The 57,671-nt window shown below is 36.6% G+C and carries 57 protein-coding genes, 3 tRNA genes, 3 rRNA genes and 1 riboswitch (2 of these 64 running past the window's edge); of the genes, 53 read left to right on the top strand and 10 right to left on the bottom strand.

The genetic code is table 11. The features are described from left to right. The 3 genes in view from murA to fabZ are tightly spaced (at most 32 nt apart) and all read left to right on the top strand, a layout consistent with a single transcriptional unit that may run on beyond the window. Positions 1–967 carry the 3' portion of a UDP-N-acetylglucosamine 1-carboxyvinyltransferase gene (gene murA, locus HT586_RS10905; protein ID WP_096078021.1) on the top strand. Its footprint begins 317 nt before the window's first position, so the window shows 967 of its 1,284 coding nt (coding positions 318–1,284); its start codon lies beyond the left edge, outside the window; its stop codon occupies positions 965–967. 32 nt (positions 968–999) lie between these two features. Next, complete coding sequence (locus tag HT586_RS10900; RefSeq protein ID WP_198337200.1) at positions 1,000–1,224, top strand: DNA-directed RNA polymerase subunit beta; 225 nt, start codon at positions 1,000–1,002, stop codon at positions 1,222–1,224. Further along, the gene (fabZ, locus tag HT586_RS10895; protein ID WP_096078022.1) at positions 1,224–1,661 is read left to right on the top strand and encodes a 3-hydroxyacyl-ACP dehydratase FabZ; all 438 of its coding nucleotides are present in this window, start codon (positions 1,224–1,226) and stop codon (positions 1,659–1,661) included. The genes HT586_RS10900 and fabZ overlap by 1 nt, the downstream gene beginning before the upstream one ends. 52 nt (positions 1,662–1,713) lie before the next feature. On the opposite strand, the gene HT586_RS10890 is transcribed toward fabZ, so the two are convergent. After that, on the bottom strand, positions 1,714–2,148 hold the full coding sequence (locus tag HT586_RS10890; protein ID WP_111746788.1) for a YwpF family protein: 435 nt from the start codon (positions 2,146–2,148) through the stop codon (positions 1,714–1,716). Between the two features lie 208 nt (positions 2,149–2,356). Between HT586_RS10890 and HT586_RS10885 the strand changes: the two genes are divergently transcribed. From HT586_RS10885 to yidC, 8 genes are all read left to right on the top strand, one after another. Continuing rightward, positions 2,357–3,097 carry a single-stranded DNA-binding protein gene (locus HT586_RS10885; protein ID WP_165958644.1) on the top strand — a complete coding sequence of 247 codons (741 nt, stop codon included), beginning with the start codon at positions 2,357–2,359 and terminating at the stop codon, positions 3,095–3,097. A gap of 230 nt (positions 3,098–3,327) precedes the next feature. After that, a complete protein-coding gene (locus tag HT586_RS10880) occupies positions 3,328–4,173 on the top strand; it encodes a transglycosylase family protein (protein WP_203545797.1) in 846 nt (281 codons plus the stop codon). Positions 4,174–4,494: 321 nt separating this feature from the next. Continuing rightward, positions 4,495–5,058: a transglycosylase family protein gene (locus HT586_RS12550; protein WP_133354128.1), complete on the top strand. Its 564-nt coding sequence runs from the start codon at positions 4,495–4,497 to the stop codon at positions 5,056–5,058. A gap of 82 nt (positions 5,059–5,140) precedes the next feature. Then, positions 5,141–5,236, top strand: a riboswitch (TPP riboswitch). A gap of 83 nt (positions 5,237–5,319) precedes the next feature. After that, complete coding sequence (gene tenA, locus HT586_RS10870) at positions 5,320–5,997, top strand: thiaminase II (protein ID WP_133354127.1); 678 nt, start codon at positions 5,320–5,322, stop codon at positions 5,995–5,997. Next, a complete protein-coding gene (gene thiD, locus HT586_RS10865) occupies positions 5,990–6,787 on the top strand; it encodes a bifunctional hydroxymethylpyrimidine kinase/phosphomethylpyrimidine kinase (protein WP_096078028.1) in 798 nt (265 codons plus the stop codon). The genes tenA and thiD overlap by 8 nt, the downstream gene beginning before the upstream one ends. Next, positions 6,787–7,569 carry a hydroxyethylthiazole kinase gene (gene thiM / locus HT586_RS10860; protein WP_223160866.1) on the top strand — a complete coding sequence of 261 codons (783 nt, stop codon included), beginning with the start codon at positions 6,787–6,789 and terminating at the stop codon, positions 7,567–7,569. Before thiD ends, thiM begins: the two co-directional genes overlap by 1 nt. A gap of 3 nt (positions 7,570–7,572) precedes the next feature. Next, complete coding sequence (gene thiE / locus HT586_RS10855; RefSeq protein ID WP_188018617.1) at positions 7,573–8,214, top strand: thiamine phosphate synthase; 642 nt, start codon at positions 7,573–7,575, stop codon at positions 8,212–8,214. Between the two features lie 79 nt (positions 8,215–8,293). Further along, positions 8,294–9,154 carry a membrane protein insertase YidC gene (yidC, locus tag HT586_RS10850; protein ID WP_203545796.1) on the top strand — a complete coding sequence of 287 codons (861 nt, stop codon included), beginning with the start codon at positions 8,294–8,296 and terminating at the stop codon, positions 9,152–9,154. A gap of 417 nt (positions 9,155–9,571) precedes the next feature. Here yidC and HT586_RS10845 read toward each other — a convergent pair whose 3' ends face one another. Both HT586_RS10845 and cls read right to left on the bottom strand, forming a co-directional pair. Continuing rightward, positions 9,572–10,198: an HD domain-containing protein gene (locus HT586_RS10845; protein WP_203545795.1), complete on the bottom strand. Its 627-nt coding sequence runs from the start codon at positions 10,196–10,198 to the stop codon at positions 9,572–9,574. 265 nt (positions 10,199–10,463) lie between these two features. Beyond that, positions 10,464–11,939, bottom strand: a complete 1,476-nt coding sequence (gene cls / locus HT586_RS10840; RefSeq protein WP_203545794.1) for a cardiolipin synthase — start codon at positions 11,937–11,939, stop codon at positions 10,464–10,466. Between the two features lie 208 nt (positions 11,940–12,147). Here cls and HT586_RS12440 point away from each other — a divergent pair, with 208 nt between their 5' ends. Continuing rightward, positions 12,148–12,282, top strand: coding sequence for an Lmo0850 family protein (locus HT586_RS12440; RefSeq protein ID WP_165958643.1), 135 nt, complete (start codon positions 12,148–12,150; stop codon positions 12,280–12,282). A 113-nt stretch (positions 12,283–12,395) separates the two neighbouring features. Here the strand turns inward: HT586_RS12440 and HT586_RS10835 are convergent, their stop codons facing one another. Further along, positions 12,396–13,604 carry an FtsW/RodA/SpoVE family cell cycle protein gene (locus HT586_RS10835; RefSeq protein ID WP_188018614.1) on the bottom strand — a complete coding sequence of 403 codons (1,209 nt, stop codon included), beginning with the start codon at positions 13,602–13,604 and terminating at the stop codon, positions 12,396–12,398. A gap of 170 nt (positions 13,605–13,774) precedes the next feature. Here HT586_RS10835 and HT586_RS10830 point away from each other — a divergent pair, with 170 nt between their 5' ends. The 26 genes from HT586_RS10830 to tsaD all read left to right on the top strand — a co-directional run bounded on the left by HT586_RS10830 (position 13,775) and on the right by tsaD (position 36,608). Then, complete coding sequence (locus HT586_RS10830; protein ID WP_096078035.1) at positions 13,775–14,845, top strand: D-alanine--D-alanine ligase; 1,071 nt, start codon at positions 13,775–13,777, stop codon at positions 14,843–14,845. Between the two features lie 5 nt (positions 14,846–14,850). Further along, positions 14,851–16,188, top strand: coding sequence for a UDP-N-acetylmuramoyl-tripeptide--D-alanyl-D-alanine ligase (locus HT586_RS10825; RefSeq protein WP_203545793.1), 1,338 nt, complete (start codon positions 14,851–14,853; stop codon positions 16,186–16,188). A 265-nt stretch (positions 16,189–16,453) separates the two neighbouring features. Continuing rightward, entirely contained in the window at positions 16,454–17,971 is a 1,518-nt protein-coding gene (gene cshA / locus HT586_RS10820) for a degradosome RNA helicase CshA (protein WP_096078037.1), read from the top strand. A 205-nt stretch (positions 17,972–18,176) separates the two neighbouring features. Next, on the top strand, positions 18,177–18,656 hold the full coding sequence (locus HT586_RS10815; protein WP_203545792.1) for a PH domain-containing protein: 480 nt from the start codon (positions 18,177–18,179) through the stop codon (positions 18,654–18,656). Beyond that, positions 18,643–20,148: a PH domain-containing protein gene (locus tag HT586_RS10810; protein ID WP_203545791.1), complete on the top strand. Its 1,506-nt coding sequence runs from the start codon at positions 18,643–18,645 to the stop codon at positions 20,146–20,148. The genes HT586_RS10815 and HT586_RS10810 overlap by 14 nt, the downstream gene beginning before the upstream one ends. Further along, the gene (locus tag HT586_RS10805) at positions 20,141–20,620 is read left to right on the top strand and encodes a PH domain-containing protein (RefSeq protein ID WP_096078040.1); all 480 of its coding nucleotides are present in this window, start codon (positions 20,141–20,143) and stop codon (positions 20,618–20,620) included. Before HT586_RS10810 ends, HT586_RS10805 begins: the two co-directional genes overlap by 8 nt. Continuing rightward, positions 20,613–20,951 carry a holo-ACP synthase gene (gene acpS, locus HT586_RS10800; RefSeq protein ID WP_203545790.1) on the top strand — a complete coding sequence of 113 codons (339 nt, stop codon included), beginning with the start codon at positions 20,613–20,615 and terminating at the stop codon, positions 20,949–20,951. The genes HT586_RS10805 and acpS overlap by 8 nt, the downstream gene beginning before the upstream one ends. A 56-nt stretch (positions 20,952–21,007) precedes the next feature. Further along, complete coding sequence (gene alr / locus HT586_RS10795; protein ID WP_203545789.1) at positions 21,008–22,153, top strand: alanine racemase; 1,146 nt, start codon at positions 21,008–21,010, stop codon at positions 22,151–22,153. A 62-nt stretch (positions 22,154–22,215) separates the two neighbouring features. After that, a complete protein-coding gene (locus tag HT586_RS10790; RefSeq protein ID WP_165958642.1) occupies positions 22,216–22,362 on the top strand; it encodes a hypothetical protein in 147 nt (48 codons plus the stop codon). Continuing rightward, a complete protein-coding gene (locus HT586_RS10785; protein ID WP_096078043.1) occupies positions 22,363–22,725 on the top strand; it encodes a type II toxin-antitoxin system PemK/MazF family toxin in 363 nt (120 codons plus the stop codon). A 49-nt stretch (positions 22,726–22,774) separates the two neighbouring features. Then, the gene (locus tag HT586_RS10780; RefSeq protein WP_203545788.1) at positions 22,775–23,782 is read left to right on the top strand and encodes a SpoIIE family protein phosphatase; all 1,008 of its coding nucleotides are present in this window, start codon (positions 22,775–22,777) and stop codon (positions 23,780–23,782) included. Between the two features lie 89 nt (positions 23,783–23,871). Next, entirely contained in the window at positions 23,872–24,198 is a 327-nt protein-coding gene (locus HT586_RS10775) for an anti-sigma factor antagonist (RefSeq protein ID WP_096078045.1), read from the top strand. Between the two features lies 1 nt (position 24,199). After that, positions 24,200–24,640 (top strand): anti-sigma B factor RsbW, encoded by a 441-nt coding sequence (rsbW, locus tag HT586_RS10770; protein ID WP_188018607.1) that lies wholly within the window; start codon positions 24,200–24,202, stop codon positions 24,638–24,640. Between the two features lie 10 nt (positions 24,641–24,650). Then, positions 24,651–25,418: an RNA polymerase sigma factor SigB gene (sigB, locus tag HT586_RS10765; protein WP_203545787.1), complete on the top strand. Its 768-nt coding sequence runs from the start codon at positions 24,651–24,653 to the stop codon at positions 25,416–25,418. A gap of 80 nt (positions 25,419–25,498) precedes the next feature. Next, on the top strand, positions 25,499–27,649 hold the full coding sequence (locus tag HT586_RS10760; protein WP_203545786.1) for a Tex family protein: 2,151 nt from the start codon (positions 25,499–25,501) through the stop codon (positions 27,647–27,649). Next, on the top strand, positions 27,639–28,088 hold the full coding sequence (locus tag HT586_RS10755) for a SprT family protein (RefSeq protein WP_096078049.1): 450 nt from the start codon (positions 27,639–27,641) through the stop codon (positions 28,086–28,088). The genes HT586_RS10760 and HT586_RS10755 overlap by 11 nt, the downstream gene beginning before the upstream one ends. 169 nt (positions 28,089–28,257) lie before the next feature. Further along, a tRNA-Glu gene (locus HT586_RS10750) sits at positions 28,258–28,329 on the top strand. Between the two features lie 137 nt (positions 28,330–28,466). Continuing rightward, positions 28,467–28,549, top strand: a tRNA-Leu gene (locus HT586_RS10745). Between the two features lie 27 nt (positions 28,550–28,576). Beyond that, positions 28,577–28,650 (top strand) — tRNA-Gly (locus HT586_RS10740). A 131-nt stretch (positions 28,651–28,781) separates the two neighbouring features. Continuing rightward, a 16S ribosomal RNA gene (locus tag HT586_RS10735) occupies positions 28,782–30,335 on the top strand. A gap of 354 nt (positions 30,336–30,689) precedes the next feature. Then, positions 30,690–33,614, top strand: a 23S ribosomal RNA gene (locus HT586_RS10730). A 93-nt stretch (positions 33,615–33,707) separates the two neighbouring features. Further along, positions 33,708–33,822, top strand: a 5S ribosomal RNA gene (gene rrf / locus HT586_RS10725). The 16S, 23S and 5S rRNA genes sit together here with 3 tRNA genes alongside, the layout of an rRNA operon. A gap of 252 nt (positions 33,823–34,074) precedes the next feature. Beyond that, entirely contained in the window at positions 34,075–34,545 is a 471-nt protein-coding gene (tsaE, locus tag HT586_RS10720) for a tRNA (adenosine(37)-N6)-threonylcarbamoyltransferase complex ATPase subunit type 1 TsaE (protein WP_096078050.1), read from the top strand. Then, complete coding sequence (gene tsaB, locus HT586_RS10715) at positions 34,517–35,179, top strand: tRNA (adenosine(37)-N6)-threonylcarbamoyltransferase complex dimerization subunit type 1 TsaB (RefSeq protein WP_133354755.1); 663 nt, start codon at positions 34,517–34,519, stop codon at positions 35,177–35,179. Before tsaE ends, tsaB begins: the two co-directional genes overlap by 29 nt. An 11-nt stretch (positions 35,180–35,190) precedes the next feature. Continuing rightward, positions 35,191–35,613 carry a ribosomal protein S18-alanine N-acetyltransferase gene (gene rimI, locus HT586_RS10710; RefSeq protein WP_203546576.1) on the top strand — a complete coding sequence of 141 codons (423 nt, stop codon included), beginning with the start codon at positions 35,191–35,193 and terminating at the stop codon, positions 35,611–35,613. Further along, a complete protein-coding gene (gene tsaD, locus HT586_RS10705; protein WP_203545785.1) occupies positions 35,610–36,608 on the top strand; it encodes a tRNA (adenosine(37)-N6)-threonylcarbamoyltransferase complex transferase subunit TsaD in 999 nt (332 codons plus the stop codon). Before rimI ends, tsaD begins: the two co-directional genes overlap by 4 nt. 449 nt (positions 36,609–37,057) lie before the next feature. Here tsaD and HT586_RS10700 read toward each other — a convergent pair whose 3' ends face one another. Further along, complete coding sequence (locus HT586_RS10700) at positions 37,058–38,974, bottom strand: ABC-F family ATP-binding cassette domain-containing protein (protein WP_203545784.1); 1,917 nt, start codon at positions 38,972–38,974, stop codon at positions 37,058–37,060. Between the two features lie 156 nt (positions 38,975–39,130). On the opposite strand from HT586_RS10700, the gene HT586_RS10695 reads away from it, so the two are divergent. The 4 genes from HT586_RS10695 (at position 39,131) to HT586_RS10680 (ending at position 41,188) form a co-directional block, all read left to right on the top strand. Beyond that, positions 39,131–39,763 carry a redox-sensing transcriptional repressor Rex gene (locus HT586_RS10695; protein WP_096078053.1) on the top strand — a complete coding sequence of 211 codons (633 nt, stop codon included), beginning with the start codon at positions 39,131–39,133 and terminating at the stop codon, positions 39,761–39,763. A gap of 12 nt (positions 39,764–39,775) precedes the next feature. Continuing rightward, the gene (gene tatA / locus HT586_RS10690; protein ID WP_096078054.1) at positions 39,776–39,970 is read left to right on the top strand and encodes a twin-arginine translocase TatA/TatE family subunit; all 195 of its coding nucleotides are present in this window, start codon (positions 39,776–39,778) and stop codon (positions 39,968–39,970) included. Between the two features lie 61 nt (positions 39,971–40,031). Further along, positions 40,032–40,787: a twin-arginine translocase subunit TatC gene (gene tatC / locus HT586_RS10685; RefSeq protein ID WP_096078055.1), complete on the top strand. Its 756-nt coding sequence runs from the start codon at positions 40,032–40,034 to the stop codon at positions 40,785–40,787. Between the two features lie 62 nt (positions 40,788–40,849). After that, the gene (locus HT586_RS10680; protein WP_203545783.1) at positions 40,850–41,188 is read left to right on the top strand and encodes a hypothetical protein; all 339 of its coding nucleotides are present in this window, start codon (positions 40,850–40,852) and stop codon (positions 41,186–41,188) included. Between the two features lie 8 nt (positions 41,189–41,196). Here HT586_RS10680 and HT586_RS10675 read toward each other — a convergent pair whose 3' ends face one another. Next, the gene (locus HT586_RS10675; protein ID WP_133354765.1) at positions 41,197–42,090 is read right to left on the bottom strand and encodes a nuclease-related domain-containing protein; all 894 of its coding nucleotides are present in this window, start codon (positions 42,088–42,090) and stop codon (positions 41,197–41,199) included. Positions 42,091–42,188: 98 nt separating this feature from the next. Here HT586_RS10675 and HT586_RS10670 point away from each other — a divergent pair, with 98 nt between their 5' ends. From HT586_RS10670 to HT586_RS10655, 4 genes are all read left to right on the top strand, one after another. Next, the gene (locus HT586_RS10670; RefSeq protein WP_203545782.1) at positions 42,189–43,163 is read left to right on the top strand and encodes a LacI family DNA-binding transcriptional regulator; all 975 of its coding nucleotides are present in this window, start codon (positions 42,189–42,191) and stop codon (positions 43,161–43,163) included. A 46-nt stretch (positions 43,164–43,209) separates the two neighbouring features. Then, the gene (locus tag HT586_RS10665; RefSeq protein ID WP_203545781.1) at positions 43,210–44,694 is read left to right on the top strand and encodes a glycoside hydrolase family 32 protein; all 1,485 of its coding nucleotides are present in this window, start codon (positions 43,210–43,212) and stop codon (positions 44,692–44,694) included. Further along, on the top strand, positions 44,691–45,641 hold the full coding sequence (locus HT586_RS10660) for a carbohydrate kinase family protein (RefSeq protein ID WP_203545780.1): 951 nt from the start codon (positions 44,691–44,693) through the stop codon (positions 45,639–45,641). Before HT586_RS10665 ends, HT586_RS10660 begins: the two co-directional genes overlap by 4 nt. Before the next feature lie 162 nt (positions 45,642–45,803). Continuing rightward, on the top strand, positions 45,804–46,655 hold the full coding sequence (locus HT586_RS10655) for a MurR/RpiR family transcriptional regulator (RefSeq protein WP_203545779.1): 852 nt from the start codon (positions 45,804–45,806) through the stop codon (positions 46,653–46,655). 57 nt (positions 46,656–46,712) lie between these two features. Here HT586_RS10655 and HT586_RS10650 read toward each other — a convergent pair whose 3' ends face one another. Together HT586_RS10650 and HT586_RS10645 are read right to left on the bottom strand one after the other, a co-directional pair. After that, complete coding sequence (locus HT586_RS10650) at positions 46,713–47,336, bottom strand: nitroreductase family protein (RefSeq protein ID WP_203545778.1); 624 nt, start codon at positions 47,334–47,336, stop codon at positions 46,713–46,715. A gap of 24 nt (positions 47,337–47,360) precedes the next feature. Next, complete coding sequence (locus tag HT586_RS10645) at positions 47,361–48,212, bottom strand: VOC family protein (RefSeq protein ID WP_203545777.1); 852 nt, start codon at positions 48,210–48,212, stop codon at positions 47,361–47,363. 218 nt (positions 48,213–48,430) lie between these two features. Between HT586_RS10645 and HT586_RS10640 the strand changes: the two genes are divergently transcribed. Beyond that, complete coding sequence (locus HT586_RS10640) at positions 48,431–49,432, top strand: LPXTG cell wall anchor domain-containing protein (protein ID WP_203545776.1); 1,002 nt, start codon at positions 48,431–48,433, stop codon at positions 49,430–49,432. A gap of 47 nt (positions 49,433–49,479) precedes the next feature. On the opposite strand, the gene HT586_RS10635 is transcribed toward HT586_RS10640, so the two are convergent. Next, positions 49,480–51,174 (bottom strand): M3 family oligoendopeptidase, encoded by a 1,695-nt coding sequence (locus tag HT586_RS10635; protein WP_096075822.1) that lies wholly within the window; start codon positions 51,172–51,174, stop codon positions 49,480–49,482. A gap of 131 nt (positions 51,175–51,305) precedes the next feature. On the opposite strand from HT586_RS10635, the gene HT586_RS10630 reads away from it, so the two are divergent. Further along, positions 51,306–52,748, top strand: a complete 1,443-nt coding sequence (locus tag HT586_RS10630) for a phosphate--AMP phosphotransferase (protein ID WP_203545775.1) — start codon at positions 51,306–51,308, stop codon at positions 52,746–52,748. Between the two features lie 115 nt (positions 52,749–52,863). Here HT586_RS10630 and mroQ read toward each other — a convergent pair whose 3' ends face one another. Further along, positions 52,864–53,631, bottom strand: coding sequence for an intramembrane glutamic endopeptidase MroQ (mroQ, locus tag HT586_RS10625; RefSeq protein WP_188018381.1), 768 nt, complete (start codon positions 53,629–53,631; stop codon positions 52,864–52,866). 228 nt (positions 53,632–53,859) lie between these two features. On the opposite strand from mroQ, the gene groES reads away from it, so the two are divergent. From groES to HT586_RS10600, 5 genes are all read left to right on the top strand, one after another. After that, entirely contained in the window at positions 53,860–54,147 is a 288-nt protein-coding gene (groES, locus tag HT586_RS10620; RefSeq protein WP_096075825.1) for a co-chaperone GroES, read from the top strand. A 53-nt stretch (positions 54,148–54,200) separates the two neighbouring features. Further along, positions 54,201–55,820, top strand: coding sequence for a chaperonin GroEL (groL, locus tag HT586_RS10615; protein WP_203545774.1), 1,620 nt, complete (start codon positions 54,201–54,203; stop codon positions 55,818–55,820). Between the two features lie 319 nt (positions 55,821–56,139). Next, positions 56,140–57,015, top strand: a complete 876-nt coding sequence (locus tag HT586_RS10610) for an ATP-binding protein (RefSeq protein ID WP_203545773.1) — start codon at positions 56,140–56,142, stop codon at positions 57,013–57,015. Continuing rightward, on the top strand, positions 56,973–57,353 hold the full coding sequence (locus tag HT586_RS10605; protein ID WP_203546575.1) for an ATP-binding protein: 381 nt from the start codon (positions 56,973–56,975) through the stop codon (positions 57,351–57,353). The genes HT586_RS10610 and HT586_RS10605 overlap by 43 nt, the downstream gene beginning before the upstream one ends. 15 nt (positions 57,354–57,368) lie before the next feature. Next, a protein-coding gene (locus HT586_RS10600; protein WP_203545772.1) for an SWIM zinc finger family protein crosses the window boundary here: on the top strand, positions 57,369–57,671 show its start. 1,350 nt of this gene lie beyond the right edge of the window; only the first 303 of its 1,653 coding nucleotides appear in the window; its start codon is at positions 57,369–57,371; its stop codon lies off the right edge, out of view.

Below are 57,671 nucleotides of genomic sequence, written 5' to 3'. Positions count from 1 at the left end.
ACGCTTTGGAAAAGCTGAAGTAGCGATGCCTGGTGGTTGTGCTATCGGTTCTCGTCCAATCGAACAACATTTAAAAGGATTACGTGCTTTAGGCGCAGAAATCACACAAACAAATGGCTATTTAATGGGTCGTGTAAATGGTAGATTAAAAGGTGCACAAATCTATTTTGATTTCCCGAGCGTTGGCGCAACTCAAAATATTATGATGGCAGCATCACTCGCTGAAGGAAAGACAATTATTGATAATGTTGCTAGAGAACCAGAAATCGTTGATTTAGCAAACTATTTAAATAAAATGGGTGCTGATGTGCAAGGTGCTGGTACTGATCGTATCGTAATCAATGGTGTTGCTGCACTTAAAGGTGCTGAACATGAAATTGTACCGGATAGAATTGTTGCCGGAACGTTTTTAGTTGCTGCAGCATTAACACAAGGTGATGTGTATGTTGAAGGTGCCATCTATGAGCATATGCAGGCGCTCATTGCTAAGCTTGAAGAAGCTGGTTGTTTAATTGATGTTGATGAAACTGGTATTCGACTACGCGCTGAACAACCTTTAAAGGAAGTTCATGTGAAGACTTTACCACATCCTGGGTTTCCTACTGATATGCAGGCTCAGATGATGGCGCTTATGCTTGTCTTACCAAAAGAAAGTACGATGCATGAAACAGTGTTTGAAAATCGCTTTATGCATGTTGCAGAGTTTGCTAAGATGAATGCAAGGATTACAGTAGATAAACGTATTGCACGTGTTTCAGAAAGTAAGTTACAAGGTGCAGAAGTAAAAGCAACTGACTTACGTTCAGCGGCAGCTTTAATATTGGCAGGACTTGTAGCTGAAGGTTACACTAAAGTCACTGAACTTTATCATTTAGATAGAGGTTACGTAGATTTCCATCTTAAATTAAGAAGTTTAGGTGCGGAAATAGAACGCACAGGCGATAAAAAAGTTACTGTAAAATCTTAAATATGTACAATCAAACCTGAGGGGTGATTGATTTGAAACGACCGAACTTAAATCAAAACGTAAGTGTTATTAATGGCACAGAAGTAATACATAGGCGTATACCCATTCTGTTAATGGTAAGTATCATAATCTTATTAATGATGATTTTATTTGTTATCGGAATGATGATTGGGTATGGTATCTTACATTCTCCGATGGATGTATTTAAATCATCGACATGGACACACTTATTAAAACTAACTGGGAGTGAAAGTTGATGGAAACATTACTAACTTTTGACGAAATTAAAAAGATTATTCCACATCGCTATCCATTTTTATTGATTGATAGAATCATTGAATTAGAAGACGGAAAAAAATGTACTGGTATTAAACAGGTAAGTGGTAATGAACCGTTCTTTCAGGGGCATTTTCCTGATTATGCAGTAATGCCTGGTGTATTAATTGTAGAAGCACTAGCGCAAGTTGGTGCTGTTGCAATGCTTAAGTTAGAAGAGAATCAAGGAAAGCTTGCAATGTTTACTGGTATTGATAAATGCAGATTTAAAAAGCAGGTTACACCTGGTGATACGTTACAGTTAGAAGTAGAAATGACAAGAGTAAAAGGACCATTAGGTAAAGGTGTAGCAAAGGCTACGGTGAATGGTGAGATTGCTTGTAGCTGTGAAATCAGTTTTGCAATTTTAGAGAAATAACAAAAGAAGATAATTCGGAAAGCACAAGCTTCCGGATTATCTTCTTTTTATTTTATTCTTCTATTTCATCTTTTAATTTTGGTTTTGATTTCATCATGCGGTTGAATGCGATAAGTAGCTCCTGACCACTTAGTCCGTCCGCTACAAGCTGTTCAAGTAACTTCTCTGCATAAACTTGTCGTAACGTATAGATATGACATTCAATGATTACAGAGATTTTATCTTTTAAAGGAATAATTTGTTTTACAGTTGATTCAAATAAGGCAGGATCATTTGATGCACGTGTAATAACAACACGTGTATCGAGCATCGTCTCATTTTCTAAATAGTGCTGCATTTTTTCAAGATGAATATCATCGATAACGATTTCAAGCAGCCAACCTGTACCGCTGTTTTCTTTATTAATAATGACACCGTCATGTAGCGCATATTCTGTTACTGATTCATTTTCGACTATTTGAAATCTTACTGCTTTAAACGTTTTCATGTATATCCCTCCATTATCTATTATAAATTATCACATATAATTTTCAAATTATAAAATCTTTCTTTTTAAATCAATAATACTTTTATTTTTGATAGAAAATGATGAATTATTCAAATTTTGAACGTTCTTCATATCTAAAAATGAATTGCTGCATTTTTTCAACAATTTATTTTCATTATATAGTGCTATTAAGAAAGGAGGTGACACATTGATAAATAAAGTGATACTCGCAGGTAGGATTTCCAGTGATATAGATTTAAAGAATTTTTCAGACAAACTACAAATTGCATCATTCTTTCTGGCGGTTGATCGCGGAAAGAAGAAGGGTGCGAAAGAAAGTACAGTTGATTTTCTGAGATGTAAAGCATTTAATCGAACAGCAACAAATATACATTCATTTTGTAAGAAAGGTTCTCTCATTTGTGTGACAGGACAAATTCATAATAATCGCTATGAAAGAGATGGTCAGACAAGGTATTCAACTGAAATCGTAATAGAAAGTATTAAGTTTCTTCCTTCATTCGGCGGTAATAATAAAGAAAAGACGCCAGATGAAACATGGGATGAACTGTCATACGATGAAAAATTAATCGTTATTAATGGATATCGTGCAGTTAAGAAAGAAACGACGGACCATAAAAAGGAAGCTGTTTCTAATGTAACACCAGGACAACAAGAACATGAACCTGTCACGACCTACAATCAGCGATGGTCTACTAAACTGAATAAAGATGAGAAGATGTCTGCTGAGATTCAGGAACAGGCAGAAGAAATTGTACAGAAGTTCAGTGGCGAGTCATCTATTAATCACAAAGAAGCAACGCTTGATAACAATGATGAAGTTGTAGAACCGACTAGTCAAAGCAATAATACGATAGATAATGAAGCAAATGATACTCAGACCGAAATGACAGATGATGAAATAACAGATCAACAAATCCCATTTTAAGTAACACTACTTCATTACTCACACACCTCACATCCCAATACACCTCCCAATTTAAACCGTCTATCGCCCGTGCCGGGGCGATAGACGGTTTTTGTATCGAAATGAGATATGGTTGTAATATATTTGTAATTTAAGGAAGTTACTTATAATAATGCTGTAACCAAAGAAATGTAAAATCGTGATAAAGTAGTGTTATTGATAAAAGAGATTATTCGGAGGAATTATATATAATGAAAAAATTAGCAGCAATTACTACAATGGCAATACTTACTACAGGTGTAGCTACAACACAAGCAGACGCAAAAGAACATAAAGTTGCTCAAGGTGAATCTTTATGGACAATCGCAGATAAGTATGACACTACAATCGAAAAGATTAAAAACATTAATAAATTAAAATCAGAGGTAATCGTTCCTAACCAAAAGTTAGAAGTATTAGTTAAAGGTAAATACGAAGTTAAAGCTGGAGATACTTTAGGTAAAATCGCACATAAATTTGATGTAAGAATTACGGAATTAAAAAAATGGAATAAAATTGAATCTTCTAAAGAATTAAATGAAGGTCAATTATTAATCGTTGAGAAAAAATCAGATCGTAAACATGCGAATGCAGCACCAGTAAAAGCAGCACCAGTAAAAGCAGCACCAGTTGCTAAAAAAGTAGCAGCACCAGTTTCAGCACCGGTTGCAACGCAAAATACTGCAGCAACTGTACAACCACAACCACAAGCTCAACCAGTACAACAAACTCAAAAAGCAGTTCGTGTACAACAAGCACCAGTACAACAAGCGCCAGTACAACAGACTAAACGTGCTGCAGTACAACAAACATCAGCACCAGCTGGTAATTCATCAGTTGATGCACATTTACGTTTAATCATGCAACGTGAATCAGGCGGAAATCCAAGAGCAGTTAATGCAGCAGGTTACTACGGATTATTCCAATTCTCTCCACAAACATGGGCAGCTGTAGGCGGAACTGGTAACCCAGCACAAGCTTCAGAAGCAGAACAATGGAAACGTGCGCGTATGTTATATACGCAACACGGCGCGCAACATTGGTCAACAGCATACTAATAATAAATTTTAGCAGAACTTTACGTTCTGCTTTTTTTATGAAAAAATTTAGTCAATTGTTTCAAAAGTGTGACATTCTTAATAATTCATAACATAGCGAGCTAACTGATATTTCTCTTAAACATTTAACACTATATGGAAATTAATTTATTTGTTATTTTGTTATTGTAACGCAAGCGTAATAAAAGGGCATATCTTTTATTTGGCTGTAACCTATGAAATATTTATTTCTGATATAGTTAACTACAAGAACAAAGCATATTCATTCAAAAGAATTCAGTAATAAAATAAAAAACAAAGATTTCCCGGAGGAAAATAAACATGAAAAAAATCTTGAGTGTTACAGCAGCAATTGCAATCACAACGACGATGGCAGTTTCAACAGCAGACGCAGCTTCATATAAAGTTAAATCTGGTGATTCATTATGGAGCATCGCTAATAAATATGGTACGTCAATTGCAGCAATCAGATCAGCAAATGGCTTAAGATCTAACTTAATTCATCCGAACCAAGTGTTAAAAATTAATGGGAAAAATAATAGTGTTGTATATAAAAATACGTCTTACAAAAAATCAACGTATAAAGCACCTGTAAGTAAAACCGCTTATACAAGTTCAAAAACTGTAAAAACAACAAATTCTACTTATATTAACAGAGGTTTAAACTGGTCAGCATTAGCACAATGTGAATCTGGTGGTAATCCGTCTATTAATACTGGAAATGGTTATTATGGTATGTACCAATTTAATTTACAAACATGGCGTGGTGTTGGTGGTTATGGATATCCACACCAGGCATCAGCAGCTGAACAAACGAAACGTGCTCAAATTTTATATAACATGCGTGGTGCGCAACCTTGGCCAGTATGTGGACTTCGCTTATAATTTTAAGACTAACGATTTTATCGTTGGTCTTTTTTCATATCTTGCTTTCACATCTTGCTTGCGTTACACTAACAATAAATACATATACTACTAGGGGTGCCTTTTGGCTGAGATGACTTTGTCAAACCCTTTACCTGATCTAGATAATGCTAGCGTAGGAAAGTAGTTAAATTCCTTTATTGATATTATTTTTTTAATAACGGTATTTAGCCCAATTCCTATATGGAAATGGGCTTTTTTTTATATATTTTGAGGAGGTAAATGATGTTTACACAACAATTAAAAGAAGAAGTAGAGCCAATTATCGAGTCAATTTACAATGATCCGTTTATTCAGGGAATGGTGCGTGGTGATTTAAGTAAAGAAGCAGTGATTCATTATTTAAAAGCAGATCATCTTTATTTAAACGAGTTTGCGAAAATTTATAGCTTATTAATTCCAAAACTAGATGATAAAGAAGGTATTAAATTTTTACTAGAACAAATCGATTTTGTCTTGAACGGAGAAGTCACTGCACATTATACTTTAGCAGACTATGCCCAGGTTGATTATAAAACGATTATTAAAGACGGAGAATGGTACCCGACAAGTGATCATTATATTAAACACATGTATTTTAATGCATATCGTTATAGTGATGCAGCATTTACAATTTGTGCGATGGCACCGTGTCCGTATGTTTATCAGCAAGTTGCTTTAAAGATGAAAGAACGTCATGATTTCAACGGCAATCCATTTAAAGACTGGGTAGATTTCTATGCAAAAGAGATGAAACCGTTAATGGACCATCTGGATGGCTGGGTAGATGAATTTGCAGAACATGCAAGTGAAGCGGAACGCGCGATATTAACAAAGAACTTTAAAGAGAGCTGTATACATGAGAAACGTTTCTTTAATATGGCTTATATACAAGAAACTTGGGAAAGTGTGGTTGAATAATATGAAAACAGCTTTATCGATTGCAGGAACAGATCCAACGGGTGGCGCTGGAACAACAGTAGATTTAAAAGTATTTCAATCAAGAGGCGTCTATGGTATGAGTGTTGTAACAAGTATTGTCGCACAAAATACTTTAGGCGTTCAGCAAGTATTTAATCAGAATGTTGATGTTATTGCAGCACAACTGGATAGTGTATACAGTGATATCATACCGGATGCAGTGAAGACAGGAATGCTTGCAACGAGTGAAGTTATGGATGTCGTACGTCCTTATATTGTAAAACATGATATTCCTTATGTAATCGATCCTGTCATGGTAGCTAAAAGTGGTGATGCATTGCTTGATGAAAATGGGCGTAGTGCGGTGCGTACAAAACTTTTAGATGTAGCAACAGTCGTGACACCAAATATTCCGGAGCTTGAGGAAATCGTACAGATGAAAGTGGAAACACTTGATGATATAAAACGTGCGGGTAAAATATTTATTAATGAAATTGGATCTGACAGTGTACTGATAAAAGGCGGTCATCTTAAAGGTGATGCTACAGATTATTTATTTACTCGAGATGATTTTGTTGTCTTGAAAGGTGAACGTTATGATACGAAACACACACATGGCACAGGATGTACATATTCAGCAGTAATTACATCTGAACTTGCTAAAGGAAAATCCATTGTTGAAGCAGTACAACTTGCTAAACGTTATATGGATATAGCGATCCGATTCACACCAGAACTAGGACATGGTCAAGGTCCGGTTAATCACTTTAAATTTCAGGAGATGGAATAATGATATTAGAACAGCTGAGAAAAGATAATCCACTGATTATTTGTATTACAAATGACGTAGTTAAAAATTTTACAGCGAACGGTCTACTGGCTTTAGGTGCCAGTCCGGCGATGGCAACAGAAAAGTTAGAGATGGACGAATTTCTAACACATGCTGGTGCATTGCTCATCAATATTGGTTCAATTGAAGAAGGTGATATCGAAAATATGCTGGCTGCTGCAAAATATGCTAATCAACATGATGTACCTATCGTATTGGACCCTGTTGCATGTGGCGCATCTAAATTGCGTAAAGATTTCTGTTTAAAATTATTAGAGACATATGAAATTACAGTAATACGTGGCAATGCTTCTGAATTACAAGCTTTGACAGGAGAAGCGCGTATGAAAGGAACAGATGCAGATACGAGTCTGTCAACAGAAGATGTTGCACGCGCTGCATATAATAGATTTAACTGTGCGATTGTCGTAACAGGTGAAATCGATGCGATTTGTGTGAATGGAAAAATTAACTTAATTGAGAATGGTACTGCACTTTTAACAAAAGTCACAGGTGGTGGATGTTTATTAGGGGCAGTTGTTGCTAGTTTCATATATAATGAAACTAAACCAACGTTAGAAACATTAACAGAAGCATTGACAACATATACTGTTGCCTCAGAGTTTGCTGAACGTGCGTCTAACGGCACTTTGCCGGGACATTTTGCTGTGAATTTAATCGATCAGTTATATTTAATACAGGAAAGTGATGTGGCAGAGAATAGACTTGTGAAAGAAGTGTAGCGAATGTTTGATAGAAAATTATTGCGCGTTTATTTTATTGCGGGCACTCAGGATACATCTGACGGTAATCTTGAGCGAGTATTACAGGAAGCCCTTGAAGCAGGTATTACACTATATCAATTCAGAGAAAAAGGTCAGAATGCTCTGACTGGTGAAGCTAAAGAAACATTAGCGCGAAAACTTTTTGAGATGTGTAAAGCAAAAGGTGTACCGTTTATTGTTAACGATGACATTGCGTTAGCGAAGAAAATTGGTGCGGACGGTATTCATCTCGGCCAGGACGATGAGAAAATCGAGAACATCATTGATGATTTCAATGATAAGATTATCGGGCTCTCTGTCGGTAATTTTGCTGAATATGATCAATCTGATTTGACGCATGTTGATTATATCGGTGTAGGACCAGTATATGAAACAAGCAGTAAAAGTGATGCGAAGAAACCTGGAGGCATAGAACTCATCCGTAAAATGAGACTATATGACGAAGATATTCCTATCGTCGCTATCGGTGGTATTACAGATGCCAATAGCGAGATGATTCTTGCTGCCGGAGCTGATGGAATCTCAACAATTTCTTCTATTACGAAAAGTGACGATATTAAACAAGTTGTTACAGATTACCTGAAATATTATACAGATAAATAAAAATACATGGTTTTTGTTTAAGATTATCACTTTTTGTGATAAAATAACCTCTATGTGAATAATATTATGAGGTGAAAGAATGAAGAAAAAGGCAATTTGGCCGTTAATCATTGCAATTGCATTATTTTTAGCGGGTTGTGATTATTCAAAAGAAGAGAATCGTACTGGATTTTTCTATGATACATTTGTACATCCGTTAGACCAATTAATCCATTGGTTAGGTGCAAATATGGGACATAACTATGGTTTAGCAATCATCGCGATTACTTTAATCGTGCGTTTAGCACTTTTCCCTTTTATGATGCGTACATATAAGAACCAATATGTAATGAAAGAAAAGATGGCGTTAATTAAGCCGCAGATGACTGAAATTCAGGAACGTGTGAAACGCGCCCGTACACAAGAAGAGAAGATGGCAGCAAACCAGGAAATGATGGCATTATATAAAGATAATGGTATCAATCCGCTGAACATGGGATGTTTACCATTACTGATTCAATTACCGATCGTAACGGGATTATTCTATGTATTGAAATACCCGACATCAGGTGGTATTACAAAATATCCAGATTTCTTATGGTTCGAATTAACAAAGACTGATATTGCAATGACAGTCATTGCAGGTATCGTCTATGCAATTCAGGCTTATGTATCAATGCAAAACATTCCTGAAGAACAAAAAGCACAAATGCGTATGATGATGTTTATCTCACCGATTATGATCGTGTGGATGTCAGCAATCTCTCCAGCAGCATTACCTTTATACTGGGCTGTCGGTGGCGCATTCTTAGTTGTGCAAACTTGGTTAGGTAATAAGTTCTATAAGAAGAAAGTACATGAAGAAATTGCACCTTTAGTTGCAGCGCATGAACAAAATCAAGCTGAAGATAAACCTAAAAATGTACAAGTTGTATCATCTAAAAAGAAGAAAAAGAAATAGTTAGATAGAAAGTGACCTCAAAATTGATTTGAGGTCACTTTTTTGTTGGGTGAGAGGAAAGTAGTTCGGAAGTGTCGTCAAACCAGATCTGAAGCCACTTCCGTGTACAATAGAGATAAAACCAGTGAGTAAGTGTCGTCAAACTAAATTTGAGGTCACTTCCGTGTACCATAGAGATAAAACCAGTGAGTAAGTGTCGTCAAACTAAATTTGAGGTCACTTCCGTCCACCATAGACGTAAAACCCTTGAGTAAGTGTCGTCAAACTAAATTTGAAGCCACTTCCGTCCACCATAGACGCAAAACCCTTGAGTAAGTGTCGTCAAACCAAATCTGAAGTCACTTTTGTCCACCATAGACGCAAAATCCTTGTGTAAGTGTCGTCAAACCAGATCTGAAGCCACTTCTGTCACAACTATCACCACTCTTTTTTAAATTGTTCAATAAATGCTTTCATATATTCATTACGTTCTTCTGCCATTGCTCTTGCTGTTTCAGTATTCATTAAGTCTATGAGCTTAAATAATTTCTCATAAAAATGATTGATAGCAGTACTCGGTGTTCGATAGTCACTTAAATCATCGCGTACAGGTATATTTGGATCATACATTGCTTCACCGAACTTTCCGGCAAACATAAATGTTCTGGCAATTCCAATCGCACCTAGCGCGTCAAGTCGGTCAGCATCCTGAACAACTTTGCCTTCAAGTGATTTTAATTTACCTTCGTTCTTTCCACCATTAAAGCTCATATATTTAAGGATATGATTAATAGCTTGTTGCGCTTCTATAGAAAGATGGATTTCCTCGTAAAATTTATTTAATCGTTCCCATGCTGCTTTAGTATCAAATAACTTTTCGTCAACTGTGTCATGTAATAACGCTGCCATTTCAACGATAAAAAGATCTGCGCCTTCTTTTTCAGCGATTATAACAGCCATTTTACGCACCCGTTCGATATGCGCAAAGTCATGACCGCTTGATTCACCTTGATGTACATTTTTCACAAACGATTCAGTGATGTGTAGCACTTCTTTGTTAATCATGTGAAAAAACTCCTTCTAAATGTTTACTTTTTATAAAAAGTTGGTATAATAAGATTACAAATTATCAGAAAATTCAAAACATACTTTTATATCAAAGGGGATGTAAATCATGAACAATACATATCATTTCGAATTAACTAACCAACAAAAGAAACTCGGATTTACATATTTGATTATTCATAGTGTATTTTTCTTAAATTTAGCAGCTGATTTCTTATTGATACATTAAATAAAAAGGGCGTGAGAATTGATTCCTCACACTCTTTTATAATATCGGTGATATTAATCTTGCAATGGCTTCCTTTACTCTGATGAGTAATACGCGTTGATCATAAATTTCCTTCGTTAGCTGACTGGAAACTTTAACGTCATCTTCGAACGTCTTGCGTAATTTATAGGCAATATCATGGTCGTATATAAATGCGTTAACTTCAAAGTTTAACTCAAAACTTCTAAAGTCCATATTTGCCGTACCGACACTTGCGACTTCATCGTCTATGACCATCATCTTTGTATGGATAAATCCATTCTCATAGATAAATATATTACAGCCCGCATGAATCAATTCACCGACGTTTGAATAGGTTGCCCAGTAAACAAAAGGGTGATCGGGTTTGTTTGGAATCATGATATTGACTTCAACACCAGTCAGCGCAGCGATTTTTAATGCATCAAGTAAAGAAGTGTCCGGTATAAAATATGGTGACTGAATAAATATCGATTCTTTCGCGGAGGTAATCATCTTCAAATAACCGAATTTAATATGTTGTTCACTCGAATCCGGACCGCTCGATGCAATCTGAATTCCGATTTCGCCCTTACTATTAACATCCGGAAAATACTTTTTGTCATAATGCATAAAGTTACGCGTTGACTGAGAGTTCCAGTCCATCATAAAACGCAGTTGTAATGCATTGACTGAGTCACCTTCGACACGTAAATGTGTATCGCGCCAGTAACCAAATCGTTTATCCAGTCCTAAATATTCATCACCGACGTTAAAGCCACCAACATATCCTATTTTTCCATCTATTACAACGATTTTACGGTGGTTACGATTATTCATCCTGAAATTAATGAGTGGGAAGTGTGAAGGAAAGAATGCTTCAACTTGACCACCAAGTTTCTTAAAGTTTTTAAATCGTGATAAAGTTAATGTACGTGAACCGATGTCGTCGTATAGCATTTTTACTTCGACACCTTCTTTAAGCTTTTGCATCAAGGCATCTAATATTTCTTTACCGATACCATCTTTTTTAAAAATATAATATTGAATATGTATATGGTCTTTAGCATTCAGGATATCCTGAATTAGCGCGTCAAATTTTTTACGGCCATCTGTAAGAATTTCAACTGCATTATCCGTCGTCAGGAATGATGAATAATTATTTAAGTTCATGCGGATAATATCTTTATGTTTCATAATTTCTTTAGAGCGCACCATTAGATCATCTTCATCAATTGCATGCCTCTGTTCATGAACAATTTGCTGAAGACCGAGCTTATCTTCTTCGTCAAGCTTAAAGATACTGGATTGCTTAATCTGTCTGCCGAACAATAAATATAATATGAAACCGATAATCGGCAGAAAGAATAATACCAGTAGCCATGCCCAAGTTGAACCTGCTTGTCTACGCTCTAAAAAGATAATTACGAAAGCTAAAAATATGTTAAAGACAAATGCAACAAAGAAAAGTATTGAAAAAACTTGAGAGTAATCGATATTTGAGAATACTGACAAAAAGCATGCCTCCTTTAGAATTAGCTCTATTATACATGAAAAAACAATTAAATACTTTTGCGGCTATACAATTTTAATACTGATATTTGATTTTACAAATTGCTATCAATGTTCACAAAATCTTTACATAAATAAGTCTATGGACCTATAGCTATATTGGCTATTTTCGGGTACACTAATATTAACAAATTGATTAGGAGTGATCGAAATGAAACAATCTCAAGAAAAAATGAAAAATGTTGTCACTCTGCTTTCTTCACTTGGTGTTAATATCTCAAAAACAAAATCACGACTTGAAGTTATGCGTACGTTACCTCATGTAGCACCCGCAAAATTAAAATAATATACATAAGAGAGGACATTCGGATTTAGAATGTCTTTTTTGTTATTTAAATTAAAAACTCTTTATCAATCCAATATGGGTTGATAAAGAGTTTTTTATGTGACTATTTATTATCACACTTGTTTATATTTTTTAATTTGTTCGGCATCAGAGTGATAAAAAATAGATAATGCAACACCTATACCACACATTAATGCCCAAAGCGCACTACCACCATAGCTAATGAATGGTAATGGGATACCTGTAATTGGCACAACCTGAATCGTCATGCCGATATTTTGGAATACATGGAAGATAATCATGCTGATCAATCCTACTAAAAATATAGAAGCGAATTGATTTGTTGATACTTGTGCCATACGAATTAAATGAGTAAATAATGCCAGAAATAGTACGAGTACTACAACAGTACCGATAAATCCAAATTCTTCACCGATTACTGAAAAGATAAAGTCGGTATGATTCTCAGGAATGTACACTTCTCCACCTTTAAATCCTTTGCCGAATAACCCCCCAGAACCAATAGCTTTTAATGATTCCATCAAGTGGAAACCTTCACCATCACTATATTGTGCGGGATTTAACCATGAGTTGATTCGGCCAAGCTGATATGTCTTAATACCGAGTACTTTATCGATAAGTTCAGGTTTATAGATAATTGCAAGTATAAGCGTGGCACCAATTGTTGTAAGACCAATTAAAAATGGTGCAAGTATACGCCAGGTTACTCCTGAGACTACCGTTATCCCTAAAATAATCGCTAGTAATACGAGTGTCGTACCTAAATCATTTTGTAACAAGATTAATATCATAGGAATAATCGCAGTTATACCAATCTTCATCAGTAAAATGATATCTGTCTGAAAAGATTTGTAATATGTGAAACGATTGTGATCGTATACAACCTTACTTAATGCCAGAATTAAAATAATCTTCATAAATTCAGAAGGTTGTAAACTCAGACGCCCAAAGAATACATACCAGCTTTTTGCACCGTTAATTGTTGGTGTTAAAGAAGATTCAGGTAGTATCAATAAACCGAGCAGGGCTAAATTACCTAAAAAATAAAGTACGAAGACCCATTTATTGATCAATTTTGGTTTAATAAGCATAATACTGAATGCTAAAATAAATCCGAGAATATAATAGAATACTTGTCGTTCAGCAAAGTTCGTCCCATATTGCTGACCATCCATTGCTGATGTGATCACAGTTAAACTAACAGTGAAAAAACATAATATAAGAATAATGAGCCACCAATCGATTTTTTCAATCCATGGGCGCTTAATTTTGATGCGTGAAGTATTACTTGATTGAGCCATGGCCAAACTCCTACTCTAAATAAATTATAGTCATTATTATACATAACTTATCTGAAACATTATAGGAATAAATGCTTCTTTTGTGAATGATTTACGCCTTTCGATAAAAAACATGCATATCATCATATATCGTGATAGTATTATTATATTAATATTCTGGAGGAATTAACATGTCTAAACAAAATATATGTATCGTCTATGGCGGTAAAAGTGCTGAGCATGAAGTTTCTATCTTAACGGCGCAATCAGTAATCAACGCTATGGACAAAGCAACATATGCGGTAGATACAATTTATATAACAAACGAAGGTGAGTGGATAAAAGGTCCACAAATCACTGAACGTATTGAAGATAGCGAAACTTTAAGATTATCATCAACAAATGAAGACTCTATCATGCATTTATTAACAGCATCTACTGAAGGAAAATCTTATGATGCGATTTTCCCTTTACTCCACGGACCGAATGGTGAAGACGGCACAATACAAGGATTATTTGAAGTATTAGATTTACCCTATGTTGGTAATGGTGTATTAGCCGCCGCAAGTTCTATGGATAAATTAGTGATGAAGCAATTATTTGCAAATCGCGGCTTACCACAATTACCTTATGTAAGTTTTTTACGTAGTGAATATGAGACTTATAAACATAATATTTTAGAGCTTGTTAACAATAAATTAGAGTATCCGGTCTTTGTTAAACCAGCTAACTTAGGATCATCTGTTGGCATTTCAAAATGTACGAACCGTGAAGAGTTAATTCAAGGCATTGAAGAAGCGCTGCAGTTTGACCGTAAACTTGTTGTAGAACAAGGTGTCGTTGCGCGCGAAATAGAAGTTGCGGTAATAGGGAATGATAATCCTAAAACGACATTACCTGGAGAAGTTGTAAAAGATGTAGATTTTTATGATTATAAATCGAAGTATAAAGACGGCAAAGTGCAGTTAGAAATTCCTGCTGATATTCCTTCAGAAATTCAGGAAACAATGCGTAATATGGCTGTAGAAGCATTTAAAGCTACAGATTGTTCAGGTTTAGTTCGTGCTGACTTTTTCTTAACTGAAGACAACACGATCTACATCAATGAAACAAATGCGATGCCTGGTTTCACGCAGTTTAGTATGTACCCATTACTTTGGCAGAATATGGGTATGAGTTACAGTGAACTTATAACGGAATTAATTAATTTAGCAAAAGAACGTCATGCGGACAAGAAAAAAATTAAATACAAAATGGACTGATAACGATGATAAAAAGAAATTTACAATGGATTGCAGAACAAACGAATGGCACTGTAAAAGGGTATCATGATGTGATGATCGATGGCGTATCGATTGATTCAAGACATATTAATGAGGATGTATTGTTTATTCCTTTTAAAGGTGAGCATGTTGATGGACATCAATATGTAGCGCAAGCAATAGAAAGTGGTGCTGCAGCTGCTTTATGGCAAAGTGATGCACCAAACATGCCTGTAGGGTTACCGCTAGTTGTAGTCGACGATACTTTAAGTGCATTACAGGCAATCGGTAAAGCTTATTTAGAAGAAGTAAACCCGAAAGTTATTGCGATTACAGGAAGTAACGGTAAAACTTCTACAAAAGATATGGTGGAAATTGTTCTGGCACCAAATTTTAAAGTTAAGAAGACGCAAGGCAACTACAATAATGAAATAGGACTGCCGATTACACTGTGTCAATTAGATGAAGATACTGAAATATCTATATTAGAGATGGGTATGTCGGGGTTTGGTGAGATTGCATTTTTATCAAATCTCGTACAACCTGATATTGCTGCGATTACTAATATTGGCGAAAGTCATATGCGTGACTTAGGCTCAAGAGCTGGTATCGCACAAGCCAAGTTTGAAATTACTGAGGGATTAAAGGGTCCATTATTTTATGATGGCGATGAACCATTATTAAATGAATTGGTAGATAATACTGAGGGTGACTATAAAAGTATCGGCTTTAATCAGGTTAACGATTTTTACATTCATGACTTACAAGCATCTGAAAGAAGCATTGCTTTTAAAGTAGGGGAAGCGCAATTTAGCATTCCGACGCTTGGTGCTCATAATGCCCGAAATGCAACAATCGCGATTGCGATTGGTCGTTTACTTGGATTAAGTGACGCAGTAATCAATGTTAATTTAGGACATCTGCATTTAACAAATATGCGCATGGAACAAATTATTGGGCAGAATAAGACCCGTTTAATCAATGATGCGTATAATGCAAGTCCGACGAGCATGCGTGCTTCTATTGATACGTTATCAATTATGGCTGTACCGACGAAGATTATCGTATTTAGCGATGTGTTAGAACTCGGTCCTGATTCAAAGATGTATCATGAAGCAGTAGGTGCTTATTTCGAAAATAAATCGATTGATCATTTATTTACAGTCGGTACTGAAGCAAAATACATTCATGATAAAGCACAAGATTTCACGAATGCTATGCATTTTGAAACGAAAGAAGCGCTTGAAGAAGCACTAATACCATATTTAAATCCAGAGACGGTTATACTATTTAAAGCAAGCCGCGGCATGGCGCTTGAAACGATTATTAATCATTTGATATAAATTATTTGATAAATACTGTAAGCAATAAAATAAATAAAAAATATTTCCAGCACACATAAATTGAATGACTGTATAGCTTACAGTCATTTTTTTGATGTATTGAAACTTGTATTTACAATTGTATTGATTGTAAAAATATACGATAGGTGCTAAGATAGAGAAGTTGAATAGGCAAGAGGGTGAAAAATTACTCTATGCCATGAGGACAAGTCGAATGCGCACACTATAGAGGCGTAATTTATGAAAGATAAAAGGAGAAATAATATTGCAAAAATTTAGAGACCTAGGTATCAGCGAACCTACCATAAATGCGCTGGAGAAATTGGGATTTACAGAACCTACACCGATTCAAACGGATAGTATCCCTCATACGATGGCAGGCCGTGACGTATTAGGCCAAGCGCAAACTGGTACTGGTAAAACTGGTGCTTTTGGAATTCCTTTAATTGAAAAAGTTAGAGGTCAAGAGGGGATCAAAAGTTTAATTCTTGCGCCTACACGTGAATTAGCAGTCCAGGTTGCTGAACAATTAAAAGCATTTAGTCGTGGACAAGGGATTCAAGTAGCGACAGTTTTCGGTGGAATGCCGATTGACCGTCAAATCAGAGAATTAAAAAAGAAACCCCAAATCGTAGTTGGGACACCTGGTCGTGTAATCGATCATTTAAACCGTCGTACGTTAAAAACTGAAGACATCAATACGTTAATCTTAGATGAAGCAGATGAAATGATGAACATGGGATTCATCGATGATATGCGTTTTATCATGGATAAATTACCGAAAGAACAGCGTCAAACAATGTTATTCTCAGCAACAATGCCGAGAGCTATTCAAGAGTTAGTTCAAAAGTTCATGAAAGATCCTATCATTGTTAAGACGATGACAAACGTTGATTCAAATCCTGATATCGACGAGCATTACACAATCGTTAAAGAATTAGAGAAGTTTGATACTTTCACTAATTTCTTAGATGTTCATCAACCTGAACTAGCAATCGTATTCGGACGTACAAAACGTCGTGTAGATGAATTAACGAGTGCGTTAATCTCTAAAGGATACCGTGCAGAAGGTTTACATGGTGACATCACACAAGCCAAACGTTTAGAAGTTCTTAAGAAATTCAAAAACGACCAAATTGACATCCTTGTTGCAACAGATGTTGCTGCACGTGGATTAGATATTTCTGGCGTATCACATGTTTATAACTTTGATATTCCTCAAGATGTTGAAAGTTATACACACCGTATCGGACGTACTGGTCGTGCCGGTAAACATGGTATGGCAATTTCATTCGTTAACCCGGTTGAGATGGATTATATCCGTCAAATCGAAAAGTCTAAAAATCGTACGATGACTGCATTACGTCCACCAACACCAGGTGAAGTAATGAAAGCCCGTGAATTAGATGTTAAGACGAAAGTTAAAGGATGGGTTGAAAAAAATACTGAAGCACGTATCGAGTCAATCGCTCAGGAATTAATTAATGAACATGGTGATGTGAAATTAGTAGCATCATTATTACAAGAATTAATTAAATCTAATAACGATGTAGATGTACAATTAACATTTGAAAAACCACTTGGCCGTAAAGGCGGAAGCGGTAAATCTTATGGTCGTGGCCGTGGTGGAAACAGCGGACGTTCAGGTGGATCTCGTAGCCGTTCTAAAGATGGCGGTAAAGATAACCGTCGTAAATCGTTCGACCGTGCTGGTAAAGCAGGTGCTTCAAAAGGCGGAAAAAAACCTTTTAAAGCAAGAACATTTGCAGACCATAAAAAATAAATAGTTATTTTTAAACACCTTAAATTAATCAAGAAGATTAGTTTGAGGTGTTTTTCTGTTTTTTTGTTGGTTGTGAGTAAGTGTCTTCAAAACGAATCTCCCGCCACTTCCGCACAAAAAAATAGAGACAAACTTCACATATTACGCTCACCTTATGAAAATCTTATGTTCTTTGTTATAATTTACATAAATGGAGGCGATTGAATTGTATTTTGAACTGTTACCACATGCACAACCTGCAAATACTCCTAAATACAGACGTATTAAATGGAGCATCTATACGTTACTCAATTTAGCCATCTGTACGGGATTATATTTTGGTATCAATTGGTTGTATGAATGGCGTTATACATACTTGATATTCTTATTGATGCTGTTACCCATCTATATTCTTTCACTTGGTATTTTTTTAAGTTATAAATACACACGTTATCAGCTCAATCAGGCTACACTTGAAATGAGTAGTGGTGCCTTCTTTATGAGTAGAAAGATTGTACCACTAGACTTGATGCAGTCAGTAAAGATTGAACAAGGATTTATCATGAAAAAATTTAATCTTGCGGTTGTCACAGTATACACCCGTGGAGATATGGTTATTCTACCTTATATGGAGACAAAGGAAGCTGAAGCGTTAGCAGAGCGTATTATTGCAAGAATTAAGGAGATTCATTATGGACTCAACTAAAAAATCACTTCATTATTCTACGTATCTATCTAATCTGCTCAAATCTTTAAAAAGTAATATCTTTCCGATAGGCTTTGGGTTGTTCTTAACCATTAAAGATGGATTTTCTAAGGAAGCACTACTAGATAACGGCTTTGCTATCTTGATTTTATTATTTACTCTACTGAGTGCAATATTTAGTATGATTGAAGCAAAGATAACAAAATACTGGATTGAAGATGATAAATTAATGCTTCAAAAGGGTATTATCAATCGTACAGTAAAAGAAATATATATCGGTAAAATTCAGACGATGGATACTTCAGCAGGGATTGCGAATCAATTGCTTGGTGGTGTCATCATGCATATTAAGACTGCAGGAGATGGGATTGAATTAAATAGTATCGGAAAGAATGATGCTAAAGCTTTAAGTGATTATATTAATCAGCGGAAATTTCATTTGCAACAGGGGGCTGTTGTTCAAGATATTCTTATAGAAAATCATGAAGAAGAGGATGTAATTAAATACGACGAAAAGTCTTATGAAACAATTTATCAATTATCATTTACCGATCTTATTATGATGAGTTCAACAAGTGCATCGATGTTTACGGTCATCGCGGTTGTGGGTGCTATTTATTCTCAAGTGAATGACATATTTAATTTGGATAGTTATTTGGATAAATTGGAAGGTATCGTTGGAGAAAGTTATATGATGGTAGGTATTATCATACTAATGGCACTGTTATTTAGCTATATTATCGGTATATTTATTACTGCGCTGAAATATCATCAGTATACTGTGAAGTTTGACGGTGAGTTAATCAATATTAAATATGGTTTATTCGAACGAAAAAATAAATATATCGCGGTTAAGAACATTCAGAAAGTCACAGAAAAACAAAGTTATCTGAGAAAGTTATTGAATAAAACCTCATTTGTCGTTACTACAACGAGTGAAATGAAAGGTTCAGAAGACAGTATCTTAGGCGATGAAGAAGTATTACCGTTTATTTCTCGTGATGAGGCTTATCAATTGATTCAAAGACTCGTTCCGAAGTATCAATTTGATGAAGTAAACAAAGTTATTCCAAGGCGCAGTATACGCAGATACTTCCAGGTTTCCTGGATAATATTTTTAATTGCTGGTGGCATCATTCAGTATTACTGGTTTGAATATACTTGGCTGATTGTCATTCTGCTGATGGTGTTAACCCTTATCACAGCAATCATCAAATATAAAAATTCAGGCTATATTATTTTAGATGATCAGATTAATGTGCGCAATGGTGGTGCATTTGTAATGCAAACTTCATTTATTAAAGAAGAGAACATTATCGGTATAAATGTGTCATCTACACCATTTATGAATCGTGCAGATTTGAGAAGTGTCGGTTTAGGCATTTCATCAGGAAGTAACAGCATACAATGTAGTTTAGATTATATCGAACAAGTTGATGCTGCAAACATCTATGATTGGTTCTTGTTAAAGGAGAGACGTCAATATGAATAAGATGCATAGAGATAGCTTAAAATTAATGAAGATTGGTGCGTGTTTAACAGCAAGTGTCTTTTTAATCGTCTTAGCAGTTTTATGGTTTGTTAAATTTAAAGGGTTTATTCCTGTTCATCCATATGTATTTATCGGAATCGGTGTGATTGGATTGATTATTTTTATTCTGGATTTCTTTATATTCCCTAAGCTTACTTATGAAACATCATTATTCCGGTTAGGAGAAGAAGAAATCACAACATTAAACGGCATCTGGAATAAGGAGAAATTAATTGTACCTTATGTAACGATACAAAACGTTGAAATGGAACAAGGTCTTATCATGAAGCGTTTTAATATTAAGTCATTAAAGATTATTACAGCTGAAAATGATATGGAGATACCTTATGTTCATGAACATGAAGCAGATACATTAAAGACATATATCCATCAAAAAATGAATAACATCGACGTAAGGAGAAGTCATGATTAAAGGTATCGGAACGGATATTATTGAATTAGAGCGCATTCGTAAATCGCTTGAAAATAAAAAGATGGTTGGCCGTATTTTACATCCAAAAGAAATCGAACTGTATGATAGTTTTGAAAGTGAAAAACGAAAGGTTGAATTTTTTGCTGGTAGGTTCTGTGTCAAGGAAGCATATAGTAAAGCGTTAGGCACAGGCATAGGGCAACTTAGATTCAATCAAATCTGTTGTTTAAATGATGATAGTGGAAAGCCTTATATTGAAGGCAGTGATGCACATGTGAGCATCGCACATTCGGAAACTGTAGCAACTGCTTTTGTAGTGATAGAGGAATAATGGATTATTCCAAAAAGTATGATAAAATTTGAGTATTAAATGATGGGGTGAGAGATATGAGTGACAGGATATATAGGCCGAGTTTCGTCAATGTTGATCTTGATGCAATCAATGAAAACTATAAAGCTGTAGGTAGATTACATCCTAATAAGACGGTTATCGCAGTAGTTAAAGCGAATGGGTATGGGCTAGGGTCAGTACAAATTGCGACACACCTTTATAATCAAGGTGCTGAATTTTTTGCGGTTGCAACACTTGATGAAGCGATCGAATTAAGGATGCACGGTATTAAAGCTAAAATTTTAGTATTAGGTATTATTGAACCGAAAGATATACATAAAGCAAGTCAACATAGATTAGCTTTGACTGTGCCGGGATTATCCTGGTTAGAAGAGGCACTTGAGTTTCTGGACGAAGACGATAAACCTATCTGGGTACATTTAAAACTGGATACCGGAATGGGTCGTATTGGTATGCGTGAAAAGCAGGAATATCAGCAAGTTGTCGATCTTGTTCAAGCACAGGATAAAACGATTTTTGAAGGCGTGTACACACATTTTAGTTGTGCGGACGAAGATAATGACAGTGCGTCAATAGCATATAGTCAATTTATTGATATCGTTCATTCAAGCGAACTGCCATCATATATTCATTGTCAAAATAGTGCAGCTGCTTTACGTTTTGATGCTTCAGAATGTACAGCTTTACGCTTAGGTATAAGTTTATATGGTTACTATCCTTCTGAGTATATTCAGAGCATTTCTAAACTTAAATTAAAGCCAGCGATGCAACTTGTATCTACAGTGAATTTTGTTAAAAGTATACAACCTGGAGATACAGTAAGCTATGGTGCGACGTATGTTGCTGAACATGAAGAAACTGTTGCAACATTCCCGTTAGGTTATGCGGATGGATTAAATCGAAAATTACAGGGTTATAAAATTAACCTTGCAGGAACAGACGCTGAAATTATTGGCCGTATTTGCATGGATCAGTTTATCGCACGTGTACCTAAAGGAACAACTGTAGGCACACAAGCAATCATTATTGATCATCATACAGACAGCAATCAATCTATTGAACAAGTGGCAGAGCAACTCGGAACGATTAGCTATGAAGTATTGACGAGTTTAAGCAGACGATTACCGAAAATTTATAACACTGACGGTTCAGTTGAAAAATATAATGAATTATTAAAATAAAAATGGTAGGGCCACAAATTTTTTGATAAAATTATATTAATCGTTTAACTGGAGGAGAAAAGATGAGTAAACTACTAGAACAACAATTGATTGAAGGTTATCAATCAATGGCTGAAATTAATCTGTTAATTGCTTCAGAACATTATCTCCTTGAATGTGAAGTGTATGATAATGTGGATCATATGTCAGTACAAAATGATGGTGAATAAATGAAACGAGGCGATGTTTATTTAGCTGATTTGTCACCTGTTAAAGGTTCAGAGCAAGGCGGTAAACGACCTGTAGTAATCATTCAAAATGACATAGGAAATAAATATAGTCCGACGGTTATAGTTGCAGCTATCACTGCTAAAATCAATAAATCAAAAATCCCAACGCACGTAGAGATTGGTAAGACCAATCATCATCTAGATAAAGATTCTGTGATTTTATTAGAACAAATAAGAACAATTGATAAAAATCGACTTATTGAAAAATTGACTTACCTGCCAAAAGAAAAGATGGAGGAAGTTGATGCAGCACTAGCAATTAGTCTTAATTTATCTATTGATGACTCGGAGACTTTAGGCTAACATAAGTTATCTTAAAGTCTCTTTTAAGGTTTATAGGGAGGAAAGTTGGATGCGTCAAATTGACAAGATTGTTGAAAGATATACTCAAATTCTTAAACAATATATCGAGCATAAAGATGAAACAGCATTAGAAGATGTTCAGAAATTAAGTTTTGAAGCGATCGAACTTGATATCTCGCCTGAAGAGGTCGTGATACTTCATAAAGATATCGTCATCGAATCTGGTTATAACGCGATTGAACAACATTATGCGATGGACGTTTTAACAGAGATGATTATCGGATTTGGATTTTCATACCGAGATTATAAAGCGCTCGTTAGAGTGATGGAAGCGCATGATAAAGAAATGGATGTAGCGGCGAGCTTACAAACGACCATGTTAAAAACGCACATTCCACATCTTAATAACGTGCAGATTGGGGCAATCAGTGTGCCGGCCCATCGTGTTAATGGCGATTACTTTAACTTAATTGATCATAAAGATGGAACGATGAGCTTTGCTGTCGCAGATGTCATCGGGAAAGGAATCCCTGCCGCACTTGCGATGAGTATGATTAAATTCGGTATGGATTCTTACGGACACAGTCAATTGCCAAGTGACGGTTTAAAACGATTAAACCGCGTTGTAGAAAAGAATGTTAACCAAAATATGTTTGTTACAATGTTTTACGGTTTATACGAAGAGATTAATAATAAATTCTATTATGCATCTGCTGGTCATGAGCCAGGCTATGTCTATCGTAAAAAAAGTGATTCATTTGAAGAACTAGATGCACGCGGTCTCGTACTTGGTGTCCATCCGTCTACACGATATGACCAGGAAGAATTAGAACTTGAAATTGGTGACATGGTCATTGTCTACACCGATGGGGTATCTGAAATCCGTCACTTAAATGGTGATTTCATCACAATTAAAGAGCTCTTAAGTTTTATTTATCAATACAAAGATTTACATCCGCAAGATATCGTTCAAGTCGTATATGAACAACTGATTGCAATAGGTGATCCTAAAAAAAGAGACGATTTAACAATATTAATTATAAAAAGAACAAAATAATGTGTTTATATCCTCATGTAGGGGGTATTCATATTTATACTATAATATTTTAAGTATTTATAAATTTTATGATTTTAAGGAGAATATTCATGAACTTAACTATCGATACGATTGAACAAGAAAGTTTTTATCAAATTAAAGTCGCAGGAGAGTTAGATGTTGCGACTGTGCCACAATTACAAGAAGTATTAGTCCCTATCAGAAGTGCAGGAACACATGATATTCATTTACATATTGATGAAGTAACATATATGGATAGTACTGGCTTAGGTTTATTTGTCGGTACATTAAAAGAACTAAATAAAAATAATAAAGATTTATATGTATTAGGTGTTAATAGTCGTATAGAGCGATTATTTGATATTACAGGTTTAAAAGATCTTATGCATGTTAACCAGCCGGTGGAGGGAGAATAATATGGAAAAAACATATGATTATGTCGAAATGAGATTTCCTGCAGCCGCTGAGTACGTTGGCTTAGTACGATTAACATTATCAGGTATTTTAAATAGAGCTGGTGCTTCTTACGATGATATTGAAGACACTAAGATTGCTGTCAGTGAAGCAGTTACCAATGCAGTGAAACATGCCTACAAAGATGATGTTAAAGGTGATGTATTAGTTGGATATGTAATTTTTGAAGACAAAGTAGAAGTAATCGTATCTGATTCTGGTACAAGTTTTGATTATGAACGTGCTAAATCAGAATTAGGACCTTATCAGGAAAATGAAAATATCGATTTTATTCGTGAAGGAGGATTAGGATTATTCTTAATCGAATCATTGATGGATGAAGTAAACGTTAAGAAAGATAGCGGTGTTACAATTAGTATGACAAAGTATATTGCGGGGGAGTAGGTGTAACTTCATGACGAGTTCTAATTACAATGATGTTACTCCAGAAGAGATAAATGCTTGGATTAAGCTTTATCAAGATACTAAAGATGAAATGGCTCAAAACGAACTTGTTATGCATTATAAGAAGTTGGTAGAGTCATTAGCGTATCGCTATTCAAAAGGTCAAAGTCATCATGAAGACTTAGTTCAGGTTGGTATGGTCGGTTTACTTGGTGCCATTAACCGATTTGATATAAGTTTCGATCGTAAATTTGAAGCATTTTTAGTACCGACAGTCATTGGAGAAATCAAACGATATTTAAGAGATAAAACGTGGAGTGTCCACGTACCGAGACGTATTAAAGAAATCGGGCCAAAGATAAAGAAAGCGACAGATGAATTAACAAATGAACTCGGTCGTTCTCCTAAAATTAAAGAAATTGCTGATTATATTGAAGCATCTGAAGAAGAAGTACTGGAAGCGATGGAGATGGGGCAAAGTTATAATGCACTGAGTGTCGATCATTCCATTGAAGCTGATAAAGATGGTTCAACTGTGACATTACTTGATGTAATGGGTAAAACTGAAGAAGGTTATGAGTTAACTGAAAAGCGTATGATCTTAGAAAAAGTTTTACCGATTTTGTCTGTTCGTGAAAAAGAAATCATTCAATGCACATTTATAGAAGGTTTAAGTCAAAAAGAAACAGGCGTGAAAATAGGATTAAGTCAAATGCATGTTTCAAGGTTACAACGTACAGCGATTAAAAAGTTACGCGATGCTGTCCAAAAAAGTTAAATTAAAACTGCTGATAACAAGCGATTGTTTTCAGCAGTTTTTCTGTTGTGTTAAAATATACGTATCTTAAGGAGGCAACTATGCAAAAACATATTATTGATTTAATTATTGAAAAATTACCGTTTAAAAAAGAACAAATTGAAGCTGTATTAAATCTGTTAGAAGAGAAGAATACAGTGCCATTTATCGCACGTTACCGTAAAGAAGTAACAGGTGGGTTAGATGAAGTTGAAATTAAAGATATTGAAACTGAATATCGTTATATGGAAACTTTGCAGAAAAGAAAAGACGATGTGATCCGAACAATTGAAGCGCAAGGTTTGCTTACGGATGAATTACGTCGGGAAATCATGGAGCAGGTGAAACTTCAACGTGTAGAAGATTTATATCGTCCGTTTAAACAAAAGAAGAGAACACGTGCTACAGAAGCGAAACGTAAAGGTCTTGAACCACTTGCTCAGATGATTCTTTCTTTTGAAGGAAGAGATATTATAAGTGAAGCTCGAAAATTTATAAATGAAGAAGTTGAAGATGCAGATGCTGCAATCAATGGTGCGATTGATATTATTGCTGAAATTATTTCGGATGAACCGAAGTATCGAGAATACATATTAAAGTTTGTAGAGGCGAATGGACTAATTGTAACTACGAAGAAGAAAAAAGCCGAAGATGAAAAAGCAGTATTTGAAATGTATTATGACTACTCAGAAAAAGTGAATAAGATTGTACCACATCGTACACTCGCGATTAACCGAGGTGAAAAAGAAGGTGTATTAAAAGTAAGTGTAGATGTCGATGATACACGTATAAAAACATATATCCGCAAACAGATGGTAAAAAAAGACGTCGATTCAAATCAATATATTGATTTAGCGATTGAAGAAGCATTAAAGCGTTTAATATTACCATCTATTGAACGTGAAATTCGTAATGAATTAACTGAAAAAGCTGAAACACAGGCGATTGATATTTTCTCTGTTAACCTGGAGAATTTATTATTACAAGCACCACTTAAAGGTAAGGTAATTCTTGGTCTTGATCCAGCTTACAGAACGGGATGTAAATTAGCAGTAATCAATGCGTTTGGTACATTTGTTGAAAAAGCGGTTATCTATCCACATCCGCCGGTAAGTAAAGTAGCAGAATCGAAGAAGAAGCTGCTTGAGTTAATTTCAAAGAACAATGTTGAATTAATCGCGATAGGTAACGGTACAGCAAGTCGTGAATCAGAACAATTTGTTTCAGCGCTTATTAAAGAAAATAATTTAGCTGTAAAATATATTATCGTGAATGAAGCGGGAGCATCTGTTTATTCTGCCAGTGAATTAGCACGTAAAGAGTTTCCTGATTTTCAGGTAGAAGAGAGAAGTGCGGTTTCGATTGGTCGCCGTGTACAAGATCCGTTATCAGAACTTGTGAAAATTGATCCAAAATCTATCGGTGTTGGTCAATACCAGCATGACGTTAACCAAAAAGCATTAAATGAGGCTTTATCATTTGTTGTAGAAACTGCAGTAAATAAAGTTGGAGTCAATGTAAATACAGCATCAGCACCGTTATTACAGTATGTTTCAGGATTATCTTCTACTGTCGCTGAAAATATCATTAAGCATAGAGAAGAGAATGGACCTATTAAACATAATAAAGAAATTGCTAAGATTCCGAGGCTCGGTAAAAAAACTTTTGAACAAAGTATCGGATTTATGCGCATACCTGACGGTAGTGAACCGTTAGATAATACAGGGATACACCCTGAAAGTTATAATGCGACGTATGCGTTAATCGAATTGATTGGCATGACAATCGATGATTTAGGTACCGATGCATTAAAAGAAAAACTGAATCAACTGAATCTGGAGCAAACGTCAGATAAACTTTCTATCGGTGTCCCAACACTAGAAGATATCATTGCCGCACTTATCGCACCCGGAAGAGATCCACGTGAAGATTTTGAAACACCATTACTTAAGTCGGACGTTCTATCAATAGAAGATTTACGTAAAGGTATGAAATTATCAGGTACTGTACGTAACGTAGTAGACTTTGGGGCATTTGTAGATATCGGTGTGAAACAAGATGGTTTAGTGCACATTTCAAAATTATCAAATAAATTTGTTAAGCATCCTACAGATGTAGTGTCAGTCGGAGATATTGTCGATGTATGGATTGAAGATATCTTTGAAGATAAAGGGAAAGTTGCATTAACGATGAAAGACCCAAATGCAAAATAGTGATTTACAGCAGCTAGTTGAACGTATTTCATTAGAATATTTTGATAAACCTTTTGAGCATCTTGCGACATTTAACAATCGGTTACGCACGACAGGCGGAAGGTATTTGCTAAATAGTCATAATATAGAGATCAATCCGAAACAATATATAACTTTTGGTGAAAGTGCGATTGTTGATATTATTAAACATGAGCTCGTGCATTATCACTTACATCTAGCAGGAAAAGGATATAAACATCGCGATAGAGACTTTAAAAATCTATCTGAAAAAGTTGGAGCGCCTAGATTTTGTGAGATGATTCCTTCTGTCAAAGGTTATAAATACACATATGCATGTAAAAAATGCGGGCAAACATACTTAAGAAAACGTAAAGTGAATACAAGGAAGTATAAATGTTCGAAATGTTTGGGAGAAATCTCAATAACAAAAGTATGGTAAAGAGCAGCGTACCTATAGGTGCGCTGTTTTCATTTGTGTATTTTTGTGTCATTTATAATACTTTTTTTTAAGGAATGTTAGGAAAGTTTACAATTCGAGAAGTTTTTTTATAAAAAGTGTTGACTTTATTTCTGAATCATTATAAGATTAATTTCGTTGTTGAAAACACGGCCCCTTGGTCAAGCGGTTAAGACACCGCCCTTTCACGGCGGTAACACGGGTTCGAATCCCGTAGGGGTCACTTTTAATAAATTAACAATCTTAATAAAAGATTTAAGAACTTAAAAAAACTTTTAAAAAGTTGTTGACTTATTAATCAAAACGTTATATACTTAATCTTGTCGTTAAAAGAGATAACGAGTGAGAACATGCCAACGCGCGATCGTGGCGGAACGGCAGACGCGCTAGGTTGAGGGCCTAGTTGGAGTATTCCAGTGGAGGTTCAAATCCTCTCGGTCGCACTTTACTTTTAACAGATAATAAATAATGCGGGTGTAGTTTAGTGGTAAAACCTCAGCCTTCCAAGCTGATGTTGTCGGTTCGATTCCGATCACCCGCTCCATAAAATTTTTAAAAATGAACATTGAAAACTGAATGACAATATGTCAACGTTAATTCCAATAATTTGAGTGAACTTAGTTCACTCCCAAGAGTGATTGCCATAAGCAATCAAAGAGCATTATCAAACAAACTATTATGGAGAGTTTGATCCTGGCTCAGGATGAACGCTGGCGGCGTGCCTAATACATGCAAGTCGAGCGAATTGACAGAGGTGCTTGCACCTCTCGATTTTAGCGGCGGACGGGTGAGTAACACGTGGGTAACCTACCTATAAGACTGGGATAACTTCGGGAAACCGGAGCTAATACCGGATAATATTTAGCTTCGCATGAAGCAATAGTGAAAGACGGTTCTGCTGTCACTTATAGATGGACCTGCGGTGTATTAGCTAGTTGGTGAGGTAACGGCTCACCAAGGCAACGATACATAGCCGACCTGAGAGGGTGATCGGCCACACTGGGACTGAGACACGGCCCAGACTCCTACGGGAGGCAGCAGTAGGGAATCTTCCGCAATGGACGAAAGTCTGACGGAGCAACGCCGCGTGAGTGAAGAAGGTTTTCGGATCGTAAAACTCTGTTGTAAGGGAAGAACAAGTACGTTAGTAACTGAACGTACCTTGACGGTACCTTACCAGAAAGCCACGGCTAACTACGTGCCAGCAGCCGCGGTAATACGTAGGTGGCAAGCGTTATCCGGAATTATTGGGCGTAAAGCGCGCGTAGGCGGTCTCTTAAGTCTGATGTGAAAGCCCCCGGCTCAACCGGGGAGGGTCATTGGAAACTGGGAGACTTGAGTACAGAAGAGGAGAGTGGAATTCCATGTGTAGCGGTGAAATGCGCAGAGATATGGAGGAACACCAGTGGCGAAGGCGGCTCTCTGGTCTGTAACTGACGCTGAGGTGCGAAAGCGTGGGGATCAAACAGGATTAGATACCCTGGTAGTCCACGCCGTAAACGATGAGTGCTAAGTGTTGGGGGGTTTCCGCCCCTCAGTGCTGCAGCTAACGCATTAAGCACTCCGCCTGGGGAGTACGGTCGCAAGACTGAAACTCAAAGGAATTGACGGGGACCCGCACAAGCGGTGGAGCATGTGGTTTAATTCGAAGCAACGCGAAGAACCTTACCAAATCTTGACATCCTTTGACAACTCTAGAGATAGAGCTTTCCCCTTCGGGGGACAAAGTGACAGGTGGTGCATGGTTGTCGTCAGCTCGTGTCGTGAGATGTTGGGTTAAGTCCCGCAACGAGCGCAACCCTTATCTTTAGTTGCCATCATTAAGTTGGGCACTCTAGAGAGACTGCCGGTGACAAACCGGAGGAAGGTGGGGATGACGTCAAATCATCATGCCCCTTATGATTTGGGCTACACACGTGCTACAATGGATGGTACAAAGGGCAGCAAAACCGCGAGGTCAAGCAAATCCCATAAAACCATTCTCAGTTCGGATTGTAGTCTGCAACTCGACTACATGAAGCTGGAATCGCTAGTAATCGTAGATCAGCATGCTACGGTGAATACGTTCCCGGGTCTTGTACACACCGCCCGTCACACCACGAGAGTTTGTAACACCCGAAGCCGGTGGAGTAACCTTTTAGGAGCTAGCCGTCGAAGGTGGGACAGATGATTGGGGTGAAGTCGTAACAAGGTAGCCGTATCGGAAGGTGCGGCTGGATCACCTCCTTTCTAAGGATAATTACGGAAATCAGACTTCTAAGTCTGATAGGGATTAACATTGACATATTGTATTCAGTTTTGAATGTTTATCGGACCTTCGGTCCAGTAAGTCATTCTAATTGTACTTTGAAAACTAGATAAAGTAAGAAGAAATAAAAGATTTTACCAAGCAAAACCGAGTGAGTTCATTTTTGAATTCTTAAAAAAATCGCGCGTCTGCATGGAAAAACGGAAGCAAGCGTTCTGGCTTGATTCATTTTTGATAAACTGACCGACAGCGCAAGCTGGAGTGGAATTTTAGAAAATGATGAAAGACAGCGAAGCTGAAGTTAGACAATGCAGACATCACAATTATTAATAACAGATTAAGTTATTAAGGGCGCACGGTGGATGCCTTGGCACTAGAAGCCGAAGAAGGACGTTACTAACGACGATATGCTTTGGGGAGCTGTAAGTAAGCTTTGATCCAGAGATTTCCGAATGGGGAAACCCAGCATGAGTTATGTCATGTTATCCATATATGAATACATAGTATATGAGAAGGCACACCCGGAGAACTGAAACATCTAAGTACCCGGAGGAAGAGAAAGAAAACTCGATTCCCTTAGTAGCGGCGAGCGAAACGGGAAGAGCCCAAACCAGAGAGCTTGCTCTCTGGGGTTGTAGGACACTCAATACGGAGTTACAAAGGAACAGTTTAGACGAATGACTTTGGAAAAGTCAGCCATAGAAGGTAAAGGCCCTGTAGTCGAAAAGTTGTTCTCTCCTGAGTGGATCCTGAGTACGGCGGAACACGTGGAATTCCGTCGGAATCCGGGAGGACCATCTCCCAAGGCTAAATACTCTCTAGTGACCGATAGTGAACCAGTACCGTGAGGGAAAGGTGAAAAGCACCCCGGAAGGGGAGTGAAATAGAACCTGAAACCGTGTGCTTACAAGTAGTCAGAGCCCGTTAATGGGTGATGGCGTGCCTTTTGTAGAATGAACCGGCGAGTTACGATTTGATGCAAGGTTAAGCAGTATATGTGGAGCCGTAGCGAAAGCGAGTCTGAATAGGGCGAATGAGTATCAGGTCGTAGACCCGAAACCAGGTGATCTACCCATGTCCAGGTTGAAGTTCAGGTAACACTGAATGGAGGACCGAACCGACTTACGTTGAAAAGTGAGCGGATGAGGTGTGGGTAGCGGAGAAATTCCAATCGAACCTGGAGATAGCTGGTTCTCTCCGAAATAGCTTTAGGGCTAGCCTCGTGTGATGATTATTGGAGGTAGAGCACTGTTTGGACTAGGGGCCCCCCTCGGGTTACCGAATTCAGACAAACTCCGAATGCCAAATAATTTAACACGGGAGTCAGACTGCGGGTGATAAGGTCCGTAGTCGAGAGGGAAACAGCCCAGACCACCAGCTAAGGTCCCAAAATATATGTTAAGTGGAAAAGGATGTGGCGTTGCCCAGACAACTAGGATGTTGGCTTAGAAGCAGCCATCATTTAAAGAGTGCGTAATAGCTCACTAGTCGAGTGACGCTGCGCCGAAAATGTACCGGGGCTAAACATATTACCGAAGCTGTGGATTGTCCTATGGACAATGGTAGGAGAGCGTTCTAAGCAGCGTCGAAGCATGATCGCAAGGACATGTGGAGCGCTTAGAAGTGAGAATGCCGGTGTGAGTAGCGAAAGACGGGTGAGAATCCCGTCCACCGATTGACTAAGGTTTCCAGAGGAAGGCTCGTCCGCTCTGGGTTAGTCGGGACCTAAGCCGAGGCCGAATGGCGTAGGCGATGGATAACAGGTAGATATTCCTGTACCACCTAAGATTGTTTGAACGATGGGGGGACGCAGTAGGATAGGCGAAGCGTACTGTTGGTTATGTACGTCCAAGCACTGAGACTGAGTATTAGGCAAATCCGGTACTCTTAAGGTCAAGGTGTGATGGGGAGCGAAATTATAGTAGCGAAGTCGTTGATTTCACACTGCCAAGAAAAGCCTCTAGTTAGAAATTAGGTGCCCGTACCGCAAACCGACACAGGTAGTCAAGATGAGAATTCTAAGGTGAGCGAGCGAACTCTCGTTAAGGAACTCGGCAAAATGACCCCGTAACTTCGGGAGAAGGGGTGCTTTTTAGGGTGCAAGCCTTGAAGAGCCGCAGTGAATAGGCCCAAGCGACTGTTTATCAAAAACACAGGTCTCTGCAAAACCGTAAGGTGACGTATAGGGGCTGACGCCTGCCCGGTGCTGGAAGGTTAAAAGGAGTGGTTAGCATTAGCGAAGCTACGAATTGAAGCCCCAGTAAACGGCGGCCGTAACTATAACGGTCCTAAGGTAGCGAAATTCCTTGTCGGGTAAGTTCCGACCCGCACGAAAGGCGTAACGATTTGGGCACTGTCTCAACGAGAGACTCGGTGAAATCATAGTACCTGTGAAGATGCAGGTTACCCGCGACAGGACGGAAAGACCCCGTGGAGCTTTACTGCAGCCTGATATTGAAATTCGGCACAGCTTGTACAGGATAGGTAGGAGCCTTTGAAGCGTGAGCGTCAGCTTACGTGGAGGCGTTGGTGGGATACTACCCTGGCTGTGTTGACTTTCTAACCCGCACCACTTATCGTGGTGGGAGACAGTGTCAGGCGGGCAGTTTGACTGGGGCGGTCGCCTCCTAAAGAGTAACGGAGGCGCTCAAAGGTTCCCTCAGAATGGTTGGAAATCATTCGCAGAGTGTAAAGGCACAAGGGAGCTTGACTGCAAGACCTACAAGTCGAGCAGGGTCGAAAGACGGACTTAGTGATCCGGTGGTTCCGCATGGAAGGGCCATCGCTCAACGGATAAAAGCTACCCCGGGGATAACAGGCTTATCTCCCCCAAGAGTTCACATCGACGGGGAGGTTTGGCACCTCGATGTCGGCTCATCGCATCCTGGGGCTGTAGTCGGTCCCAAGGGTTGGGCTGTTCGCCCATTAAAGCGGTACGCGAGCTGGGTTCAGAACGTCGTGAGACAGTTCGGTCCCTATCCGTCGTGGGCGTAGGAAATTTGAGAGGAGCTGTCCTTAGTACGAGAGGACCGGGATGGACATACCTCTGGTGTACCAGTTGTCGCGCCAGCGGCATAGCTGGGTAGCTATGTATGGACGGGATAAGTGCTGAAAGCATCTAAGCATGAAGCCCCCCTCAAGATGAGATTTCCCAACTTCGGTTATAAGATCCCTCAAAGATGATGAGGTTAATAGGTTCGAGGTGGAAGTACAGTAATGTATGGAGCTGACGAATACTAATCGATCGAAGACTTAATCAATTTTATAGATTTTTTGCACGGTGATGTTTGGTACATCATATTTCTTCTTAAGTTTATCTAGTTTTGAAAGTATAATATATTATCTTTCATTTGTCTGGTGACGATGGCAGAGAGGTCACACCTGTTCCCATACCGAACACAGAAGTTAAGCTCTCTAGCGCCGATGGTAGTTGGTCTTACGATCCGCGAGAGTAGGACGTTGCCGGGCAATGCATAGGAGATCCTTCGGGGTCTCTTTTTTCTTTATATATTTAATGATATGGTTATATGAGTGGGCGAAATAATAATTATTTCGCCCACTCATACGATTTTTAATCAGAGTATCTAAAAGTGAGTGGACTGTAATACAACAATACAGACCACTCACAACCAAAAGAAATACTATTATCCAACAATCAATTACATTAATACAAACATTTCATGATACAATAATACATATTTGAAAAATAGGTGAAGAAAAATGGAATTACTAATTAATTCAATAGAAGAAACGCAAAAACTTGCTACAATAATTGCCCGATTTTCAAAGCCACAAACAGTTATTTTGTTAAAAGGTGATCTTGGAGTTGGTAAAACAACATTTAGTCAATATTTTGGACAGGCGTTAGGTGTAACATCTGTTATCAGTTCTCCCACGTTTAATATCATTAAATCATATGAAGCACGCATTCCATTTCATCATATGGATTGTTACCGTTTAGAAGGTGCTGAAGATGATTTAGGGTTTGATGATTATTTTTATGGTGAAGGCGTTACATTGGTTGAGTGGCCACAAATGATTGCTGACTTTCTACCTGAAGATTATCTGCAAATTGAAATAGAACGTATTGATGATACGAGACGTTTATTTAAACTTGCGTCACATGGTAATCGTTCAACAAATTTAAAGGAGCAAATTGAGTATGAGACTACTACATATCGATACGAGTAATCAACCGTTATCTGTTGCAATTACCGAGGGAAATGAAGTATTAGCAGAATTTAATAGTGGTATGAGAATCAACCATTCAATTACGATGATGTCTCAGATTGAATCTTTGTTAGAATATACAAAGCTTGAAATGAAAGATATCGAAGGTATTGTAGTTGCAAAAGGACCAGGTTCATATACAGGGTTACGTATAGGCGTTACAGCTGCAAAGACACTTGCTTATACATTAAATATTCCATTATATGCTGTATCTAGTTTAGCAGCGATTGCTGCAACAGTGAGAATGCATGAATTTTTATTGGTACCTGTTATTGATGCAAGACGTAACCACGTATATGCGGGCATATATCGATACAAAGGTGTTAAATTAGAACTTGTTGAAGATGATACTTATATATCAATTGATGATTTAAACCAAAAATTAAAAGAACAACATTTACCGTATTTATTTATTGGGATGGATGCTGAGAAACTGGCAGAACAGTTAAAAGGTCCATCTTACTATTGTATTCCACGTAGTGCTGAAATGAGAAGACTCATTAATGAATCGTCTTTAGTCAGTGCACATACGTTTGAACCTACGTATTTGAGAATATCTGAGGCTGAGCGTAATTGGCAGAACAATCAGGCTTAACAATTAGAAAGATGTTGCTTGAAGATGTTCCGGCAATATATGAGATAGAACAAAAAGCGTTTCCATCAGGTTCATGGAATTTAGATGCTTTTTATCATGAACTCGAAAAAAATGAGTTTGCGCATTATTTTACGATGTTGCAGGATAATAAAGTAATAGGATATCTCGGTATGTGGATAGTTATTGATCAGGCACAAATTACTACGGTTGCAATAGATGAAACAATGCGTGGCAAAGGATACGGTAAGTTATTATTAGAGTACGTTATGAATTATGCACGCCTTAATTGTGAAATGATGAGTCTGGAAGTGAGAGAAGAGAACTTAACGGCTCGTCATTTATACGAATCATTTGGTTTTACATATGGTGGAGTTAGACGTGACTATTATGGTCCGAATCAGGATGCGAAAGTAATGTGGGTGAAATTAAAATGAACGATGTAACAATATTAGCAATAGAAACAAGTTGTGATGAAACGGCTGTGAGTATCGTAAGAAATGGATATGAGGTGCAGAGCAACGTCGTCAACAGCCAAATAGAATCTCATAAACGATTTGGGGGCGTTGTACCAGAAGTAGCAAGCAGACATCATGTTGAAAATATTACAATCGTTATTGAAGAAGCAATTGATGAAGCCAATCTTAATTGGAATGACATTGATGCCGTTGCAGTGACAGAAGGACCGGGATTGATCGGTGCATTGCTTGTAGGCATCAACGCAGCAAAAGCATTAGCGCTAGCGCATAACAAACCTTTAATACCTGTACATCATATCGCAGGGCATGTTTATGCGAATCATATTGAAGCGCGATTAACTTTTCCGTTATTAGCTTTAGTGGTGTCAGGAGGTCATACAGAACTAGTTGTTATGAAAGACCATATGGACTTTGAAATTATTGGACAGACACGTGATGATGCTGTCGGTGAAGCGTACGATAAAGTAGCTAGAACTATTAATCTACCTTATCCGGGAGGGCCTCATGTTGATAGATTAGCCGCCATTGGTGAGGATAATCTAAAATTACCACGTCCAATTTTAGAAGGATATGATTTTAGTTTCAGCGGTTTAAAAAGTGCCGTAATTAATACATTGCATAATAAGAATCAAAAAGGTGAAAGTTATAAAGCAGAAGATGTGGCAGCAAGTTTTCAGGCGAGTGTAATTGATGTGTTATCAGAAAAAACATTTGATGCATTAGCTGAATATAATATCAAACAATTACTGATTTGCGGTGGTGTAGCGGCGAATAAAGGATTGCGTGAACGTATGACGCAACTATGTGAAGAAAAGAATATTAAATTGATGATACCTCGCTTTGAATTATGCACAGATAACGCAGCGATGATTGGTGCAGCAGCATATTATCAGTATATTAAATCTGAGTTTGCTGGAATGAATTTAAATGGAAGATCAAATATTGAATTATAATAAAAAGGACAAAGTGAAAACTTTGTCCTCTTTTTAATGCATTATAGCGACGCAACCATTTAACAGTACCGTTAAAATGATTGAAAGAATAACCGATAGAATAATACTTCCTAAACAACTCCGTGGAAATCGATACATATATATACCCCTTTAAATATGATGGTGTCTGATTGAATAAAATTTCTACAATATATATATACCACTTACATATAAAATTAAGCATTCATTTTTCTCAATTTGTCTGTATTTTATCTACGCGAACACATGTACTTGTACACAAGTTGTGCACAGAATGTGTATAACTCAATGTCAATAGGGAGTATTACACGAAATTAATCATAATATCATACACATTTTCTGTGGATAACTAGGATAACTCTGTGGATTAGTGAAATAAAAGGGTTTTTGCTGTGCATAACTTTGTGTACAAAAATAACCGGCTATGCCGGTTAATTTTCTAATGCTAATTCTAATTCTGTCCACTGTTCGACTTTTTGTTCGAGTGTTTGATTTAATGTAATGAGTTCTTCATTTAAAGCATGAGATTTTTCATGGTCGTTAAATACTTCTGGTTGCGTAAGCTGTTCCTCGATACTACTGATTTGACTTTCCAGGTGCTGAATATCTTTTTCTGTACTTTCTAATTGACGTTCTAGTTTACGTCTTTCTTTTTGGTTCGCTTTAAAGTCATCGTTGGTCGTTTCTTTAGTAATTTGCTTTGACTCCTGTTCGACTAAGCTTTCGTGGGCTAATCGTTCTTCTTCTTTTTCGATAAAATATGAATAGTCGCCGAGGAATAGCTTTCCACCCTTATCAGTCATCTGGAATATCTTTGTCGCTATTTTATTGATGAAATAACGGTCATGGCTGACAAATAACAAGGTGCCGGGATAATGGATAAGTGCATCTTCAAGTACTTCTTTTGCATCAATATCCAGGTGGTTAGTCGGCTCATCAAGGATTAACACATTGTTTTCTTCAAGACTAAGTTTAGCAAGTTGTAATCTTGCTTTTTCTCCACCTGATAAGTCATTGATAATCTTTTTAACATCATCCTGAACGAATAGAAAGCGTCCCAGTACGGTACGAATATCTTTTTCAGGCATCGTTGGATAGTACTGCCATAATTCTTCTAGTACAGTATTATTTGAAGAAAATTCTGCCTGTTTTTGATCGTAATAACCGATTGAAAGATTAGCACCATACTTAATGTCACCGTGCAGTGCGGTTAATTGTTTAGCAATAGTTTTAATAAGCGTTGTTTTACCGATACCGTTTGGCCCGATAAATGCAACAGCATCCTGTTTTTTTATATCTAAGGTTAAATGTTCAGCAAGTGGCGTATCATAGCCGATAGCAAGGTCATCGATCCGTAAGACGTCATTTCCTGTTTCCTTCTGAATATTAAATCTTAAATTCATCGAGTGATCGTCTTGTTTCGGAATATCAATCTTAGTCATCTTCTCAAGTACTTTACGACGTGATTTCGCCATACCACTCGTTGACGCACGTGTAATATTTTTTTGAACAAAGGTTTCCAGACGTTTTATCTCAGCCTGTTGTCGCTCATACTGTGCCTGCATCTTTTCGTAAAATTGATCACGCTGCTCAATGAATTTAGAATAGTTACCGACATATTTTTGAACTTGACCTAATGCCACATCGTATACTGTGTTCACAACTTTATCTAAAAAGTAGCGATCATGTGAGATAATCACGATGGCACCATCATACGTCGATAAATAATTTTCAAGCCAGGCAGTTGTATCCATGTCGAGATGGTTAGTAGGTTCATCGAGTAGTAGTAAGTCTGGATTATGAAGTAGCATTTCAGCAAGAGCAAGACGTGTCTTTTGTCCACCTGAAAATGTATCGATCTTCTGATCAAAGTCTTCAGGTTTAAAGTTTAGACCTGAGAGCACTGTTTTAATCTTAGTTTCGTAAAGATAGCCATCCTGAGCTTCAAACTGTTGTTGTAATTTCTCATAGCTCGTTAATTTCTCCTGATATGCATCCGTGTGCGCATTATGACTTTCTTCGCTTAAATACAAAGCGATTTTGTCTAATTCCTGCTTCATTTTTTCAAGATGAAGGAACGGCTTTTTCATCGCTTCGTAGACGGTTCCTTCTGCATTCAAAGTCATTTGCTGAGTAAGATAGCCGAGTCTGATATTTTTAGACATTGAAAGATTACCTGTATCGTAATCTTCAGTCCCGGCTAGAATCTTCATTAAAGTGGTTTTACCAGCACCATTTCTTCCGACGATAGCGATACGGTCGTTAGATTTAACTTCGAATTTCACATTCGAAAATATATTTTCACCTGAATAGGATTTAGTTAAATTGCTTGCTTGTAATAATATCAAGTTATTTCACCTCACTTTCATTGTACATGAAGTACGATAAGGTGGGAATATTTTAATCAGTTTTGTGAAATTTCACATAGTCAATTAATACGTTAAGTGATATAATCAAAAGTGATGTGAAATCTATCACAAATTTACTTGAAACAGGTGAGTAGGATGTCAAAGAACGAAATAAAGATTCCTAAAGCCACACTAAAGAGACTTCCTTTATATTATCGTTTTGTGAATACGTTATATAATTCAAATGTAGAAAGAGTCAGTAGTAAGGAGCTAAGTGAGGGCTTACAAATTGATTCGGCAACAATACGAAGAGATTTTTCTTATTTTGGTGAGCTAGGAAAAAAAGGATATGGCTACAACGTTAACTTTTTATTAAACTTTTTTAAGACAACTTTACAGCAAGACATGATTACAAAAGTTGCAATTATTGGGGTAGGGAATCTGGGAACTGCACTTGTTAATTATAACTTCTCGATCAATGATCGCATGAAGATTACAGCAGCCTTTGATACAAGCTCAACTTCAATCGGTAAGACGATTGGTAAGATAACAGTTGAAGATATGAAGAATTTCGAAAAAATTGTTGAAGAAACTGGCATTCAAGTTGTAATATTAACTGTACCAGGTGCAGTTGCCCAAGATGTGTCAAATAGAGTGACAAAAGCACAAATAAAAGGTATATTAAACTTTACACCAGAACGTTTAACAGTGCCAAATGGGGTGCATGTACATCACATTGATTTGGGTGTTGAATTACAGTCGCTAATATTCTTTATGAAAAATCATTAGGGGGTAAAATAGATGTTATTTGTAAATACAGTTGGTATGATATCACCTGCAATTGCTATTTTCTTAGGGATTATCGCGTTAATTATTTTCGGACCTAAGAAATTACCAGAATTCGGTCGTGCGATGGGCACATCTTTAAAAGAATTTAAAGATGCAACAGATGGTATTATGAAAGACCATGACAAAGATAACAAAGACGTAAAATAATTTAGAAATTCAAAACGGCGACAGTGTTTGCCGTTTTTTTATGAGGAGGTTCATTCCTTAGATGAATAAAGATGATTTAACCGTTGTTGAGCATTTGGACGAGTTGCGTAAACGCATTATGGTCGTGCTCTATTGTTTAGTAGCAGGGACGGCAGTCGGATTTTACTTTGGTAAACCAGTTACAAAATTCTTAACAAAAGATGATGTACCTAAAAGTATTGAATTACATTATTTTAAAGTGAGTGATCCATTAACGATTTATATTACAGTGATAATGATTATTGCATTGATCATTATATCGCCCGTCATTTTATATCAGTTATGGGCATTTATATCACCCGGATTACATCCTAAAGAACGTCGTGCAACATTATCATACATTCCAATCAGTTTAATTTTATTTCTATTAGGACTCAGTTTTAGCTATTTTTATGTATTTCCTTATTTGATTCAGTTCACCATTGGACTTGCGAGTGAGATGGGGGTTAATCAGATGATCGGTGTCAGGGAGTATTTCAATGAAATGCTGAGATTTACGATTCCATTCGGATTCTTGTTCCAGCTACCGATACTGCTGTTATTTCTAACAAGACTTGGAATTGTAACACCGATGTTCTTAAAGAAAAATCGAAAATACGCATACTTTGCTTTATTTGTGATTACTGCATTAATTTCACCGCCGGATCTAATTTCATATTTGATGTTCTCATTCCCGATGTTGTTGTTATATGAAGTGAGCATACAAATTAGTAAGATTGGATATCGCCAATTTTTAAAAGGTGAACAACGTTTAATTGAAGAAGAACTAATGGACTAACCACTCTGGAGAGTGGTTAGTTTTTTGATATTTCACGGAAGAAACTTCAAACAAATGCCCACATGGAAACAGAAGTGTGCACGAACAGGAAAAAACTACAAACAAATGCCCACATGGAATCAGAAGTGTGCACGAAAAGGAAAAAATTTCAAACAAATGCCCACAACAAACTAGAAGTGTGCACGAACAGGAAGAAACTTCAAACAAATGCCCACATGGAATCAGAAGTGTGCACGAACAGGAAGAAACTTCAAACAAATGCCCACATGGAAACAGAAGTGTGCACGAACAGGAAAAAACTTCAAACAAATGCCCACATGGAATCAGAAGTGTGCACGAACAGGAAGAAACTTCAAACAAATGCCCACATGGAAACAGAAGTGTGCATCTATACCCATTAATATCCAACTCAAATTTGATATGTACCTTCTTTATCAGTACGTTTTAAATTTTTCCTGATAAAACGCTCGATTTTGTAGTTTCTCCTATCACTTCCCGTAATAAAATTCGTAAATTTACCAACTTTCACACTGCTCACTTTATGAATTGCACAATATTCTTTAAGTGCATAGTACATCACATCATTAAAACGATAAATTTCATGACAACATGGCATCTTTAACAGGTTAGAAAATTCTACGTCCTGCACAACAGCACATTTCGGACATTTCAAACCTTTAAAAAACACAGCTTCTGAAATATCCAGTTCAACACTATGAATTGATTCTAATCGATGAGCTTTCACAAGTGATTCTGCAATATCATAGTCAACTTCCATTACAGGGTGCATCTTTAATTCATGAAATGATGACTGTAATTCGTTTGCGTGTAACAAGCGTGGATGTCTGCTGTCATTTCTAAACGTCACATCATTATTTACAAATACAAAAAAACCCACTACTGTAAAGTTCACGCCGAAATGCTTCCATATATAATTCCTTAAAAAAGTTTCAGATCTGCTGATCTGTAAATCAGGATTTTCAATCTCTTTATAACCGTGATAGAACTTGCCATCTTGATAACGAGAATCCCTGGTATAGTATTTCGCATCTAATATATATGCACTTTGATTCACGATTACTATTGTATCGAACTGTCGTTCTGTTTTACCATCTAACAATCGTAAATCCTGAATGACTAATGCATTTCCGAAATCTACACGACTAACAATACGATCAAGTAGTTGCTCGCCGTAATAGCCTTTTAATTCTAATTCATAATCGGATAAATCGAGACTACTGCGTCCTTTGAGGTGGTGTAACTGAAGCAAAGAAGAGGAAGGTTGTCTTGTTTTGATAATCATAAAGTCTCCTATTAGATATTCAATGATCAATACACTCTCTTTATATCACGAATTTCTAAAACATGCTAAAATAAAGTCAATATGTAAGGGGTGGCAGCATGAATAATATATTAGATATTGCGAATCTCGCTGGCGTTTCAAAAAGCACCGTCTCACGCTATTTAAACGGTGGTTCAGTAAGTGAGAAGACGAGACAGAAAATTGATAAAATTGTGCAGGAAACGGGTTTCAAGCCTAACCAGTTTGCACAAAGTTTAAAAGCGAAACGCACCAACATGATAGGTGTTATCGTACCCCGTCTAAATTCATATGCTTCTAATGAAACGTTACTCGGTATAGAAACGACACTACGCCGTCAAAACTATCAAACTTTAATTGCCAATACTGATCTATCACTTGATTTAGAGTTAAATGCGATTAAGACTTTTCATACGAGTAAAGTAGATGGTATCATTCTGTTGGCTACGACTTTAACTGAAGAACATATTGAACTCATCGATTCATTAGATAAACCTTTCCTGCTTATTGGTCAACAAGATAAACATATCCACTCAATTATTCAGAATGATTATGCAGCAGGCATAAATATCGGTAAATATTTTAAAAATCTCGAATATCAAAATATTGCTTATCTTGGTGTACCTGAAACTGATATTGCAGTGGGTCAAAAAAGAAAACAAGGTGTAATTAAAGGGTTTGGTCAAACCATCCCTATATACGAAACGACTTTTAAACTTCAGGATGCAACAGAAACTGCAAAGCAGTTAGTAGATAAATATGATGCACTTATTTGTGCAACAGATAATATTGCACTCGGTGTATTGAAAGCAGCCCAACAGCAAAACTTAAAAGTACCTGACCAACTATCGATAACTGGATTTGGCGGTTATGAAACGACATCTATTGTGACGCCGATGATTACGACGATTAAATTTCCCTATTTTGAGACAGGCGTGTTAGCAGCTAAATCAATGCTCGATTTAATTGACGAAAAAGAGGTGCCGTTACTTCAGGAAATGTCGTTTGAATTAGAAGAAAAAGAAAGCGTTGACAAAAAAGCAGTACAAGCATAAAATGACACTAAATAGAATGGAACCGGTACCAAAAAGGAGTATAAATATGATTGAATGGACACGAGAAGAACGATATCAAAGATTAGAAACATTCCCTGAAGACCAATATTTAAAATTAATAGAACAGACGAAACAATCTCCTCACAGACAGTTATTTCATATTCAGCCACCAACGGGATTACTCAACGATCCAAATGGATTTGCTTATTTTAACGGACAGTATCATTTATTCTATCAATGGTTTCCGTTAGGACCCGTACATGGTTTGAAGTACTGGTATCATACCGTAAGTGATGATCTTGCAATTTTTAAAAATGTAGGAATTGCACTCCGTCCAGATACACAGTTTGATAGTCATGGTGCTTATTCGGGCTCCGGACTAGTTGTAGATGATACGCTGAAACTAATCTATACAGGCAATCATCGTACAGATGCATGGGAACGCATACCTTATCAGATGATTGCCACGTTGCATAAAGACGGCATGATTACAAAGGATGAGACACCGATTATTAGTGGTCCACAATCTGGCTATACAGATCATTTCCGCGACCCGAAAGTATGGTTTGAAAATGGATACTACTATGCCGTGATTGGCGCACAAAGAACCGATGAGACAGGTACTGTTGTTGTATATCAATCAATTGATTTAAAACACTGGACATTTATCTCTGAGTTAAAAACTGACTACACAGACTTTGGATATATGTGGGAGTGTCCGGATTATTTTGAATTGAATAATACGGATGTATTATTATTCTGCCCACAAGGCGTGGATAAATATGAGGATCAGTTCTGGAACATTTATCAATCTGGCTATGTGCTCGGTAAACTCGACAAAGAGACATTCGAAATGATACATGGTGATTTTATAGAACTGGATCATGGATTTGATTTCTATGCACCTCAAACAACACTCGATAAAGATGGAAACAGAGTATTAATTGGATGGATGGGATTACCTGATACAGGCTATCCAACCGATAAAGAAGGATGGGCGCACTGTTTAACAATTCCACGCGTATTAACGATAGAAGATAACAAGTTACGTCAACGTCCGGTGGAATCACTTAAATCATTACGTGGTAACGTAGAAACGGCAGAAGGTTATGCTACGAAAAAGAATGTAAAACTTCATCCTTATGAAGGGACGCACTATGAATTAATCGTTGATGTTCTGGACAATGATTCAACAGAATTTTATATAGAGTTACGTGTATCTAAGAAAGAAAGTACCATGATCACATATAACAAAGCAGAGAAACGTATCACGCTGGATCGATTTGATAGTGGGCAATTACCAGAAGGTGTTGATGGGTATAGCCGTTCAGTTGTATTAGATGAAGATTTAAAGCAATTACAAATATTCGTTGATACTTCGTCCATAGAAATCTTTATCAATGACGGAGAGAAAGTAATGACAACGCGTATCTTTACATCTCAAGATGCTAAAGGAATTCGCACATCGACTGAATCAGGTCAGGTGTACTTTAAATTTACAAAATATGACCTAAAGGAGGCTAATGAATGAGCGCATTATATGCAATTGGGGAAGCATTAATTGACTTTATTCCGCAGACAAAAGGGGTTAAATTAAAAGAGGTTAAATCTTTTGAGACAAAAGTAGGAGGGGCTCCAGCAAACGTTGCAGCAAGTGTAGCTAAGTTAGGCGGAAAGTCTTATTTAATTTCACAACTTGGTGTTGATGCATTTGGAGATTTAATCATCGATACGCTGGAAGATACAGGCGTCGATACCTCATATATTACACGCACAAACGAAGCGAACACTGCACTTGCTTTTGTAAGTTTAACGCTGGAAGGAGAACGCGATTTTTCCTTTTACCGAAATCCTTCTGCAGATATGTTAAGAACAGCAGACAACTTACCTAGAGTGATTCGACCGGAAGACATTATGCATTTCTCATCAGTTGATTTAATTCCTTCACCGATGAAAGACACACATATCGCATTGATAGAAAAATTCCATGAAGCAGGTGGCATAGTCATCTTTGATCCAAACTTAAGATTTCCACTTTGGCCAGATAAAGCATTACTTAAAGAAACAGTACAGACTTTTATGCCGAAAGCACATATTTTGAAAATTTCAGATGAAGAACTGGAATTTATTACAGGTATCAGTGATGTTAACGAAGCAATTCAAAGTCTGTTTATTAGCCATACAGAAGCGGTCATCTATACAGAAGGTCCAAAAGGCGCAACCCTATATTTTAAAGATCATAATGTTCACGCACCAGGAGAAGTTGTCACGGTAGAAGATACGACAGGCGCAGGAGATGCTTTTATCGGTGCTGTAATCTATCAATTGTTAAATAAAACACAACAAATTAGCTATCTAAAAGAAAATGCTTACGATATATTAGCATTTGCCAATCAAGTAGGGGCATACACCACAACAGGTAAAGGTGCTATCGAAAGTTTACCAAATAAAAATGACTTAAAACTACGATTTTCCTAAAATTGTAGTTTTTTTAATAAAATACATTTTTTTCATCAATAATTTAAATATTTATTTAAAGTATTCACAATATATAGTATATAATATATATAAGTATTAATTTCAAATTAATGTTTTGTAATATTGTCTTATTTTTAATGAAAAGTTTGGAGGTTATTAGCTATGTATTCCGTTTTAGGCCAAATTACACAAATGTACGACACATTTACACCCGTTGAGAAACGCATTGCAGATTTGATGATTGATCAGCCTGTAAAAGTAGTGAATTTACCGATTAAAGAGATAGCAAAAATGGCAGGAACGAGTGAAGCTGCCATCGTCCGTTTCAGCAAGCGCCTAGGACTCTCTGGAATAAAAGTTGTAAAAGTAGAACTTGCAAGAGAATTACATACGATTGACACTGAGAAAAAACCTTCTAAGATAGAATTTACAGACTCCGTTGAAGTGTTAAAAGAAAAAGTATTCAATAATTCAATTCAAGCTTTATACAATACAGAAAAGATATTGTCGCCAAAATTAATTGATGATGCAGCCCTAGCTATCATCAAAGCAAAGCGCATGATGATATTTGGAGTTGGGATAGCTCAAGTCGTTGGAGAAGACTTCAGACTTAAGCTTGCGCAAATTGATAAACTTGCACATATTGCAAGTGATTCATTTACTGCAGTATCAATGCTTGGCAACTTCGAACCAGGTGACGTGTTGTTTGCAATAACTTCATCAGGTAGAAGTAAAGAAATTATTGAAGTAATTAAGTATGCTAAGAGACAAAATGTTACGATTGTCTTACTTACTCAAAAAGTACCTTCTCCTGCTTTGAGAATGGCTGATATTGCTCTTGCTATGGCGAAAGAAGAAAATGAAATTAAAGTTGGAACGATGACAGTACGTATTGTTCAACTTGCTATTATTGATGCAGTATATTTAAGAATTGGCTCAATCCAAAAAGAAGAAGTTGTTAAAATATTAACAAATGTTAACAATGCACGTAAAGAGATTCAAGATGCACAATAATGTTGAGTAAATAAAAAAGATCATTGAAATATTTTTTCAATGATCTTTTTTATAAGGTTACTTTTTAACGATAAAGCGGTTCTCTACAGGTTGGAACTCTTTTGGACCAGCTTCTGAACCAACTGAACCAAACGGCATTTGTGCAACAAGTTCCCAAGTTGCAGGAATATCGAATTCACTTGCAACTTTCTCATCGATTACACCATCATAATGTTGTAATGATGCACCTAATCCTTTATTGGCAAAAGCTGTCCAGATTGCAAACTGATGCATTGCATTTGATTGTTGTGCCCATAGAGGGAATTTCGGAGCATAAGCAGCGAATTTTTCTTGTAATCCTTCAGTTACTTTACTATCGATGTAATATAATACAGTACCGTAACCAGCTTTAAAGCTATTGATTTTTTGTTCGGTTTCACTGAAATCGCGGTCTGGCCCCATTAATTCTTTTAAGCTGTCTTTAGTGATATCCCATAATTTTTTATGCTGATCATTTAATAATAAAACAACACGCGTACTTTGTGAGTTGAAAGCTGATGGTACATGTTTAACTGTGTCAGAAATAATTTTTTCAATTGCTTCATCAGAAATTGGTGATTTTGGTTCGATGTGATAAATTGAACGTCTGTTTTCGATTGCCTCTTCAAAACTTTCTGCTAAATCTTTTTTAAATAAACTCATTGTCGTTTCTCCTTTTTTATTATATTAATTACTTCGTATCATTAACCTGATACCTATACCATTTGGATCTTTTATAACTTCAGAATTCCCGTCTTTATGCATCATTAATCCTTTTTCGTTTAACAACTTTTTGAAATACGTAACATCTTCATCATTTGGCATCTGAATATCGAAACGGCGTATACCTGGTGCGTCTTGTTCAGGTTGTTCAGTCGCTTTATCCCACGTATTTAAGCCGAGATGATGGTGATATCCAGCTGCTGATAGAAATGCAGCACTCGTTCCGTATTTAGTCATAACATCCATGCCGAAGAAATTCTCATAGAAAGCAATACTTTTATCGAGATCGATGACAGATAGATGCATATGTCCCATAATTGTATCAGGATGTAACCCTTTGAAAGGTAAGTTATTATTCGCAGCAAGTACACCGCTGAAATCCATTTCAGTTGTACCCATCACGATATCGCCGTTTTCTTCAAATTCCCATTTTGAAGATGGCACATCACGATAAATTTCAATACCATTACCTTCTGGATCTTGTAGATAGATCGCCTCAGATACATCATGATTACTTGCGCCGGAAAGCGGATAACCAGTTTTGATGAGGTGGAAAAAGATATTACCTAATGCTTCACGAGAAGGCACAAGTAATGCAAAATGAAATAATCCAGCTGATTTTACTCTTTTTTTATTCGTTTGGTACAGATAAATTAAAGGACGGTTTCTAGTGCCGAGTACTGCATATTGATCTGTTGACTCTAAAATATTTAGTCCTAAAATTTCGTTGTAAAATACTATACTGTTCTCCATAAAATTTACATTTAGATGGATTGCACCGATATGCGTGTCGTTCGAAAAATATTTTGATTCCATAGTTTAATGACTCCTAAGTATATTTTGTATATTATATATAATTAATATACCACATCACATTATAAATTAAAACGATTTAATGTTATTATATCAACTTTTATAAATTTATTGCAGTTATATATACTATGTTAAATATATGTAACAATACGCTCACTTAATAGAAAATAATATATCTGTGCTTTATAATGAATATAATTGGAAATTTGGAGGAATGTATAATGCGCAAATTAAAGCTACATTCGATTACTTTAACGACAGCTGCTTTAACGTTAAGTCTAAATGCATTAGACATTAACTCAGCAGAGGCTAACGAAATCACACATAAACCAGCAAGTACTGTAGAAATCGTTTCAACAGAAATGAATCAATCTACTAATGATACACCTTCTATAGAGCGTCCTACGACAGAAGCAAGAACCACTGAAACACCGACAACTGAGGAAAAGTCTACCGAAAAGACGATTGTTGCCTCTCAAACGAATGAAACGAATAATAAAGTAACTGAAAAGCCGGCCAAAGAATCTGCTAATACAACAAGCACTACAACAAAGCCAGCTACGAATAATCAGACCCTTAAGCCAAGTGTAGGGGCACCAGTTACGACTGAAAGGCCGACTACTGAGAAACCTGTGAAAGTACCAGGTCCTGTGACACAACCAATAGAGCCTGTGACAACTGAAAAACCGAATGTTCCAACGGATAATAATATTGGAACTAACCCTTCAACACCAGGTACACCATCACAGCCAGGTACACCATCACAGCCAGGGATACCGAGTACTGGAGGCGGGGACGATACACGTGTACCACCAGCACCAAAGCCACCTGTCGATGAGAGTAAAGATGAAGATAAACATGAATATACTGAGAAACCAGGTAAATTCTCTCCAGCTAAAGGTGAAGCTTACTATACGGCACTAGATAAACATGTTGGGGAACTTGTCACAACAAAGATTGAAAAGTCTAAAGATATAAATGATGCAACACAGACAGAAGATTTAGTTGCAGATAAGAAAGACAATAAAGCATCGAACGAAACGGATACTTCAAAACAAACAAAATCGACTAAAGATAAACAAAAAGATTCAGACAAAGAGAAACAGTCGAAAAAAGAAAAAGACCAGATAAAAGCATTACCTGACACAGGTGAAGTAACGTCATTATTTGGATATATCGCAGCACTTCTACTAGCAGGATCTGTTTTAGTGAGAAAGAAATAATTACAAAAAATACGCTTAGGCTCATAGCCTAAGCGTATTTCTACGTATTAAAATTTAGAAGTATCAATTTGTTCTAGATAGTCTTCAAGGAATGCCATCACATCTTTTAATGTTCCATCTTTAAATGGAGATTTTAAGTGTGCAGCTTCTACAATTTTATTGAATGGCAGAGATCCACCGATATCACAAATATGCAGATAATCTTTCCATGCGCCTTCAAAATCTTCACTAGAACGTTTAAAGAATTGGAATGCACATACTTGAGCTAAAGTGTAATCGATATAATAGAATGGAGATTCAAATATATGTCCTTGTCTATGCCATAATGCGCCATCGATTAGTGGTGCAATACCATCATAATCTTTATGCGGTAAGTATTTAGCTTCTAGAGATTGCCATGCCTCACGTCGTTCTTTCGGTGTCATTTCAGGATTACCATAGACGATATGCTGGAACTCGTCCACTGCAACACCATAAGGAAGGAACTGAATCGCATCTCCGATATGTTTATATTTAAATTTATCCGCATTGTTAAAGAATAAATCCATCCATTTGTAAGTGAAGAATTCCATACTCATTGAATGAATTTCACATGATTCATGTGTCGGCCATAAATAATCAGGCACACTTAGTTCGCGAGAGCGATATACCTGGAAGGCATGACCTGCTTCATGTGTTAATACAGTAATATCATGGTCTGTGCCGTTAAAATTAGAGAAGATGAATGGTGATTTGTAATCATCGATAAATGTACAATATCCACCTGCCTGTTTACCTTTTTTCGCTTCCACATCAAAGAGTTCACGTTCCATCATAAACTGATAGAATTCATCTGTTTCAGAGCTTAATTCACGATACATCTTACGACCATTTTCTAAAATCGTCTGAGCATCATCTTTTGGTGACTCATTACCATCTGTAAATAAAATCGGTTCATCATAAACCTTTAAACGATCAACGCCGATACGTTCAGCTTGCGCCTGATATAATTTTTGTGCAAGTGGCACAACATGCGTTTTAATTTGCTCGCGATAGTTTTGTACCATGTCAGGTGTATAATCAACGCGGCGCATACGCACATATCCAAGTTCGATGAAGTTGTCAAAACCTAGTTTCACTGCGATTTCGTGACGTACTTTAACTAAACGGTCATAAATATCATCATATTGATCCATTAACCCTGCACGATAATTTTGTACGGCAAGTGTCGCAGACTTACGTTCTTCACGGTCGCTAGACTCAAGGAATTTCCCCATTTGAGCAAAAGTATACGTTTCACCTTTATATTCAATTTCAGCTGAAGCCACAAGTTTAGAGTACTCAGAAGAAATCTTATTTTCTTTATTTAATAGATCTTTAATAGATTCATCGAACTGTTTCACATAAAGTTCAGCTAAATCAAAAAGTTGTTCCCCGTACACTGCTTTGAGTTCATCTTTGAATTGACTTCTGTTTAATGCATTGTAATAAAGTGATTCAAAATAGACGATTTCCCCATTGTTATCATCGAAGAAATCACGTTCTTTTTCGTAGAATGCATCCTTTGTATTAATTGATGCGCGAACATATGCCAGATTAAACATTGAATCAATCTTGTTACGTAAAGCATTGATTTTATCAATGATTTGAATCTGTTCTTCTACAGATTGTGCCTGATCAAAGTCAGTGTATAACTGTGTAAACTGTTCCTTTGCATCTGTTAAATCGGGTCTCGCATATTTGTAGTCTTGGAAAGTAGTCATTAAAATGCTCCTTATCTATTTATTATCTAATTTTTCTTACTATTCTTATAATACTCTAAACATACAGAATAAGGAATATATTTATTATTATTCAGATGATATAATTAATGTAGGAGATTAGGGGGATGAATATGACAAAGATAGATGAATCTTTAGCACTCAAAACAGCAGGACTTGTAAGACAGACACATGAAGCGGGAATCCCGGTTATGGTAGTGTTTGAAGGTATTCCGGCATCAGGGAAATCAAGGTTATCAAATGAATTGTTATTGACACTTGATGCAAAGTATACGAACTTCTATGCAACACCACGTCCAGACAGTGAGTTATTGCGCTATCCTTTTTTATATCCGTACTGGAAGAATATACCGAATAAAGGTGGCGTAACATTATTCTTCAGAAGCTGGTATGCACAGAAGTTAGATTATGAAATGAACGAACTTAAAAAAGACATTATTAAAGATTATGACTTGTTAACGCAGGAGATTGTTGGATTTGAATCGATGCTTAAAGAAGATGGTTATGAAATTATTAAATTCTATCTTTCTGTTAATGAACAAAAGCGCCTTGAACATATTCAGCAAACGAAGAAAAATCCTTTGACACGCTGGAAAGCACAAGAATATGAAACAGGTATACCGACAAAAGATTATCAGGAAGGTATGATCGATTTAATGAAAGCGACTGAGGATATTTCTCCATGGACGCATATCGATTATACAGAACGTGGTAAAGCAGCGAATGAAATGTACGAAACGATTATTAAACGATTAGAGAAAGCATTGAAAGAGAAAAAGAAAAAGACTGAACACCGTAAAGTAGACGGCGAATTTACTGAAGACTTCTCAACAGATATGTTTGATGATACTTCAGATGATATGTCAAAAGCGGAATATAAAGAATTATTACCGAAGTTGCAGAACAGAATTCGTGAATTACAATATGCATTATATGAAAAGAAAATTCCGATGATGCTTGTATATGAGGGCATGGATGCAGCAGGTAAAGGCGGTAATATTAAACGTGTACGTGAAAGTCTTGATCCTACAGGTTATGAAGTAAATGCGGTTAGTGCCCCGACTGAAACGGAGCTGAGCTACCATTACTTATGGCGCTTTGCGACAGACGTACCCCGTTCTGGTCATATCGAAATATTTGATAGAAGCTGGTATGGCCGTGTATTAGTAGAGCGTGTTGAAGGATTTGCATCTACTGAAGAATGGCAACGTGCGTATGATGAAATTAATAAATTTGAACGTGCTTTAACAATTGAAGGATCAATCGTTATAAAATTCTTCTTAGTATTAGATAAAGATGAGCAGTTAAAGCGCTTTGAAGAAAGACAAGTAACACCTGAGAAGCAGTGGAAGATTACTGATGAAGACTGGCGTAATCGTGAGAAGTGGGATCTATATCTTGAAGCGAGTAAGGATATGATTGATAAAACATCAACAGACGATGCACCATGGGTAATTATACCTGCGAATAATAAACGTGCAGCACGTATTAAAGCGTTGAAGACGATTATTATAGCTTGTGAAGAGCGTCTATGGGGCGTTAAGAAACTGTGGTAATGAAATTCAGTGAGTGGTCGAAATAATAGGTATTTCGACCACTCACATAATTTTTGAAATATAAAACAACACCGAGTGGTCGAATTATTACGTAATCCGACCACTCGGTGTTTCTTTATAGATTAAAATATGATTTTATAATTGGAGCAATAAATTGTGTCGTTTGCTTTAATTGTTCCTGTGCTTCCTGTACTTTGTCTGCAAACACGACCTGCATGATCACGACAAAAGCATTCATCGACATATGCGCGGCAATCGGTACAATGATACGATTCGTTAATACATATAAACTACTGAACACTAACGACATCCCCATATAGATTAACGTATGGTCGAAGTCATTGTGGGCTGCTGAGAAGATAAATCCACTAATTAATACTGCGATGGTAAAGGCAAGCCAGCGAGGAGCTTTAATCACTTCATATAATTCACCGAAAATAACCTTTCTAAAGACAAATTCCTCTAGAATTGGACCAACGATAGCAATCAATATAATAAATACTGGTGCAGCTTTAGCGATGTCCATGATATTTTTAGTATTCTGACTTTCTAGTGGCTGATGTAAAATATATGTATTAATCATACCGAAGATCATCTGAGCAAACAGTGAGATAAAGAATCCACCGACAATCCAGCCGATTGTAGCCAATGTATCAGACTTTGGAAGGCGTTCTAACTGCGTTTTATTTTTAATACGTGTGTTGATAAATATGACTAAAATAGAAGCAACAATAAAAGAAGCAACATAATAAGGGATAGATTTTAAGAATGCATCTGACTCGCTTAAACCTTGTTTCATAAAATAAATATTAGGAATTAAGACGAAAAACTGTGAGCCGATGTAAATTAAGACAGTAAGCACGTTGATCCATATACGTTTCATGTAAATTTTAATTCTCCTTCAAATTTAAATACTTTATACATTGTACATTAAATTGGTAGTAATAAAAACTCAATCGAATTGATAAAAAATAATATTAAAAATAATATTAAAAATCAAATTAAAATATTTGCAATATTGACCTTCTTTGATTATTATAAAATTATGTTAGCACTTAAGCGTATAGAGTGCTAAAAAACATGAATTTATTTTTTCAAGGAGGAAAATATCGTGATAAAACCATACGGAAATCGTGTTGTAATCGAAAAAACTGAAAGAGAACAAACTACTGCAAGTGGAATCGTCTTAACTGATTCTGCAAAAGAAAAGTCAAACGAAGGTACAGTCATTGCAGTTGGCACAGGCCGTATCCTTGAGAATGGTGAAAAAATTGATATCCAGGTAGCTGTAGGTGACCGTGTAGTTTATGAACCATTTGGTGGTACTGAAGTGAAAGCTGGGGACGAGAAGTACATCGTATTAAAAGAAGAAGATATCATCGCGATTATTGAAGATTAATCAAATTATAATAAATACATTCTATAATATAAAATCAATGGAGGAATTTGACAATGGTTAAAGAAATTAAGTTTTCTGAAGATGCAAGACGCTCAATGCTTGCAGGTGTAGATAAATTAGCTGACGCAGTTAAAGTTACATTAGGGCCAAAAGGTCGTAACGTAGTTTTAGATAAAAAGTTTGTAGCACCTTTAATTACAAATGATGGTGTAACAATCGCAAAAGAAATCGAATTAGAAGATCCATACGAAAACATGGGTGCAAAATTAGTCGCTGAAGTTGCAAACAAAACAAACGAAATCGCTGGTGACGGTACTACTACAGCAACAGTACTTGCACAAGCAATGATCCAAGAGGGATTGAAGAACGTTACAAGTGGTGCAAACCCTGTAGGAATCCGCCAAGGTATTGATAAAGCGGTAGCAGTTGCGTTAGAAGAATTAGCAGCAATTTCAAAAGAAGTATCAAGCAAAGAAGAAATTGCACAAGTTGGAGCAATTTCAGCAGCTGACGAAGAAATCGGTCAATTCATCTCTGAAGCGATGGAGAAAGTTGGTAACGACGGTGTTATCACAATCGAAGAATCTAAAGGATTCAAAACAGAATTAGAAGTAGTAGAAGGTATGCAATTCGATCGTGGATATGCTTCACCTTATATGGTGACAGATTCTGATAAGATGATCGCTGATTTAGAAAATCCATACATCTTAATTACAGATAAGAAGATTTCTTCATTCCAGGATATCTTACCGTTATTAGAACAAATCGTTCAAACATCACGTCCAATCTTAATCGTAGCTGAAGATGTTGATGGTGATGCATTAACAAACATCGTATTAAACAGATTACGTGGTACATTCACTGCAGTTGCTGTGAAAGCACCAGGATTTGGTGACCGTCGTAAAGCAATGTTAGAAGATTTAGCAATCCTTACAGGTGGTCAAGTAATTACTGACGACTTAGGATTAGACTTAAAAGATGCAACAGTTGATATGTTAGGTAATGCAACGAAAGTTCACGTTACTAAAGACGATACAACAATCGTTGAAGGACGCGGCGATGCATCAAATATCGACGCACGTGTAGGACAATTAAAAGCACAAATTGAAGAGACAACATCTGAATTTGATAAAGAAAAATTACAAGAACGCTTAGCGAAATTAGCAGGTGGCGTTGCAGTGATTAAAGTAGGTGCTGCAACTGAAACAGAATTAAAAGAACGTAAATTACGTATTGAAGATGCATTAAACTCAACACGTGCAGCAGTTGAAGAAGGTATCGTTGCAGGTGGTGGTACAGCACTTGTATCAATCTACAACAAAGTAGCAGCAGTTGAAGCGACAGGTGATGTTGCAACAGGTGTTAAAATTGTATTAAAAGCATTAGAAGCTCCAATTCGTCAAATCGCGATTAATGCTGGCCTTGAAGGTTCAGTAATTGTTGAGAAGATTAAACACGCTGAAACAGGTGTTGGATATAACGCAGCAACTGATGAGTGGGTAAATATGATTGAAGCTGGTATCGTTGACCCAACTAAAGTTACAAGATCAGCATTACAAAATGCAGCATCAGTAGCAGCAATGTTCTTAACAACTGAAGCGGTAGTAGCAGAAATGCCTGAAGAAAACCCAGCACCAGAAATGGGTATGGGCGGCATGCCAGGGATGATGTAATTTAATAATAGATTTTAAAGATTCCGGATACATTGCGTATCCGGAATTTTTTTGTGATGATGTTTAGATATTTAGGGTAGACTTTTCCGGATACTCGGATTATCCGGAAAAGATGGAGATAAAACTAGTGAAATAGGTGGCAACAATTCCGGATACTCGGACTATCCGGAAAAGATGGAGAACTATAAATTTATCTGTAATTAAAATATATTAAGAGTTTTAATTCCAAGTGAAATTTTATAAAAAATAATCAAAAGTTTAAATTTGAGGTGAAAATTTAATATAATTTATATAAAAGTTTAAAATTGAGGTGAAATTTATGAGTGAATTAGTAATGAGAGCAGAATATATCAATTTCCTAAGACGACATCGTGATAAGCAAGTTATTAAAGTTGTTTCTGGTGTTAGAAGATCTGGCAAATCAACTTTATTTAAGTTGTTTCAGGATGAGTTATTGTCTAAAGGAGTGGACCAGTCACAGATTATTGCGATCAATTTTGAAGATATATCCTATCATCATCTATTGAATTATATGAATCTATACCAGTATTTAAGTGATAAAATTCACCCAATTGAAAAGACTTACATTTTCCTGGATGAGATTCAGATGATTGATCAGTTTGAAAAAGTAGTCGATTCTTTATTGTTAAAAGACAATGTCGATTTGTATATCATCGGTTCAAATGCATACTTTTTAAGTAGTAAATTAGCAACGTTACTTTCGGGGCGATATGTTCAACTTAATATGTTACCTCTGTCTTTCAAGGAATTTGTGACCTGGCATAAGCAGAAAGATAGCAATCATTCGTTGTCGGATTTGTATGAAGCGTATATACAAACAAGTTTTCCATATGCGATTAAAATTGATAACCCATTAGAACGTTTTGAATATTTACAAGGATTGTATTCAACGGTAGTTTTAAATGATATAGTAAAGCGAATGAATATTCAGGATGTTGGTGTACTAGAACGAATTATTGCAGCACTATTCTCTTCAATAGGTAGTTTAGTAACAATAAATAAAATTAAGAATACGTTAGTTTCAAAAGGATATAAAATAGCGCATCAAACGATTGATCGTTATGTAAAAGGCATTCTCGATAGTTTGATCATGTATGAAGTAAAGCGATATAACATTAAAGGAAAAGCCTACTGGAAAGCCAGTCAAAATATTATACCGTTGATACAGGGTTAAGACAGTTAGTATTGAGAGATCATCTACAAGATTATGGACATATACTAGAAAATATAATTTATCTAGAACTTAAGCGTAGAGGTTTTGAAGTGTATATTGGTGAAAATAATCAGTATGAAGTCGACTTTGTAGCAATTGCACCGGATAATAGTATTGACTATTATCAAGTTGCATTATCAACTTTAGATGAAAGCACTTTGAAACAAGAATTAAGGTCATTAGCATCCATTGATGATCAGTATCCGAAGTATTTATTAACGCTAGATCAATTTAATCAAACAGCAAACTATAACGGGATACAGAAATTGAATGCATTACAATGGTTGATGGGAGAATAATAACGAGGTGATATGATGGACTGGAGAGAATATTTTACGCCGATAGTGTTAGAACGAGGAAAGGAATACTTTTATGAAGATTTAGTAGAAGTGACGTTTATTGATAAACGTGAGATTAATACAATTGTCTTCGGAAGTGAAGAATATAATGTAGAGATTGAAAATATTGGAACGAATAACATGACGATGATGTGTGATTGTCCGCATGCACAAGATGATAACTATTGTAAGCATATGGCTGCGAGTATGCTGGTATTTGAAGAGTTAGAAGATACGGTTCAAAAAACAGATAAGAAAAAACAAATAAAAATCGATCAG

Source organism: Macrococcoides bohemicum (assembly GCF_016865215.1).
Lineage (GTDB): Bacteria > Bacillota > Bacilli > Staphylococcales > Staphylococcaceae > Macrococcoides > Macrococcoides bohemicum.
The sequence above is the reverse complement of the archived record's forward strand: the minus strand, read 5'-3'. Positions and strand labels throughout refer to the sequence as shown.

Coding starts and splice junctions, on each gene's coding strand:
- HT586_RS10810 (WP_203545791.1), top strand. CDS start 18,643: ATGGACTCAACTAAAAAATCACTTCATTATTCTACGTATCTATCTAAT.
- HT586_RS10845 (WP_203545795.1), bottom strand. CDS start 10,198: ATGATTAACAAAGAAGTGCTACACATCACTGAATCGTTTGTGAAAAAT.
- thiE (WP_188018617.1), top strand. CDS start 7,573: ATGTTTGATAGAAAATTATTGCGCGTTTATTTTATTGCGGGCACTCAG.
- tenA (WP_133354127.1), top strand. CDS start 5,320: ATGATGTTTACACAACAATTAAAAGAAGAAGTAGAGCCAATTATCGAG.
- acpS (WP_203545790.1), top strand. CDS start 20,613: ATGATTAAAGGTATCGGAACGGATATTATTGAATTAGAGCGCATTCGT.
- HT586_RS10825 (WP_203545793.1), top strand. CDS start 14,851: ATGATAAAAAGAAATTTACAATGGATTGCAGAACAAACGAATGGCACT.
- tsaD (WP_203545785.1), top strand. CDS start 35,610: ATGAACGATGTAACAATATTAGCAATAGAAACAAGTTGTGATGAAACG.
- HT586_RS12440 (WP_165958643.1), top strand. CDS start 12,148: ATGAAACAATCTCAAGAAAAAATGAAAAATGTTGTCACTCTGCTTTCT.
- HT586_RS10675 (WP_133354765.1), bottom strand. CDS start 42,090: ATGATTATCAAAACAAGACAACCTTCCTCTTCTTTGCTTCAGTTACAC.
- HT586_RS10635 (WP_096075822.1), bottom strand. CDS start 51,174: ATGACTACTTTCCAAGACTACAAATATGCGAGACCCGATTTAACAGAT.
- HT586_RS10755 (WP_096078049.1), top strand. CDS start 27,639: ATGCAAAATAGTGATTTACAGCAGCTAGTTGAACGTATTTCATTAGAA.
- HT586_RS10655 (WP_203545779.1), top strand. CDS start 45,804: ATGTATTCCGTTTTAGGCCAAATTACACAAATGTACGACACATTTACA.
- HT586_RS10645 (WP_203545777.1), bottom strand. CDS start 48,212: ATGGAATCAAAATATTTTTCGAACGACACGCATATCGGTGCAATCCAT.
- HT586_RS10695 (WP_096078053.1), top strand. CDS start 39,131: ATGTCAAAGAACGAAATAAAGATTCCTAAAGCCACACTAAAGAGACTT.
- HT586_RS10630 (WP_203545775.1), top strand. CDS start 51,306: ATGACAAAGATAGATGAATCTTTAGCACTCAAAACAGCAGGACTTGTA.
- HT586_RS12550 (WP_133354128.1), top strand. CDS start 4,495: ATGAAAAAAATCTTGAGTGTTACAGCAGCAATTGCAATCACAACGACG.
- alr (WP_203545789.1), top strand. CDS start 21,008: ATGAGTGACAGGATATATAGGCCGAGTTTCGTCAATGTTGATCTTGAT.
- HT586_RS10650 (WP_203545778.1), bottom strand. CDS start 47,336: ATGAGTTTATTTAAAAAAGATTTAGCAGAAAGTTTTGAAGAGGCAATC.
- sigB (WP_203545787.1), top strand. CDS start 24,651: ATGACGAGTTCTAATTACAATGATGTTACTCCAGAAGAGATAAATGCT.
- tatA (WP_096078054.1), top strand. CDS start 39,776: ATGTTATTTGTAAATACAGTTGGTATGATATCACCTGCAATTGCTATT.
- HT586_RS10890 (WP_111746788.1), bottom strand. CDS start 2,148: ATGAAAACGTTTAAAGCAGTAAGATTTCAAATAGTCGAAAATGAATCA.
- thiM (WP_223160866.1), top strand. CDS start 6,787: ATGATATTAGAACAGCTGAGAAAAGATAATCCACTGATTATTTGTATT.
- HT586_RS10670 (WP_203545782.1), top strand. CDS start 42,189: ATGAATAATATATTAGATATTGCGAATCTCGCTGGCGTTTCAAAAAGC.
- HT586_RS10790 (WP_165958642.1), top strand. CDS start 22,216: ATGAGTAAACTACTAGAACAACAATTGATTGAAGGTTATCAATCAATG.
- HT586_RS10835 (WP_188018614.1), bottom strand. CDS start 13,604: ATGGCTCAATCAAGTAATACTTCACGCATCAAAATTAAGCGCCCATGG.
- HT586_RS10665 (WP_203545781.1), top strand. CDS start 43,210: ATGATTGAATGGACACGAGAAGAACGATATCAAAGATTAGAAACATTC.
- yidC (WP_203545796.1), top strand. CDS start 8,294: ATGAAGAAAAAGGCAATTTGGCCGTTAATCATTGCAATTGCATTATTT.
- HT586_RS10760 (WP_203545786.1), top strand. CDS start 25,499: ATGCAAAAACATATTATTGATTTAATTATTGAAAAATTACCGTTTAAA.
- HT586_RS10880 (WP_203545797.1), top strand. CDS start 3,328: ATGAAAAAATTAGCAGCAATTACTACAATGGCAATACTTACTACAGGT.
- fabZ (WP_096078022.1), top strand. CDS start 1,224: ATGGAAACATTACTAACTTTTGACGAAATTAAAAAGATTATTCCACAT.
- mroQ (WP_188018381.1), bottom strand. CDS start 53,631: ATGAAACGTATATGGATCAACGTGCTTACTGTCTTAATTTACATCGGC.
- rimI (WP_203546576.1), top strand. CDS start 35,191: ATGTTGCTTGAAGATGTTCCGGCAATATATGAGATAGAACAAAAAGCG.
- tatC (WP_096078055.1), top strand. CDS start 40,032: ATGAATAAAGATGATTTAACCGTTGTTGAGCATTTGGACGAGTTGCGT.
- HT586_RS10830 (WP_096078035.1), top strand. CDS start 13,775: ATGTCTAAACAAAATATATGTATCGTCTATGGCGGTAAAAGTGCTGAG.
- tsaB (WP_133354755.1), top strand. CDS start 34,517: ATGAGACTACTACATATCGATACGAGTAATCAACCGTTATCTGTTGCA.
- HT586_RS10640 (WP_203545776.1), top strand. CDS start 48,431: ATGCGCAAATTAAAGCTACATTCGATTACTTTAACGACAGCTGCTTTA.
- HT586_RS10610 (WP_203545773.1), top strand. CDS start 56,140: ATGAGTGAATTAGTAATGAGAGCAGAATATATCAATTTCCTAAGACGA.
- HT586_RS10780 (WP_203545788.1), top strand. CDS start 22,775: ATGCGTCAAATTGACAAGATTGTTGAAAGATATACTCAAATTCTTAAA.
- tsaE (WP_096078050.1), top strand. CDS start 34,075: ATGGAATTACTAATTAATTCAATAGAAGAAACGCAAAAACTTGCTACA.
- HT586_RS10680 (WP_203545783.1), top strand. CDS start 40,850: ATGGAAACAGAAGTGTGCACGAACAGGAAAAAACTACAAACAAATGCC.
- HT586_RS10785 (WP_096078043.1), top strand. CDS start 22,363: ATGAAACGAGGCGATGTTTATTTAGCTGATTTGTCACCTGTTAAAGGT.
- HT586_RS10775 (WP_096078045.1), top strand. CDS start 23,872: ATGAACTTAACTATCGATACGATTGAACAAGAAAGTTTTTATCAAATT.
- groL (WP_203545774.1), top strand. CDS start 54,201: ATGGTTAAAGAAATTAAGTTTTCTGAAGATGCAAGACGCTCAATGCTT.
- HT586_RS10660 (WP_203545780.1), top strand. CDS start 44,691: ATGAGCGCATTATATGCAATTGGGGAAGCATTAATTGACTTTATTCCG.
- rsbW (WP_188018607.1), top strand. CDS start 24,200: ATGGAAAAAACATATGATTATGTCGAAATGAGATTTCCTGCAGCCGCT.
- HT586_RS10805 (WP_096078040.1), top strand. CDS start 20,141: ATGAATAAGATGCATAGAGATAGCTTAAAATTAATGAAGATTGGTGCG.